Raw genomic sequence first — 57,671 nt, forward strand, 5'->3', positions numbered from 1 at the left:
TTGACGTTTGTACGGTCATCGGCTTCCCGCTCGGTGCCAACACAACGGAAACAAAAGCGTTCGAAACAAAAGACGCGATTTCAAAAGGCGCCACTGAAGTGGACATGGTCATTAACATTGCCGCTTTGAAAGACAAAGAAGATGATGTTGTTGAAGCGGATATCCGCGGTGTAGTGGAAGCTGCAGCCGGAAAAGCGCTTGTCAAAGTCATTATCGAAACGTGCCTTCTGACTGATGAAGAAAAAGAACGTGCATGCCGTTTAGCGGTTTCTGCGGGAGCGGATTTCGTGAAAACATCAACAGGCTTCTCTACAGGCGGCGCAACGAAGGAAGATATCGCTTTAATGCGCAAAACAGTAGGCTCTGATATCGGCGTGAAAGCATCCGGCGGCGTAAGAACGAAAGAAGATGTAGACACAATGGTCGAGGCGGGAGCGAGCCGAATCGGCGCAAGCGCAGGCGTTTCCATTGTAAAAGGAGAAAACGCATCAGGCGGAGACTACTAAGAAGCTGACGGAAGGCACATTGCTTTCCGTTGCTTATCTTTCTTTTCTGGGGAAACAGTTATTGTAAGCGAATACAAATAAAGGAGAACACATATGAAGTATTTGATTGGGATTATCGGTTTAATCGTGTTTTTAGGCCTCGCGTGGATCGCGAGCAGCGGGAAAAAAAGAATTAAGATCCGCCCAATTGTTGTTATGCTCATTTTGCAATTTATTCTCGGCTTCATTCTCCTCAATACCGGGGTAGGGAATTTCCTCGTTGGAGGATTTGCAAAAGGATTCAATTACTTGCTTGAATACGCGGCAGAAGGAATCAACTTTGTATTTGGCGGTTTGGTGAATGCGGACCAAACGACATTCTTTATGAATGTTCTCTTGCCAATCGTGTTTATTTCCGCTCTGATCGGGATTCTGCAAAAATGGAAGGTCCTCCCGTTTATTATTAAATATATCGGTCTTGCCCTCAGCAAGGTAAACGGTATGGGAAGACTGGAATCGTATAATGCAGTCGCTTCTGCTATTTTAGGGCAGTCGGAAGTATTTATCTCCTTGAAGAAAGAACTCGGTCTTTTAAATCAGCAGCGCTTGTACACGCTTTGTGCTTCTGCGATGTCAACCGTATCAATGTCAATCGTCGGCGCGTATATGACGATGCTGAAACCGGAATATGTTGTAACGGCGCTAGTTTTGAACTTATTTGGCGGTTTCATTATCGCTTCTATTATTAATCCTTACGATGTTGCTAAAGAAGAGGATATGCTTCGTGTTGAAGAAGAAGAAAAACAATCCTTCTTCGAAGTGCTCGGAGAATACATCCTTGACGGCTTCAAAGTAGCGGTTGTCGTCGCTGCGATGCTGATCGGATTTGTCGCGATTATTGCCTTGATTAACGGTATTTTTAACGCAGTATTCGGTATTTCCTTCCAAGGCCTTCTTGGATATGTGTTTGCTCCATTCGCTTTTCTTGTCGGTATCCCATGGAATGAAGCTGTTAATGCGGGAAGCATTATGGCAACAAAAATGGTATCCAATGAATTTGTCGCCATGACGTCGCTAACACAAAACGGCTTCGACTTCAGCGGCCGTACGACAGCGATCGTATCCGTGTTCCTTGTGTCATTTGCGAACTTCTCTTCAATCGGAATCATTTCCGGTGCCGTAAAAGGACTGAATGAAAAGCAAGGAAATGTTGTTGCTCGCTTCGGCTTGAAATTATTATACGGCGCTACGCTTGTCAGCTTTTTATCAGCGGCAATTGTGGGCTTGATTTACTGAACTTAATCGAAAAGGATCGGTGAACATAATGAGAATGGTAGATATCATCATCAAAAAACAGAACGGTAAAGAACTCACCACAGAAGAAATTCAATTTTTCGTGAACGGCTATACAGATGGAAGCATTCCTGATTATCAGGCAAGCGCGCTTGCCATGGCGATTTTCTTCCAGGATATGAGTGACCGTGAACGTGCAGACTTGACGATGGCTATGGTGAATTCCGGTGAAACGATTGATCTTTCTGCCATTGAAGGAATTAAAGTCGACAAACACTCTACCGGCGGCGTCGGCGACACGACAACACTCGTTCTCGCCCCGCTTGTTGCGGCTCTTGACGTGCCCGTTGCCAAAATGTCCGGCCGCGGCCTCGGACATACGGGCGGGACGATTGATAAATTAGAGGCGATCGACGGCTTTCACGTGGAACTGACGAAGGATGAATTTATTAAGCTCGTGAACCGTGACAAGGTCGCTGTCATCGGCCAAAGCGGCAACTTGACGCCGGCTGATAAAAAACTGTACGCGCTTCGTGATGTAACGGGAACGGTCAATTCCATCCCGCTGATCGCAAGCTCGATTATGAGCAAAAAAATCGCTGCCGGGGCGGATGCGATCGTGCTTGACGTAAAAACGGGAGCGGGCGCCTTCATGAAGACGGAAGAAGACGCGGCTGAACTCGCCAAAGCGATGGTGCGCATCGGAAATAATGTCGGCCGCCAAACAATGGCTGTTATTTCTGATATGTCCCAGCCGCTCGGCTTTGCGATCGGAAATGCGCTTGAAGTCAAAGAAGCGATCGACACGCTCAAAGGTGAGGGACCTGAGGATCTTCATGAGCTTGTCTTAACGCTCGGAAGCCAAATGGTTGTGCTTGCGAAAAAAGCCAATACTTTGGACGAGGCGAGAGCGAAGCTGGAAGAAGTCATGAAAAACGGCAAGGCACTTGAGAAATTCAAGGACTTCCTGAAAAACCAAGGCGGCGACAGCTCGATTGTTGACGATCCGTCTAAGCTTCCGCAAGCTGCATATCAAATTGATGTGCCTGCCAAAGAAGCGGGTGTCGTCTCCGAAATCGTCGCGGACGAAATCGGCGTCGCAGCGATGCTGTTAGGGGCCGGACGCGCCACAAAAGAAGACGAAATCGATTTAGCCGTCGGCATCATGCTCCGCAAAAAGGTCGGCGACAAGGTAGAAAAAGGCGAACCGCTCGTGACGCTTTATGCCAACCGCGAAAACGTCGATGAAGTCATCGCGAAAGTCTATGACAACATCCGCATCGCAGCGGAAGCGAAGGCGCCGAAGCTGATTCATACGTTAATTACAGAATAAAAATAACAGCACATCCCATCCTGATTGGGGTGTGCTGTTTTAATTAAAGGATATGATCGATCGGATATTCCTCTTGGCTGATTTTTTTTGTTTTCTCAAACTTTCTTTTGAAATAGAAGATGAGATAGCAAAGGATGATACAAGGAATTCCGCAGAATAGTGCGATTCTTTGATTGGGATCAAAAGCAAGACCGATACAAGAAGCTGAGCATAATAAAAGAGCGGCTATAGGCATCAGAGGGTAAAGCGGTGTGCGAAATGTCAGATCTTTTACATTTCCTCCTTTTTTAAGAAATCTCTTGCGAAACAAGAGTTGGGACAGCGCAATGCTCATCCAGACCACGACTCCTGCAAATCCAGCAATCGCTACCATCACCACATATACAGTTCCAGGCGCCACGATACTGGAAACGAGAGATAAACAGGATACGGCCATACTGATCATTAAGGCATTTAAGGGAATGCCTTTAGATGTGACTTTCTTAAAACGGGAGCTGATCATGTTTTCATTTGCTAACGACCACATCATGCGGGTTGAAGCATATAGGCCTGAATTGGCGACGGACAGCAAGGCTGTTAATATCACGAAATTCATAATATCTGCGGCGTAAGGGATTCCGATCTCTGCAAATACGGCTACAAACGGGCTTTCAATCACGCCTGCTTCCTTCCACGAAATTAACCCGGATAATACGAACACAGCGCCAATGAAAAAAATGACTGTCCTCCATGCGACATTACGGATGGATCGCGGAATATCCTTTTGAGGATTTGCTGATTCTCCTGCTGTGACTCCGATTAATTCTGTTCCGGAAAAGGCAAAGCTCACAGATATCATGGCGATAAATACGGCGAGAAAGCCATTTGGAAACAATCCTCCATGATCTGTGAAATTTGACAACATAGGAGCATCAGCCGTCCCGTTTAAAGAGATCAGGCCAAACATGGCGGCTCCTCCTAAAATGATAAATAAAATGATCGTGACAATCTTCACGCTGGAAAACCAAAATTCGGTTTCCGCAAATAACTTAACTGAAAATGCGTTGCATACGAAAAGGAGAACTGCAAAAATCGCACTCCACATCCATACGCTGCTGTCAGGAAACCAGCGCTGCATGAGAATACCGGATGCGGTAAACTCAGAACCTACCGTCACCACCCAATTTACCCAGTACATGATGCCGACCATAAAACCGGTTGATGGCCCGATGAATGTTGTGGCGTATTTTTGAAAGGAACCGGTCACTGGCATGGCGACCGACAATTCACCGAGACATTGCATGACGAGGTACATCATCAACCCGCCGATTAAATAAGCGAGTATCGTACCGCCGGGTCCGGCTTGGTTTAGCGTATAACCCGTGCTGAGGAAAAGCCCTGTCCCTATGACGCCTCCCAATGAGATCATAAATAAGTGCCTGCTTTTCATCGTGCGTTTTAGCTGTTGACCGCTGTTCTCCTGAAGATTCACCGTCTCGCCCTCCTTTTAGCTGCCGTTCATTAGGCAGATGAGTTTCTCGTGCCCAAAATACAACCTGCCAGAAGATCACTAGAATTGGGAGCGTTTCATTCCTTTTAATGCGTGTAACAGAACATGAGCTGCGGCTCTGCTTGTCATATCCCGAAAGTCGAGGGTAGGATCAACTTCAACGATTTCAATCCCGGCAACATTGGATTGCTGTGCGATGTAATTGACTGCTTCGAGCAATTCATCTGTATAGAGGCCGCCCGGGCCAATCGCTGGACAGCCGGGTGCATGGGACTGGTCTAAGACATCCATATCAACGGAAATAAAAATGGAGTCTGCTTTTGTTTGAACGGCAGGAAGAATCTCTTTTATCGTCGGGATTAATCCTTTTTCACGAATCATGCCCATCGTGTGAATGTTCACGTTATGTTTTTTTACATATGTTTCATATGCCAGGCTGTTGCTGAATTCTCTGATCCCCAGCTGAATCAAATGTTGTCCTTCAATAATTTTCTCATCCAAAAGGCGGCGGAAGGGAGTGCCGTTTGTCGGCCCCCCGTCCTCCGTATTCCGAACATCGTGATGGGCATCAAATTGAATCACTGCTGTCGTTCCTTTCGTTTGCGTGATCGCTTTTATGGTGGAGTAGCTGATCGAGTTATCTCCCCCCAGTATGAGCGGCACCCAATCTGGATGATCCGACAGCAGAGCATGCATGGTATAGAAGATTTGCTGATGTGACTTTACAATATCAGTTACGTGAATATCGATATCCCCCAGGTCGTAAAGAAAATCTGATACGACATGTCCGCCAAGCTCAGCAGAATAGGCCGATGAATGTTTCAGTGCCTGGCGGATAGTTCCGGGGGCAAAGGAAGCGCCGGAATGACTGATGGAGGATTTTGATAGGGGGACACCTATCAATGCCGGCCCCTTAATGCCTTGGCCGTCCCATTTTGCTATCAGATCGCCCATTTTTGTTACATCCCGGTCTTTAAACGAAGAACCTGCCTCTCTGAGAAAAGGGTATTTATCCAAGAATGGCTCCCTCCCTGTTGACTACAATTGTTCCGTTTTTCATGACTTGATGTACATGATTGACGCCGTAGTGATACGGAATATACATATAATTCGAGGCTTGCCAAATGACAAGATCAGCTGATCGGCCGGCTTTAAGCTGACCGGCTTCTTCTCCTTTTCCTATGGCATGTGCGGCATTGACTGTGACCGCATGCCATATTTCTTCTGCAGTCATTTTCAGATGAAGTGCGGCAATGGACATGATCAGCTGGATATTTTCAGTCGGCGAGCTGCCAGGATTAAAGTCCGTTGCCAAGCTGACACATACACCCTCATCAATCATGTCTCTTGCCCTGGCGTATGTGCTTTTGCCAAGATAAAATGTCGTGCCCGGCAAGAGGACGGCGATCGTTCCAGACTCAGCTAATTTCTTTATGCCTTCGTCTGAGGCGCCTACCAAATGGTCGGCTGAGACAGCCTTTAGCTCTCCCGCTAATTCAGCTCCTCCAAGCGGATCGATTTCATCTGCGTGTATTTTTAACCCGAAGCCAGCCTCAGCCGCTTTTCTTAAATAGCGGCGGGATTGACTGACGGTAAAAACGCCTGTTTCTGTAAAAATATCTGCATAGCTGGCGAGCTCATTCTCTTTGATTTCCGGCAAAAGGTTAAGCATTTGATCCAGAAATTCATCTGGATTGTGTTGATATTCGGGAGGAATCGCATGGGCTCCCATAAACGTGGAGACAAGGTCAACAGGCTGGCTTTCATGCAGTTTTTTTGCGACACGCAATTGTTTCAGCTCTGTTTCTTTTTCCAAGCCATAGCCGCTTTTCACTTCAGCCGTGGTTGTGCCGTAGGACAGCATTCTTTGTAGATGAAAATGGCCTTTTTGCAGCAGCTCTTCCTCTGAAGCTGCCCTGGTGTGTTTGACAGTAGACAGAATCCCGCCGCCCTGCGCGAGAATGTCTAAATAAGAGATGCCCTGGAGTTTAAGATTCATCTCCTTTTCCCGAGATCCGCCAAATACAAGATGGGTATGCGGATCGACGAGACCCGGCGTTACAAGCCGTCCCGAGCAATCAATGATTTCGTCTGCCTCGTAACCGGCTTCAGCCCCTTTTTTTCCGGCGAACACAATTTTCTGTTCATGGATGCCGACAACAGCGTCTTCGATCACATGAAGATCCTGCATGCTTTTGCCTGCACGGGGGCCGCTGCTTTCCATCGTTAAAAGCTGACCGATGTTAGTGAGAATCGTATCAATTTGTTTCGGCATGTCATCACTCCTTTATTTTTGCATCGGCACGATAATGTCCTGTTTTTTCGCTACTTCAACTGCACGTTCATAACCCGCATCGGCATGGCGGATAATGCCCATCCCCGGGTCGCTCGTTAAGACCCTGGCGAGCCGCTCGTCAGCCAGCTCACTTCCATCGGCAACTGCGACCATACCGGCATGCAGGGAATAGCCCATTCCGACGCCGCCGCCATGGTGGAAGGAAACCCAACTTGCACCCGCGGCCGTGTTGACAAGCGCATTGAGCACAGCCCAATCGCCGACAGCGTCACTTCCATCCTTCATCGCTTCTGTTTCCCGGTTTGGAGAGGCGACAGACCCGCAGTCTAAATGATCTCTCCCGATAACGACAGGCGCTTTTAGCTCCCCGTTTCTGACCAACTCGTTAATGGCAAGGCCCATTTTTTTCCGTTCTCCGTATCCAAGCCAGCAAATACGGGACGGCAAGCCTTGGAACGTGACTTTTTCCTGTGCCATATCGATCCAGCGGTGAAGGGCTTTATTGGCTGGGAACAGTTCTTTTAATAAAGCATCCGTACGGTAAATATCTGCCGGATCACCGGAAAGCGCCGCCCAGCGGAACGGTCCTTTTCCTTCACAGAATAAAGGGCGGATGTAGGCAGGGACAAACCCCGGAAAATCGAAGGCATTCTCCAGGCCTTCGTCTTTTGCGACTTGCCGGATATTGTTGCCATAGTCAAATACAACAGAGCCCTTTTGTTGAAATGCCAGCATGGCTTCCACATGTTTTTTCATGCTTTGCTTCGCAAGGCGTACGTAAAGGTCTGGATTGTCTTGGCGCAAACGATCAGCTTCCTCAAGTGAATAGCCCTCGGGAACATAACCGATTAATGGGTCATGGGCGGACGTCTGATCCGTCACAATATCGATTTTGACGCCTCGGTTCAAAAGTGTGTGGTGAACCTCAGCCGCGTTTCCGAGAAGAGCAATGGATAGAGGTTTTCCTGCCAGCTTTGCCTCTTCAGCCCACGCTAAGGCTTCCTCAATCGAGGCTGTTTTTCGATCGCAGTATTTTGTTTCGATCCGCTTGTCGATACGTTTCTCATCTACCTCGGCGGCAATGACGACCCCTTCATTCATCGTGACAGAGAGCGGTTGGGCGCCTCCCATTCCGCCGAGACCGGCTGTCAGCGTCAATGTTCCTTTTAAGCTTCCACCGAAGTGCTGTCTCGCAAGCTCAGCGAAAGTTTCATAGGTTCCTTGCAATATGCCCTGTGAGCCAATGTAAATCCAGCTGCCTGCCGTCATCTGTCCGTACATCATTAACCCTTTTTTCTCAAGTTCGTGGAAATGCTCCCAGTTCGCCCACTTCGGAACAAGAACAGAATTTGCTAAAAGCACGCGCGGTGCCTGCGGGTGAGTACGGAACATGCCAACGGGCTTACCGGATTGCACGAGCAATGTCTCATCATTTTTCAGTGTTTTCAAAGAATGCTCAATGGCGTGAAAAGCGTCCCAATCCCGTGCGGCTTTGCCAATCCCGCCATATACGATGAGGTCCTCCGGCTTCTCGGCGACTTCCGGATCAAGGTTGTTTCGAAGCATTCGAAGCACCGCCTCTTGTTCCCATCCTAAGCATTCAAGCTCTGTTCCCTTGTTGGCACGGATTGATTTTTTTACATGAGTCATATGTTCATCCCCCTCAGTTCTTCATTCTGATAATCAGGTAATAAAGATTCCTTCTTGAGCCAGTCAGTCAAGCGTTCAATGTCATAGGAAAAAACACGGTCCTGCTGAATGGACGGCACGACTTTTCTCATTTCTTGAAAAAGCTGTTTGGTATAGGACGCTGCATGTTCTATGCCTCTGTATTCAACCGCCTGCAATGCGCAAATCGCTTCGATCGCAATGACTCTTCTTGTATTCGCGATCACCTGATAAGCATGCCGCGCAGCGATGGTTCCCATGCTGACATGGTCTTCTTGGTTGGCGGATGACGGAATAGAATCCACACTCGCAGGGTGGGCCAGTGTTTTATTTTCAGAAACGAGTGAGGCCGCGGCATACTGCATGATCATTGCACCGGATTGCAGACCGGGATGAGGGCTTAGGAACGGCGGCAGGTCATTCAGCTGCGGATTCACAAGGCGTTCGATCCTGCGTTCTGCGATATTCGCAAGCTCTGAAATTGTGATTTTTAAAAAATCCATGGCAAAGGCGATCGGCTGTCCGTGAAAGTTTCCGCCAGAAATGACTTTGTCACCATCATTGAAAATGAGAGGGTTGTCCGTAGCTGCATTCATTTCTATTTCTAATTTTTCTTTGACATAGCCTAATGTCTGCCAAGTCGCACCGTGTACTTGCGGAATACAGCGCAATGAATAGGCATCCTGGACCCGCAGTTCTCCCTGAGAGGTTGTCAGGCTGCTGTCAGACAGATAGAAGCGAATTCGTTCTGCGACATCGATCTGCTCCTGATAGCCGCGGGCTGCGTGAATATCCTCGTCAAACGCATCTATAATTCCTCTCAGCCCTTCAATCGTTAAGCTGGCAATGCGTTCGGTTTGATAGGCTAGTTTTTCTGCTTCAATGTATGCGACCACACCCATAGCAGTCATGGCCTGAGTCCCGTTAATCAAGGCAAGCCCTTCCTTGGATGTTAGCGATACCGGCTGAATACCGGCTTTTTTCAAGCCCGTCATTGCCGGCATTCTCTCCCCCTCAAAAAAGACTTCTCCTTCCCCGATCAGCGCAAGCGCCAGATGGGAAAGCGGCGCCAGATCCCCGCTTGCGCCAAGTGATCCCTGCTGTGGAATGACAGGATGGACGCGTTTATTTAAAAAAGCAAGCAATTGTTCAATCAGCTCCGCACGCACACCGGAAAAACCTTTTAACAGCGCATTGGCTCGCAAAAGCAGCATGGCCCGAGAAACACACTCAGGAAAAGGATCGCCGACACCGCAGGCATGTGAAAGGATTAAATTCAGCTGCAGCGCCGCCGAGTCTTCTTTCTGAATCAGGACATCACTGAATTTGCCAAATCCGGTGGTGATGCCGTATATTGTCTTTTCTTCGTGAACAATCCGCTCCACTGCCGCTCTGCTTTTTTTCACGCGCTCCATACTTTCCTCGGAAGCCGCTGCCTCTTCAAAATCAAATAGCACACGAGCAACGTCCACTGTTGTCAATGAAGAACCGTCTAAAGTCACCATAAGCCCAACTCCTTTTTCTTTACTTTGGTAAAGCACCCATACAAAAAGGGGCTATGCTGTGAAAATTTGATTTCACGCATAGCCCCCTATCGTCTAAGATCTATGGGCTGTTTCATATGTGATTGATTCCAACGCCGAATGTCTCGTGCTCAAGACCTTTAATCGGCGCCCCGATTGTTCCGTAAAGCGAGACAGCAATCCAATCGCCCTCCGCTTCACTTTCATAAGGATTTCCTCTCAAAACGGCAAACCTCAGGCCAACCGTCCGAAGCAGCGATCCAAGCAGCATTTCACCTCTGGTCACGCCATGCAAAGCCTCCATCGTCGCATGATAAAGCGCATGTGACTCGCGATAGCCCTCAGATTGAATGACACCGCTCTTTTTGGAAGCGGTTTCAATTGCGGCTACTACTTTATGCGCGTCCATTGATCCTACCTTGCCGAGACAGACTTTCCATCCATCTCGCTCCAGCTCCCCGACCTGTGTGCTTTCTTCCGCTTCATTCAGCAGCAGAAGAACAGACAGCCGGCCGATCCGGCGCTCTTTGTGCAGTGTCATATGAATCACTCAATTCCTAAAAATTCTGATAACTATTAACTGAGTATTATATTAATTGGTTCAGCAGCAGAAGTCAAAAGGTTTTTTACAGTCTTTAACAAGTTAGATTGCTATTGTAATAGCGTGACAGAGAAAGCAGGACGGGTTTTCTTTCAGCACATTGCACACAGTAGCCAGACAGGAGTGCGGGCGGCGGCTGTCGTACTCTAGATATGAGTTTACTAAGTCACATTTTTCACAAGGTATTTTCTCACGAGCCAGCCGAATGACATCCTGCACTGCCAAGCCAACTGACACAGATGTTGACGAGCAGTCAGGCATGATCTTAAAAAACGCCGACAACGAAATGGCTGTCATAATAATGAGGGTGAAAATGGCTTCACAGTCGACGACTTTACGAGACCGGAGCGAGCAGTTATTACGTGTACGCGAATGGAAAAACAGAAGTGATGAAAGAAGGAGAAACAGCAAAAAAGTTGAACTATGAAGTAGAGGATATGCAAGCAGCAGTTCTGCGCAAAACAGACAGACATCAGTCTGACAATGTCAGAGAACAGTGGGGTATTACCTACCCTTTTGAATATGAAAACATCCGCCCTTCATAGCGGGCCGGTGTTTCTTCATAGAGAAATGTAAGCGCTTAAAAATTTAATAAAAAAGTGAGGCGAATTGTTTAGATGTTCAACCGATTGTTCCGTGTATGTTTTCTGGCAGCCCTTATCATTGCCTTCACCCTGCCAAACTCCGTCTATGCGCAAAAAGCAGAAAAACCAGTATTTAAAGAGGTCAGCGTCCATGATCCTTCCATCATTGAGACAAACGGCACCTTTTATGTTTTTGGATCTCATCTCGCTTCAGCACAAACGAATGACCTCATGCAATGGCAGCAGCTGACCACCAGCGTAAGCAACAATAATCCTCTGATTCCCAATGTCTATGAAGAATTAAAAGATACCTTCGAATGGGCGCAATCCGATACCCTTTGGGCGGCTGACGTCACACAGCTGGCGGACGGCAAATACTACATGTATTACAACGCCTGCCGCGGTGATTCGCCAAGATCCGCCATGGGCGTTGCCGTCGCTGATAACATCGAAGGCCCGTACAAAAACAAAGGCATCTTTTTGAAATCAGGCATGGAAGGCACAAGTAGCGATGGAACACCGTATGACGCAACCAAACACCCGAATGTCGTTGACCCGCATACCTTCTTTGATAAAGACGGCAAGCTGTGGATGGTGTACGGATCATACTCAGGCGGCATTTTCATTCTTGAAATGAATCCGAAAACGGGCTTCCCGCTTCCTGGGCAAGGATACGGTAAAAAACTGCTCGGCGGCAACCACAGCAGAATCGAAGGCCCGTATGTTCTCTACAATCCAGACACCCAATACTACTACTTATATCTGTCATTCGGCGGCCTTGATGCAACAGGCGGCTACAACATCCGTGTCGCCCGCTCCAAGAAACCGGACGGCCCTTACTATGACGCAGAAGGCAACCCGATGCTTGACGTCCGCGGCAAAGAAGGCACATTCTTCGACGACCCTTCGATCGAACCGTACGGCGTCAAACTCATGGGCAGCTATTCATTTGAAACAGAAAATGAAAAAGGAACCGGCTACGTCTCACCAGGCCACAACTCCGCATACTATGACGAAAAAACCGGACGCTCCTATTTAATCTTCCACACCCGCTTCCCGGGAAGAGGTGAAGAACACGAAGTCAGAGTCCACCAAATGTTCATGAACAAGGACGGCTGGCCGGTAGCAGCGCCATATCGTTACGCAGGTGAAACACTGAAAGAAGTAAAGCAAAAAGAAATCACTGGAACATACAAACTCATCCAGCACGGAAAAGACATCTCGGCTGACATCAAAAAAACCATCAACATCAAACTCAACAAAAACCACACCATTTCCGGGGAAATGACCGGAACATGGAAGAAAACCGGAAAAAATACAGCTGAACTTACGTTAGCAGGCAAGAAGTATAATGGCGTATTTTTACGCCAGTGGGATTCGGTAAGAGAGAAGAACGTGATGACGTTTAGTGTGTTGAATGGCAGCGGTGAGGCTGTATGGGGATCTAAATAAGATGGAGAAGGCGCCTTCGTAGGAAGGCGTTTTTTATGATCTTTATTGACTATAAGAAATGGTTGAGCGAGAGAAAAAAACAGAAGTGATAGTGAGGTTAAAGACCTAAACAAAAAGTCCCTCTTATGATTATTCTCTCTCTTATAAAGTCATGAAATCGAATTTTTAGCTATTAAGAACCGGGATAACATTCCTAAAGACAAACCTTTTTACCTATTTATCCAATATGACCCATCATGTAATATGAAAATAGTCTGTATTGTCAAGAATTGACACAGTTTGATAGAAACACGAGGTGTTGCGGCATGCATAGTGAAATGTTGTTACATTCGGTAAAAGCCGATTTACATGAAAAGCAGGAACAGATCCATCAATTAAAACGAGTGCTGCACGAAATCAGGCAAATCAAACACGATTTTTCTGAGGCACAGCATCTCATTCATCGGCCTCATCTTAACCGGGAGGCATGGAGAGGAACACATGCTGAGCGGTTTGAAGATATTCGTGAAGAAATGAACAAAGCATATCGTCAAATCAAAAGCGAACAGGTCAGCGGAATCATCGAAAGCATAGAAGGAAAAATCCATTCATTAGAGGGCGATGTCTATTCTATAAGACGCCAAATCACGAGAATAGAGCATGAAATAGAGAAGGAAAAACATAAAAAGTGAGGTGAGCACAAATGGCCCAGGAAATTAAAATGGTGTATGGCACAGTAAAGCAAGGGCTTTCTCAGCTCAAGAATACAGCTGAACTCAAATCCTCCTTGCCCGGCCATATCTCAGGAAGAAACCATTTGAATGTTGTAAAGTCCATCGAGCAATTAAATGAGGACATCAAAGAGCTCACTGAAGCATATGCGTCCGTTCTGGCCAAACATATCGCACAAACGGAAAGCGCAGTAAATGCCATGAAGGAAACAGACGAAAACATATCATCTTCCATGAAATAAAGCGCGGGAGGACAAGGGATTGAAAACATTAGATGTCCACGCTCTTCACGAGGGCATTCAGCATACGATTGAGAAACTGGACAAGCAAAAACAGCAGCTGGAGAAGCTGGAAAAAAGCGTTGAGCATCTGGCAGGCATGCAGGATGCGCTAAAAGGAAAAGGCGGAGATGCCATCCGGACCTTCTACGAAGAGTGCCACAAGCCTTTTCTCCTTTTCTTTGGCATGTTTATCGAAGAATACAAAAAAGTGTTGAAACAAACACAGCATGCGATTTCCTCTGTAGAATCTGACTCCCACGGCATGATCGCAGAGGCTTTTCTCTCACACGACGCGAGACACGGGGTCAAGCATGCACGAGAAGTGACAGAGCAGCTCACAGACGCAGTCAATCGCCAGACATCGGCCATCGACCACATCGTCAGCCTGCCGACAGTCAATGATTCTTTTTTCCGAATGGAAACAGAACAGGCTGAGCGGCTGATTACAGACACCCTGCATAAGCTCTTTCAATTTGACGGCCAGCAAACCCAAGCACTAGAAACCGCAAAATCAGATTTTCAAACGATGAAAAAGTACATGGACCAGCTGCAAACGATGTACACAGGGCCGAAAATTGAAATTACGGGCTATAAAAGCGGCTCCATCTTGAAATCACAGGAAGAAGAAAAGATCAACCAAACCTTTGGTGCGATTAACTCGCAAATGAAGCAGCCTGATGATTCACCGATGGAGATGATGCTGAAGAAATTAGCCGAGAAAGAAAAGTCTAAAGTCGATTCAGTTGTCAAAACGAATCATTCTAAAAAGGTAAATAAAAATATCATCGTTATCAATGGTAAAGTGTATAATACGAGTGAACATAGAGAACATATAAAAACTGATTTCTCAAACGCAGAGGTTAAGCAAGTTGTTTATAATGATACACTTTACAATGTATATATATCAGGTAATGACATGAAGCTTGAACCTGTCGTCTCGCTTTCGGACATTAAAGTGGATGAGAGCGGATATGTGAAAATTTTAGAGACAGCTGTAGAGTTTTCAGGTATAAATGATCTGTTTAGAGCTGCTACAGGCAGAGATCCTATAACAGGAGAAAAAGTCTCGAGTAAAGATCGGATTGTTGCAACTGTTCACGCGGTACCAATTTCGAAAATAGCTAAGTTAGAAAAGTTAATAAATATTAATAAACTTATTGATGATGGAAAAAAGGCAAAGAAGACTACGAAAGCTAAAAACGTTGCTAAAGATAAAGGTGAAATTGCGAATGATGTAAGTGGATCTGCTAATAAAATTAATTCTGATTTAATAAAAAAGTATGCTAGGGATATAGAACAACGCACAGGTAGAGAATTACCTAAAAATCAAATAGAAAAATTAAAGGAAGCATTAAGAAATAAAGAATATAAAAAAATGTCACCAATTGAGACTGCAAAACACAGGACTAAATTTGATAAAGTGAAAAATAAAGTAATAAAAGAATGGGAAGAAAATACTGGACAAAAATGGCCTGTTTATAAGGAGAATGTTGTATCTGAAAAAACAGGTAAAATTATTAGAAAAAAAGGGGATAAGTATGATGCTCACCATATAATTGAGAATACTTTTGGTGGTGAACATGAGTGGTGGAATATGCATCCAGCAAAATTTCCTAATGAGCATCAAGCTGGGATTCATGGTACAGGCTCACCAGCAAATGAATTGTTTAAGGGAGGCAAAAAAAAATGAGCTATGATTTTATAAAAGCAAACAAAGAAAATGATTTTTATCCAGTGAATCAGAGTGAAATTGAAGAGATTGAAAAAAATTTAAATTTAAAATTACCTAACGAATTAGTGAATTTTTATTTAGAAGTGGGCTATGGGTTTATTAAAGGCTCAGAGTTCAATACTAATCGAATTATGGATCCTTATTCAGTAAGAGACTTTCGATTAAGAATAAATGATTTCGAATTTTATCCTGATATAGAAATATATGATGAGTTTGAGAATGATAAATTAATATTTTTTGAAGGTAGTGAATCGGCATTAATGTCAATTGAATTAAATGATAATAATGAAAATCCGATTTACTATTATGATATTCAAATTGCAACTTCTCTTACCGAGTTTTTAAGAAAAATAGAAGAGAATGATCAGTATTATCTTGATTTATTAGATGATGAATAATTTATATATTTAGCATAAAATGAAATATCTATATAGGATATTAATCCTATTATCTTCGATGATGCTTTACAAGAGTTATTAGCAGAGGAAAGTAAAGAATATTTGGAGTATGCAATTGTTTTTTTAACGGATTTTCTTGAAAGTGAACACTCAGATAATGAGAAAAATAAGTACATTCAATCTTGTGCAGATGGCGTGTATTTTCCTGCGTTTAATTTAGAACCAATTGAATGGCTAAAAACTGTAATAGTACAAATAAAGAAGTCTTTAAATAAAATTTAAACGATGACGATTCTTAACCTTGATTGGAAAAATGCCTTTCAAGGTTTTTTAATTACAATAATTTTTTATTGAAGTTAATAATAAGTTTAAATCTTTATAATAGAACCGATACTCCTAGTCAAAACCAAAAATGAAAGCGTTGACATCCCATAAATCTAGTGCTAAAGTATACCTACAAACAAATAAAACGACCCGTCAGGATTGTTACTGCGAAAGCAGGCAAAACCTAAATGGTGCAGGTGCAGGAGGAGACTCTCGCAATCTGTGTCATTTAGGTTTTTTTTATTCTCATGTAGGAGGTGATGCGGCATTTGATACAAAAAAAGCTGGCGAAAGGCGGCCACCTTTCATCCAGCAGTCCCCCCATAAAAAGGAGGTATACACATGGATTATGATAAATTATCGAAAGACATATTACAACTCGTAGGCGGTGAAGAAAACGTTCAGCGCGTGATTCACTGCATGACGAGGCTGCGTTTTAATCTTCATGACAACTCGAAGGCGGACCGCAGTCAGTTGGAGCAGCTGCCGGGTGTGATGGGCACCAATATCAGTGGCGAGCAGTTTCAAATTATTATCGGGAACGATGTGCCGAAGGTGTATCAGGCGATGCTGAAGCACAGCAATCTCAGTGATGAGAAGAGCGCTGGTTCATCTTCTCAGAAAAAGAATGTGCTGAGTGCGGTTTTTGATGTGATTTCTGGTGTGTTTACCCCGATTCTGCCTGCGATTGCGGGAGCGGGGATGATCAAAGGGCTTGTTGCGCTAGCGGTTACGTTTGGCTGGATGGCGGAGAAGAGCCAGGTTCATGTCATTTTGACGGCTGTCGGTGACGGCGCGTTCTACTTCCTGCCGCTCCTGCTTGCGATGAGTGCGGCGAGAAAATTCGGAAGCAATCCATACGTAGCGGCAGCCATTGCGGCGGCGATTCTGCATCCGGATTTGACGGCGCTGCTTGGTTCAGGGAAACCGATTTCCTTTATCGGGCTTCCTGTAACCGCTGCGACTTATTCTTCAACCGTTATTCCGATTTTGCTGGCGATTTGGATTGCTTCGTACGTGGAAAAATGGATTGACCGTTTCACACACGCGTCTCTCAAATTGATTGTGGTTCCGACATTCACATTATTGATTGTCGTGCCGCTGACATTGATTACAGTCGGTCCGCTCGGAGCTATTTTAGGAGAATACTTGTCTGCTGGGGTCAATTATTTGTTTGATCATGCAGGGCTTGTGGCGATGATTTTGCTTGCGGGAACGTTCTCTTTAATCATTATGACGGGCATGCATTATGCCTTTGTGCCAATTATGATCAACAACATTGCTCAAAATGGCCACGATTATTTACTGCCGGCTATGTTTTTGGCGAATATGGGGCAGGCCGGAGCATCATTTGCCGTCTTCCTTCGCTCAAGAAACAAAAAGTTTAAATCACTTGCGCTTACCACGAGTATTACTGCGCTGATGGGGATTACAGAACCTGCGATGTACGGCGTGAATATGCGATTAAAAAAGCCGTTTGCGGCCGCTTTGCTTGGCGGTGCAGCCGGTGGCGCTTTTTACGGAATGACGGGTGTTGCTTCCTATATCGTCGGAGGGAATGCAGGTCTGCCGAGCATCCCTGTCTTTATCGGCCCAACGTTTATTTACGCGATGATCGGTCTTGTGATTGCTTTCGCGGCGGGAACAGCAGCTGCGTATTTGCTTGGATTCGAGGATGTGCCTTCTGACGGCAGCCAGCAGCCGGCTGTGCATGAGGGCAGCAGAGAAATCATTCACAGCCCGATTAAGGGAGAAGTGAAAGCATTAAGTGAAGTCAATGACGGAGTGTTTTCTGCCGGGATCATGGGAAAAGGGTTTGCCATTGAGCCTGAAGAAGGAGAAGTTGTCTCACCTGTTCATGGAAGCGTTACCACCATTTTTAAAACAAAACATGCAATTGGCATTACGAGTGATCAGGGAGCTGAAATCCTCATACACATTGGATTGGACACGGTGAAGCTGGAGGGACAATGGTTCACAGCTCACGTCAAAGAAGGCGACAAGGTCGCACCGGGAGATCGGCTTGTGTCCTTTGATCTGGAACAAATCAAAGCTGCGGGATATGACGTCATTACCCCGGTTATCGTGACCAACACAGACCAATATTCGTTTTCGCCGGTGAAAGAAATCGGCAAAGTGCAGACAAAAGAAGCGCTGCTAGCTTTATCTTAAAAAAACTGATGGGGTGATCAATATGAGTTCAAATGCAAAGAGATTTCCAGAAGGATTTTTATGGGGCGGTGCAGTTGCTGCCAACCAAGTGGAGGGTGCTTATAACAAGGGCGGAAAGGGGCTTTCGACAGCTGACGTATCACCGAACGGCATCATGTCTCCATTTGATGAATCGATGACTTCTTTAAATCTGTATCATACCGGAATTGATTTTTACCATCGTTATAAAGAGGACATTGCCTTGTTTGCAGAAATGGGATTTAAGGCGTTCCGCACATCGATAGCGTGGACAAGAATTTTTCCGAATGGCGATGAAGAGGAGCCGAATGAAGAAGGCCTCAAATTTTATGACGATCTGTTTGATGAGCTGTTAAAGCATCATATTGAGCCCGTCGTCACCATATCTCATTATGAAATGCCGCTCGGTTTAGTGAAACATTATGGCGGCTGGAAGAATCGCAAAGTCATAGAGTTCTATGAACGCTATGCCAAAACTGTTTTCAAACGCTATCAGCACAAAGTGAAGTATTGGATGACGTTCAATGAAATTAACGTGGTACTCCATGCGCCATTTACTGGCGGCGGCCTTGTCTTTGAAGAAGGAGAAAATCAATTAAACGCAATGTACCAGGCGGCACACCACCAATTTGTGGCCAGTGCTCTTGCCGTTAAAGCGGGACACGAGATCATTCCTGATTCGAAAATAGGCTGTATGATTGCAGCTACGACAACCTACCCGATGACATCTAAGCCGGAGGATGTCTTCGCGGCACTGGAGAATGAGCGCAAAACACTTTTCTTCTCAGATGTGCAGGCACGAGGCGCGTACCCGGGATATATGAAGCGCTTCCTGGCAGAAAACAATATTGAAATTGAAATGGCTGAAGGCGATGAAGAGATCTTGAAAGAACATACGGTGGATTACATCGGATTCAGCTATTACATGTCGATGGCGGCAAGCACCGATCCGGAAGATCTTGCAAAATCAGGCGGCAACCTGCTGGGCGGAGTCAAAAACCCTTATTTGACATCATCAGAATGGGGCTGGCAGATTGATCCGAAAGGCTTACGCATCACGCTCAATACCTTATACGACCGTTATCAAAAGCCGCTGTTCATTGTGGAAAACGGCCTTGGCGCTGTGGACAAAGTTGACGAGGACGGCACGATCCAGGACGATTACAGAATCAACTATCTGCGAGAACATTTAATTGAAGCACGGGAAGCCATTGCGGACGGCGTTGATTTAATCGGCTACACATCATGGGGGCCAATTGACCTTGTCAGTGCATCCACTGCGGAAATGAAAAAACGCTACGGCTACATTTATGTTGATCGGGACAATGAAGGAAACGGAACATTAAACCGTATAAAGAAAAAAAGCTTCAGCTGGTATCAGCAGGTCATCGCCACAAACGGAGAGAGTCTCTGACATCTTTTTGAAAACGCATGCACTTCAATTGACAATAACCGGAAGCAGGCGGACAATAAAAGAGAAAGATGAACCACCCACAGTCCGAAAGGCGGGAAGAGCATGTTTAATAAAATGTTAGTTGCGATTGACGGATCAGACATGAGTGCAAAAGCGCTTGATGCCGCAGTGCATCTGGCCAAAGAACAGCAGGCGGAACTAAGCATCCTTCATGTGGGGAGAGAAGCCGTCGTCACGACTTCTTCTCTGACGGGAATTGTCTATGTGCCTGAACACTTTATTGATGAAATCAGGGATGAGGTTAAAAAAGAAGGCATGAAAATTCTTGAGAAGGCAAAAGAAAATGCAGCCGAGAACGGTGTTCAAGCTGAAATCATTTATGCGAATGGCGAGCCGGCGCACGAGATACTAAATCACGCAAAAGAGAAAGGCGTCAGCCTGATCGTAGTCGGCAGCCGGGGCATCAGCGGCCTGAAAGAAATGATGCTTGGAAGCGTCAGCCATAAAGTGTCTCAATTATCAACTTGCCCGGTTTTAATTGTTCGATAGATAAAAATTCAAATATCTGATATGGCGAATGGCCAGCATCCGAGACTTACTGTATTTAAATAGCTAGAAGAGAGTTTGCTTTTCCACAATTTCGAAACTGTTCATTAAACACAATCTTTTAAAAATTTGTTTTTATTATAACAACAATATCTAAAAGAGGCGCCCCCTTGATCAGCAAGGGATGACGCCTCTATCTTGTTTGGTTTCAAATATTAGTATATGTTTAGATGCCCCAATATACTTTCCAGTTTTCTATTCATTGTTGCTTTTTATATCTTTATTTCTTTGCTGATTTATTGGCCGGCGCAAACCAGCCGAATAAAGCAATGGCCACTAATACGCCATAGAAGATTAGCGTCCAGGTGGTGCTGTGTGGAAAGTGATGGTCCAGGATTCCAATATCCTCATGGGCAAGGGTAATGACCACCAGTTTGACACCGACCCAGGCCACAATGGCATATGCGGTTGTTTCCAGTGCAGGGCGCTGATTAAGAAGCTTTACAAACCAAGTTGCTGCAAACTTAATCAGGATAAGGCCGGCAATCCCACCTAGGACAACAACAATAAATTGTCCTCCATCCATGCCGCCGAAATCATCAAGTGGTGAATCCGGAAGCCCGAGAGCTAAAGCAACCGCAGCCAGAATCGAATCAATGGCAAAAGCGAGGTCCGCTAAAGCAATTTTCCCGACTGTGGGCCAGAAACCTTTCCCGGCAGCCTCCTCTTTGTCCTCCTCATGAATATTCTCACTTTTTTTCCCGAAACGGGCCTTAATCACATGCTTTAAGCCCAGGTATAGAAGATACGCTGCTCCTATCGCCTGAATCTGCCAGACATTTGCGATAAACGAAATGGCAAAAAGCGCCGCAAACCGGAAGGCAAATGCCATTATGATTCCATAATTTATCGCTTTTTTTTTCTGATCATTGGGTAAATGCTTGGCGATAACTGCCAATACAAGGGCATTGTCAGCCGATAGCAGTCCTTCTAATCCGATTAAGATCAACAATGTCCAGGCATATTCCAGCCAGATAGACTCCATCAACATCTTTCCTTTCTAAAACGTAAAGTGTGCCGTAAAAGTTTCGATATCAACAGTATTACCCTTCTCATTTATAGTTAACTCTATTGAGCAGGTTGGTATTTCTTGGGTTGATTTTTCTTGCTAACAAAAAAATTCACCTGGAAGGACATTTTTGAACAGATATAGATGTAAAAAATCATCTGCTCATTTCATCGTGCACCTGCAGCTTGAACCATAATGATCTCTCTCCTTAAAAAGCAAATGAGTTTTTTGGCAATTTCCTGTATGATAAAAATATGGAAAATAGAGGATGGAACGTAATGCTAAATTATATGAACAAACTATAGTATGCAAGATTATGTAAAATTATCAAAATGAAAAAAGAAGAAATGTAAAATGGCGAAAAAAAAATATAATGATTACTGGGGCAAATAGCGGAACGGCAATCGACTTTTCGGCGGTAAAATAATTTCTAGCGGACGGTTTTCGGGTCGTTGGAGTAGATATTCAAACGAATAGTTGTCAGAATCTATAGGAAACAGTGAATTTCACATGGAAGAAGCAGACTTGTCTGATGTTCAGCAGGCAGAATTTTTGATACCAAAGCTTGAACATAGCCAATTGATTCCGGACATCTTAATCAACGTAGCAGGAATAAGGAAAATCACCCCTGTTCTAGAATGATCAGCCGAATCATTCAAATAGTCATATACATTAATCTCACAGCAGCCTTTATTCTTTCCCGGGACGCGGCAAGGCTGTGGTCTAAGCTGGGAAAACGAGGCTGTATGATCAATATTGCCTCTGTGTCCGGGCTGATGGCAGAGCCTGTGCGGGCTGCCTATGTGTCTTCCAAGCATGCGGTCATCGGACTGACAAAGCAGTTCGCTATGGAATTCGGGTCAAAGGGAATCAGGGTGAATAGCATTTCACCGGGCGTGATCCAAACAGAATTGACGGATGAGTATTTTCAAGACGATGAAATGGTTCAGCTGATCAAAGATAATCATGCCCTCCATACGTGGGGGCAGCCGAGTGATATCGTTTCCTGTATGAAGTATTTGGCTTCTGATGAGGCGCACTTTATTACAGGCTCAAACTTTGTCATAGACGGCGGCTGGACGGCCGGCAAGAAACTATAATAAAGGGAAAAGTACCTTACAGTTGGGGTGCTTTTTCATATACATAACTGGAGGTAGAATACATTTGATGCAGCAAGACCTCTCAATCATACCAAAACAAAAATCAACAGCCATAATCAAAATGGTCATCTCCATGGTGATTTTCGGTTCCATCGGCTTTTTCTCAGAGCATACCAATCTTCCCTCATTTGAATTGGTCTTTGTCCGCTGCCTTTGCGCGACGCTATTTTTAAGCTTTTGCTGGCTGGTGTCCGGGCAGTATAAAACCGAAAAATGGAGCAAGAGAGAAGTGCTGCAAACATTGGCGTGCGGTTTCTTTCTTGTATTCAACTGGGTGTTCTTGTTTAAGTCTTTTGAAGAAACATCTGTCACGATCGCCATCTCCGTTTATCACCTTGCACCGGTGCTTGTTCTTCTCCTGGGGAGCATCATCTACAGAGAGAAATTAAATGTCATCTCCGTCAGCTCCATTATCATCTGTTTTCTAGGAACTGCGCTGATTTCCGGGATTAACGGCAGCACTTCATTTACACAGCTGATGGGATCAGGAATCATTTGGGCCGTTCTCGCCGCACTGTTTTATGCGTTCACAACTTTATTGGGAAAAGGCATTCACAACCTCAGCCCATACACGACCACCTTCTTGCAAACCGGTTTAGGGGTCATCATCCTGATTCCGTTTATTCATTTTGGTGCTTTTGCCCATCTGTCTCAAGGGAACTGGATTATGGTGGTATCTACCGGTATCATCCATACGGGCATCGTGTATTTACTGTTTTTTGACAGTTTGCGATTTTTATCAACGAAGTTTATTTCAATCATTGTCTTCCTCGACCCGGCTGTCGCGATCGTTCTCGATACCGTCTTCACAGGCTTCCGCCCTGACCTCTATCAAACACTTGGCATCGTGATGATCTTTGCGGGCATGGCTTTGACACTTGTCAGGAGGCAGGGGAAGGCGGACGTGGCAGCTGAGGGTAAGGATATTGAACAAATTCAATAATAAAAAAATGTAAAAAGGCTTAAGCTTTTTTTGATTCTTAAAATAACATAAACATTCCAGAAAAAACATTGTAATCATATTTCAATGACGCTAACATGTTAAATCAATAATACAGTTATTTCAAATTTCGTAGCGAATCATTTGACACGTGGTGCGGATTTAGATCCCTTTTACAAGATAATATGTTTCTAGATAAGGGATGGAAAAAGGCTTTCTCAATTGCAATTAAGGGGAAAAGTGAATGTACTATTTTTATGAAATATCAACTCTCAATGACTATGATTGGGTTAAAAAAGAATATAAAACAATAGAGCATATAATATTCGATGTATTGAAAAATATAGAAAATGAACAATATGAAATGTATTCTTACTCGGTTTCAAATAAGGATAGTAATGATTGTATATACTCTGCGAATTTAAAAACAAATACTTTGTTTAATCATAAAAAAATTTCTTTTATGAAAACATCAGCAGAAGAATACGAAAATACAATTGTTGCTCATGAGAATATCATTTTATTGAAAAAAAACGTTGAGTTAAAAGATATATTGAGCAGAGTTCATTTAACGGAAAAAAACACTTGTTAAGGATTTACTGAATGTTGTTTTCTGCCATATAGAAATAATAGATTCCGAGACTATCAGAATAGGTTCAAGAAACAGAGAAAATATTTCAAATATCATTTAACAACTATTCCATTTTGTAGAAAATCCACTGGGTGAATTCTAAATAGAAAAAAAGCTGATATCTTGAGTGATACAAGCTTTTTTTAGAACGATTCTAAACGATGAACGACAAAGAAAACAAGAGGATGATTAGTCAAATTAGAAGAACTTGAGAAATTGGCGACGATAGGAAGTGTGGTCCGTGCAAAAAAGTTTAATCGAAAAACTCGCCGAGAATAAAAGACGTTTGTTGATGAGCGAAATGAAAGAAAAATTAGCCCCTTATGCAGAAAAGGGCTTCACTTATCGTTTTGCCGATCTGATGCAAAGCAAGCAATTGCTTGAGCTGATTTTATCAAATTCAATATCAGCTAACATCCGTCAGGTTGATGCTCCCGGAAAAACGGAAGCGAAACAGCTGATCTTGAAAACATCTCAGTCATATGTTGCTTATGATGACCGGGACGTGCTGCTGTTTCATCAATACAGCAGCGAAATTGGTGCGCTAGTTTGTGCTTTTGGAAAATGTCTCGAGCACCTTGAGGGCTTATTGGAATGTACTGGGTTCGACGAAGGGCTTCTCAATCATAGTTTTATTTTGGTTGAGCCTGAGTGTCAGTTTGGTTTATGTATATTGCACACGGAATATGGCTGTGAGCTTGTATATTGGTAGATTGCTTTCTTAAAAGGAAACCTTTTGGAACATATTTTTTACGAAAAAAACTTCAATATCTAAATATCAGTACGGTGCCTTATATACTAATAACAAATCATTTAGTACTTGAATACGGTGGTGATCAAATTGAGCGAGCCAAATCTAATAGAATGCATAAATAAAATCAAAAGTGTCTTAAATGGACAAACAACAAGAGAAGAAGTGTCAGATTGGGCGGGCACTTATGTTTATGCGGATGACCCCGAAGTAGAAGACGATAGAGTCTGGGATATGTTAATCCTTCTAAGCGGGATTGATTTGAAAGATTCTCCTGAAAATTTTTTGCATTCAACAGATGATTTAAATGATTGGTTAAAACAATATATGGAGTAATTTGTTTTTTGCTTGGTGGTAAGGCGTTATTGATTAAAAAGAGGTAGGAGATGACAATGTACAAAACAATTATTGAATGGGTTGATTATATAGATGAGGGGTGCAGTGTCCTTCATTTAGATTTTAATGTGTTTAAAAAAGAGCTCTCACTTGAAATTAAAGTTGTTGAAGGTGAAGGTGAATACTTGCATAAAATTTTATTTCAAAATGTTGCTTCTGTTTATTTTAATGGAGGTGACGGTGATATAAGATTAGAAAAAATAGATCCAGAGGAATACAATTGGCAAGTATTTGAATTCAGTTATCACCCGGAAGGAATCGGAAATCTATCAAATTCTATAATTCCGGAGTATCAATCAAATGCTAATTTTCTCATTGACATGAACAGAATGCTGATTGCTATAGAAACTGAAACAGTTCGCTTTGATGATCAATCGTTTTATGCATATCATTTAAATCTTAAATAAATCCATTACATAAGAAAGGTTATCAGCCTCACTTTTCTTATACGGCATAAAAGCAGCCATACAAAATGTAAACGGCGATGTCATCGCGATTTAAGACCAAATTGGAAAGTAGCCAAATATCAATACGATTAATGAAACCAGGCTGTAATATCTTATGTCGTGGTCCGTTACTAATAGCTAATAAATGGATTATTCTTATCACTTCATTTCTAACCTGGGAGCATATCAATGAAAAAATTAAACATGAATAAAATCATTAATATAAATACCCAAGATTGTTTTTTCTATGTCGATTCACAAGGTCGTGTCTACATTGGAAAAGGTGTGAAGGGTGATATTACCATTTCAATCTATGATCCTTCTGGTGCTGTTCGGGATTTTAAAGTAAAAGAGAAGATTGCATACAATGATATTCAGCTCTTTCAACAATGTGAAAATGGCTATGTCCTCGTTTATTACGAATCGTATGAGCCGAAGGTAAAGGTTTTTTCAGAAGAGGGAAGGGTGAAAAGTGCTTTTCACTTGCCTTCCGGGGTTTCCTGCTGTCTTTTGGATGAGAAACAAAACCTTTGGGTCGGTTTAAGTGATGAAGGCATTTATGATGATGAAAACTCAAATGGACAAAGTGTGCTGTGCTTTACTTTAGACGGACAACTAAAGGAAACTCACATTGATCAACAGCTTTCAGAAATATATGCGCCAGTGGTAGATGACTGCTATGCACTTGCAGAAAAAAACGGACTGATATACATGCTGTATTACTCTTATACAGTCATTACTGCCTTTGATGAGACGGGCGTGAAACGAGTGTGGATTATTTCTGATAAAGAGAGTTCAGGGGTCTATGAACAGCTTGCGATTTCAGATGACGGGTTTTGGATATGCAAAGATGAACATTCACTGTCCCTCATTCCGGCTGATGTCAGTCTGCCGATGCAAGAGGTGAGGTGCTATGATTCGAACGGTGAAGCCCTAGACGTTCAACAGCTGAAACTGACAAGTAACGCTGTTTACGCAGTTACCTCTTCTGGTGTCTATATGCAGGATATCCAATAATGCCGAAGGGTGGGATAATGATGAATTGGCGCGCTTTAAGTCAGACAAAACAAGACCGCATCTGGTCAGAAGTAAACCAGCTCATAAAATGGAAGCCCGGAAGCAGATTTCATCACATCATCCCGCCTGATCCATATCGAGTGTTTGATATCTCAAGCGGGATGAGCAGTAAAGCTGGTCATAATGATGTGAGCAGAGTGCTGAATGATTTAGAGACTTCTATTTTAAAAGCATTTCAATCATGTACTGGAGAGCAGGATGTAATATACGCATTCGATTGGCAGCATGACGGATATATCTTTAGCCCTCATCAGACAATGCCTAAGGATGAATTTGGCGAATGGCCTGTTCCGGTATTTCCAAACGGAGACTATTATTTCTTTTTTTATCAGGACTTTTCTTGGGGACTTTTGGGAGACCCGTGGAAATGTACAATCACTGTGTTTGGTGAAGAATTATTGAAGGCGATAGATAAATATCCGCCTATCCTGTTTCAAAATAGATGAGTGTTCTGAAAAACGAGGTGAAACATGGGCTTTTGGGAAGAGAAATATAAGAATAAAAAGATATTCGTAAGTGATGATGGTTTGGATATTTGTCACGACGCCATCGAAGATTTTCACGCTGTGTTCCTTGAACAATTGGATCGCAAGCCTACTCTAAATGAATTTGTTTATACTCTCTTTCAGGTATTAAACTCAGACGGCGATTCATTTTTTAAAGAATTAGAAGGAAAACAAGTCACCGATATCAACCTAAAGATGAAAAAAAGAACTACTTTAAGTGAAGTTAGGCCTGGTGTTGTCATTGAAATCCCTTTAAAGCAAATCAATCAGTTTACATATGCATTAGTGGTAAAAGGAGATTTGGCAGCAGATAAAAATGATGATGTTCTCATTCAGTATTTTGATATTTTTACAGAGGATCACTTGAGTAAAGATGACATTTTTCTCATGATGGCAGAAAAGCAAAGAGCCCTTTTTATTGCGAATACAGGATATACAGGCTTTCTTCAGGGGAACTGGAAGGTTGTTTCCAAGGTGCCGATAGATCTGATGAAGAAATTTGATCATTCTGCTATAACGTTTGTCATGTATGAGGATGGAAAGTATCTCATTAGCCAAGACGATTCATTAGCGGCAGAGAGTGATTTAATAGAAGTTGACAAAAAACAGGGGAAGACCTTTAGTAATCCAATTGGGCTATTTGGTCATTTGAGTATTGAGGATGTACTTAATCAATATTTCAAGGGAACCTCGATGGAGGAATTGATCAAGTATGAGTTGTAAAAAGGGACTTTTATTGGGGAAGAGGTACATATGAGCAGATATTGTCTGGAATATGCTGATTCTGATCTTTTTCTTTTAAATGATTTTTTCAAACAATTCCCTCTCCCTATCACTGAGTATAATTGGGTCATTGGCGATATTTTGAATATGATGGATTTATCCGAGGATAAGAATCATTGGAACGATATCATTGGCGAGCGTGAAGACTATCTTTTTATCACAGGTGAGGAATTTCATCGTATATTAAATGAATTTGAGATTTATGTGATATTTTCTATTTTAACTGCTGTGCCTAAAGAGACGATACCGTACGATTTAACACGAGTTCCGTTTGTTGATGGGAATGCTGACTTTTATGAAGATGACTATAGCTCCCCTGTGAAAGAATGTGTTTTTGAAGTCGGTTTTTTTGATTCATCAGATCTTATTTTTACCGTTAATGAAGAAGGAATAGAAAGGATGTTAAAGGCTGCATTCCCTGATTTGAGGACTTACTGTGAGTATGGAGTATAGGAAAGCGTCAACGGAGGAATCAAAATTGGCAAATGAATTGAATATTTCTGGAGTTTCTCCAATTTTGTTACAGCATATCAAGAAATGGCGTCTTTATCGAGAAACAGATAGAGACGCCATTTATACGATTGAGTTAGCAGTTGTTTATCATTTCCGTTCAATTATTTTTACATTCAAAGACGTTTCAGCCGTTACGATACGAGATTTGGAAACCCTAAAGGACATGTCTGATGTGCTTCTCCGTATAAAACCGCAGCCGCAAGGCATCTACCTTGTGGAAGAATGGGAGGAGGAGACGTTCCGCTTTTATTGCCGGCGATATGAGGTGACGGAAGGGAGCGGACCGCATGTTTGAAAAGCTGAGAAAGAGACAGCAAGAGCTTGAAGAAATGCCGTATCCTGATGAATTGTACGGCTTTGAAGCGGAAGTGTATGAGTTTTTTATGCTTGTTGATGGCAGTTTGGATTATGTGCTGGCAAATAAAAGGATGCCCCGGCATCAGCGGCGTTTGTTGGAGAAAAGCTTTTTTGAACTGTATCCTGAAATACAGCCGGATATGATCAAAAATGATACTGATTTGTATCATTACATTCTCTTGTATGACCAAGTCAGACAAGAGATTTGCGTTGCGCTGTCCAACTAATAAGGAGGATTTTATGGAAATAACCTCTATAAGCAGTATCGGTAATTTGGACATGATCGATCTTAAGACTGACCAAACCGTTACGTCATGCGAACTTGAAGATGCTGAGTCTTTTTATCGTTTTTGGCAGGGGCTTGCCTATGAGCAAATCATGATACAGGTGATAACGGGGGGTTCATTTATAGAAGACCTGACAGAGTTTTTCAAAGGCTATGCTTACAAAGTGACGAAGCTGGCGAAAAGGCAATTTCATTTCCAATGCGTAGTACATGAAACAGACCGGGGCATTGCAGATTTTCTCTTTCTGTTAGCTTCCATCAATGATGATGTTTTTCTGATCACTGATCCTCAACCAGATAACAGCTATTTTTCCGAAGGGAAACTCCATTGCCTAACGGACTCAGGTGAACGGATCATGTGGTTTGAATACGATGCTGAGGAGATCTATATGGTTGGCGATGAAACATAAAAGGAGGAGGAATCCATATGAATATCACACAATACGAGAAAATAAAACAGCATCTTTCTGATGTAGATACAGGTCCATTTACATTAAACGAGTTTACTTTCTATAGATCGTTATATTCATATTCCTGTGTTTGAATTAAAACTCTCAGCTCAAACCTGCAACATTCATTTGCGGTTTGAAGACATCAGTGCATCGAAGCTGGATGATCTTGAATCCATCGATGGGGTTGAATTGGAGATTTTACCGACTGATGATCAATGGGAAAGACTCCGTTATTATGTGTATGACGAAGAAGACCAAATAAGCTTCTATTGCGGAGGTTGAGATGTGATCAAGTGTGACAAGAAGTCACACTGATTTTCCCCCTTTTGCTTGAGACTCCCCACCTCATTTTTATTCTTCAACGCAATTTTTTTTCTGCCTTCAGCCATCATAAAGAAACAATCACCGAGGAACTGGATCATGGTGGTGTCTACCGGTATCATCCATACTGTTATTGTCTATTTGCTGTTTTTTGACAGTTTGCGATTCTTATCAACAAAATTTATTTCAATTATTGTCTTCCTCGACCCGGCTGTCGCAATCGTACTCGATACCGTCTTTACGGGTTTCCACCCAGACCTCTATCAAACACTAGGCATCGTAATGATCTTTGCGGGTATGGCTTTGACGCTTGTCAGGAGGCGGGGGAAGGCGGATGTGGTTGCTGAGAATTCTCAAATGTAAAGAATATCGAATGATAAAAGCAGCTGTCGAAGGCAGTTGCTTTTGTTTTACAAGCAGAACAGGAAATGAATCTAAAGAAATGAGTCTATAGTCATTATGTATGCGAGATGCATGATAAATCGCCGTAATTTAGTATTTTAGGAGGATGCATCATCTTCTAATCATGATTATCATATTTAAAGATGATAAAAGAACTATACAAGAGTGGGAGGAATTACATAATGAAAAAGAAGAAATTGATCATGACCTTCGTTGCTTTTGTTATCGCATTGACAAGCTTTACTGCTATAGATCTTGCCGGTAACAAAGCTCAAGCAAAAGATTGGGTGAAAAGAGGCAGTATTTGGACTACCCATTACCATTCAGGCTCATTCAAAAACTATACGTACTCACCTACATTTCAGATTTTTTATTCAGGTCAAGGAACGAATGCAAGCATTAATGCAAACGGATCTGGGAGCGGGAACATAAAAGCCGAGATGCAACAGAAGACAAGTAAAGGGTGGAAAACCATTAAAACGTTTTATGCAAAGAAAAAGGGTTATACCAACTTGAGCTACAGTAAAGCATCTAAGAGCTATAAAACAAAATACAGATTTAAATTCAGTAATACAGGAACTAAAAAAACGATTAACTATACATTCGCTTCTCTTTATTAAATAGCAAAACCCCAGCCTTCACTCAAGGTTGGGGTTTCTGCGTTTGACTCGCCAAATTCTGAAGACAGCGGCTGCGTAAGTAAGGGTAGCCGGAATAGTGATGGCGATGAGAAAGATAAAAAGGATGTGTATGGTGTTATGAAGTATGGAAGCTTCAGCAGAAATAAGCATACTCCTGATGACAGTGAAAGCCGCGGTAAGACAGAGCATAAACAATGTGATATAGCGAAGGGTATATTCACTTTGTTTATATTTTTCAATCATAGTTGAACGGTCGGAGTAAATCGGCTTCGTTCCGGGTGCAGCGGCAAAGATATGTGTGGTGTATTCAGAACAAACATGCTCCCATCCGGCATTTTCGAATATTTCAAGGTATTCATCCATGTTGTGATCATCGACGGCACGATAGTCTAAGCTGTAGATCAGGTTTTGCGGCTCAGCTTTTCTAAGCTTATACCCCATAAACGCAAAAGAATCGAGCACCCAGCCTTTGCTGGCCATATCACTTAGTCTCTTCATATCCTTTTCTTCTGAAAAGGCCAATCCTTCGGACATCATATATTTATTCTGTTTCATGACTAATCCCCTTTCAATTGTTGAAAAGCGCGTTCCCCTTGTTCAGCCATCACTTTTCTACGCTGAATTTCTTTTTTGAGTAATTCTTGGCCATTTCGTGTTGTTTGGTACACTTTGCGGCGCGGGTTGTCATTGTTGACAAGCTCAATGATTTCTTCTTGCAGTAATTTCTTTAACAATGTATATAAGGTAGCCGGGCCGATTGTAAAGGAGTCATCGGTCATGTCCTCAATCTCCTGCATGATCGAATATCCGTGCTTTGGTTCCAGCAATGTTAAGACAATATAATAGGCTGGATCGGTAAGCTGATCCATTTCCTGCGGACGTTGCTTTGGCAAGTGGTCACCTCATCTCTTGTATCAATGAATGATATATCACTTATTGATATAATAAAATCTTCCTTTTCATTTGTCAACGCAATTTTTTTCTGCAATCAGTCATCATAAAGAAACAATCACCGAGTATGCATTAATGTATGCGTTTTCATAGAGGGGGGTTTCTTGATGAAAAAATGGATAGCGGCGGGTTTTGTGATGATGTTGATGCTGGGGTTTGGCGGGATTGAGAGTATGAAAGCTGCGGAGCCGAAGGTGTATCAGTTTGATTTTGGAAGCGGTTCTGTTGAGCCTGATTACATTGGTGTCAGGGCGTCTAATCGCTATGACCGGTCAAAGGGCTACGGTTTTCAGACACCGGAGAATATGAAGGATGTGGCGGCATCCGGCACTGGTGTGAAAAGTGATGCCGTACAATTTTTGGCGTATGGGACGAAAAGCAACAATACGTTTAATGTGGATCTCCCGAACGGCCTTTATGAGGTAAAGGTGACGCTCGGCAATACGGCAAGGGCCAGTGTGGCGGCGGAGGGCGTGTTTCAGGTCATCAATATGACAGGGGATGGCGCGGAGGATACGTTCCAAATTCCTGTCACCGACGGGCAGCTGAATCTGCTGGTGACAGAGGGGAAGGCAGGCACCGCTTTTTCGCTCAGCGCCTTAAAAATCAAGAAATTGTCTGATCAGCCGGTAACCAATCGAACCATTTATGTCGGCGGCGATTCGACGGTGTGCAATTATTATCCGCTCAACAGCAGCAAGCAGGCGGGCTGGGGGCAGATGCTGCCTCACTATATCGACAAACACACCTTTCAAGTGAGAAACATGGCGTCTGGCGGGCAGATCGCGAGAGGGTTTCGAAATGACGGTCAGCTCGAGGCGATCTTGAAGTACATCAAACCGGGTGATTATTTTATCTTGCAGCTGGGCATTAATGACACAAATCCGAAGCATAATGAATCTGAAGCGGAATTTAAGGAGATTATGCGTGATATGATCCGTCAGGTGAAAGCAAAGGGAGCGGAAGTCATCCTATCAACACCCCAGGGCCGGGCGACAGATTTTACTTCTGAAGGCATCCATACGTCTGTAAACCGATGGTACAGGGCTTCTATTTTGGCTTTAGCCGAAGAGGAAAAAACACACCTCATTGACTTAAATGTCCTCAGCTCGGCTTACTTTACATCAATCGGTCCGGAAAAAACACTCGCGCTGTATATGGACGGAGATACGCTGCATCCGAACCGCGCGGGGGCCGACGCACTGGCGCGAATGGCCGTTCAGGAGTTAAAACGCCAGGGAATCGATGGCTTTTAATACGTCATTTTTCGGCAAAACACATATGCCTTCGCCAATTAGAGTATAATGAGAACATCTGCAAGAGACAGGAGTTTATACATGAGTCATTTTAAAAACTATCAAATCAGTCATGACATTTTACGAGCATTAGAAGGACTGGGATATACAGAACCGACCAAGGTGCAGCAGAGCGTGATCCCCGCTGCCCTTGAACGAAAAGATCTTGTCGTCAAATCACAGACGGGAAGCGGGAAAACGGCTTCGTTCGGGATTCCTCTCTGTGAGCTGGCGGATTGGGATGAAAACAAGCCGCAGGCGCTTATTTTAACACCGACCCGTGAGCTGGCGGTGCAAGTAAAAGAGGATATCACGAACATCGGGAGATTTAAACGAATCAAAGCAACAGCCGTGTTTGGAAAATCATCCTTTGAAAAACAAAAAGCTGAGCTTAAACAAAAAAGCCACATTGTTGTCGGCACGCCGGGACGTGTCTTGGATCATATCGAAAAGGGCACGCTGCCGTTAGACCGTCTTTCCTATTTAGTCATTGATGAAGCGGATGAGATGCTGAATATGGGCTTTATCGAGCAGGTGGAGGCGATTATCAAGCATCTTCCGGTTGAGCGCACGACGATGCTGTTTTCAGCTACGCTGCCGGAGGATATCGAGAAGCTGAGCCGTCAATATATGCAAAATCCCGAGCATATCGAAATCAAAGCGGCCGGCTTAACCACCAGAAATATTGAACATGCGGTGATTCAAGTACGAGAAGAGAATAAGTTTCCTTTGCTGAAAGATGTGCTGATGACCGAGAATCCCGATAGCTGTATCATTTTCTGCCGGACGAAAGAGCATGTCAATCATCTGACCGATGAATTGGATGACTTAGGGTATCCATGCGATAAAATTCACGGCGGAATGATTCAGGAAGACCGGTTCGACGTCATGAATGAATTTAAACGGGGCGAGTATCGGTACCTAGTCGCGACAGATGTCGCCGCGCGCGGGATTGATATTGAAAATATCTCCCTTGTCATCAACTATGATCTGCCGCTTGAAAAGGAAAGCTACGTCCACCGCACGGGCCGGACGGGGCGTGCAGGAAACAAAGGAAAGGCCATTTCGTTTGTCACGGCCTTCGAAAAACGGTTTTTAGCCGACATTGAAGAATATATCGGGTTTGCAATTCAAAAAATAGAAGCCCCTTCTCAAGAGGAAGTGGCAAAGAAGAAACCTGATTTTCTAGCTAAATTGAATGACCGGCCGGAAACCAAAAAGGACAAAAGCGAAGAGCTGAATAAAGACATTATGAAGCTGTATTTTAACGGCGGAAAGAAGAAGAAAATCAGAGCCGTTGATTTTGTAGGAACGATTGCCAAAATTGATGGTGTGTCAGCTGATGATATCGGCATTATCACGATCATGGATAACGCCTCTTACGTGGAGATTTTAAACGGAAAAGGCCCTCATGTTCTCAAAGCGATGAAGAACACAACTGTCAAAGGGAAAAAGCTCAAGGTGAATAAAGCGAATAAATGATGAATGACCTGCTCCCAGTTAAAGGGGCAGGTCATTTTGCTGCTGGCTGACATCGGCGCTGGTCTCCTCCGGAACAAAGGCAAGAATCACAATACCAATTACAAACAAAATGATCAGACTGAACACCGCAGTCGAGGATTTCCCGGTCAGCTGGGCGGTAACGGCAATGAGCAGAGGCCCCATAATTGAGGCGAATTTTCCGAAAATGTTGTAAAAACCGAAGAATTCATTAGCGTGGCGCTTTGGCACAAGCTTGGCGAAATAGGAACGGCTTAGGGCTTGAATACCGCCTTGCGAGGTGGCGACAAGCATAGCCAGTAGCCAGAAATCAAGCGTTGTCTCCATAAAATAGGCATACACGCAGACGATCATATAAATGACGATCCCGACGTACAGCATTGTCTTCCCCGTGAAGCGTTCTGCCAGTTTTCCGTATACAATCGAGAACGGCGCGGCGACGACCTGGGTGACAAACAGGATGATCAGGAGGCTTGTGGGGCTGATCCCTAAATCAGATCCATAGGATGTCGACATCGTAATAATGGTGCCGACTCCGTCGATATAAAAGAAATAAGCAAGCAAAAAGAGGAACAGCGCCCGGTACTGCCTAATCCGCTTCATCGTTTGGCCGAGCCGCTTAAAGCTGTTGATGACGATATGAGGTTCTCTTTTGATGTAATAGCGCTGATGGACATGCTTCAGCATCGGGATGGTAAACAGCCCCCACCAGGCAGCCGTTATGAAAAAGGACAATTGGCTTGCGGTAGATACAGACATCGGAATCGTCTCTGCTTGTGCAAGCAGGATGACAGCAATGCTGATGATAAATGGAATCGTGCTTCCAATGTATCCTAAGCCAAAACCCCGTGCAGAGACGAGATTCATCCGTTTTTCTGAAGTGACGTCAACGAGAAAGGCATCATAAAACACATTGGCGCCAGAAAAACCGATAGCCGATATCGTATAAAACAGCAACAATAGCAGCCAATGTTCACTCGGGATAAAGGCAAGCATCGCGGTACTGGCGACACCGGCTGACACAAAGAAACAGAAGAACCGTTTTTTGCATCCTTCATAGTCGGCGATCGTGCCTAAAATCGGCCCGAGCATGGCGAGAATAAACGTTGAAATCGCAATGGTATAGCCCAAATAGGCAGTCGATTGGGCAGCGCTGACACCGCTTTCCACAACCGCTGATTTATAAAATAACGGAAACACCGCAGTGGTCACCACAATCGAATAAGCAGAATTTGCCCAGTCATATAAAACCCAGCTGTTTTCTTGTTTCGTAAAACGTTTCATCATCAGAGCCCCTCTCCGGTAACGATACTTCTATTGTACGAGAAATAGGCCTGAAAAGAATGGAATTGTCGTCATTTTTTACAAAATGTTTATGTTTTTGCCCTTCAAATCATACTTTTGATTTATTGTTGGGCGTAGGTTTATCTGGTACCATTTAACTATATTTTATCGTATTTTCCAGAAGAGGTTCAGCAGAGAGGAGACAGAGCATGAGGCGAATAGGCTTGTGTATAAGCCTGCTGGTCACAGTTCTTGCGATGAGCGCATGCGAAAGTGAAGGTGAGGCTCAGACGTTTGCAGATCGTGATCAAAAGATGGTAAAACAAACCGCAGCCAAACCGATGAGCAATAAGAAAAAGCAGGACTTCCAAGCCCTCCCGAGTGATAGGCAGCTGGCCGTTGTATTCAGTTCCATGATACACGTAAGCGAAGCATTTGATTATGGAATCGGCAATCCTGAATACTTCGTCCGGAGCAGCATGACTGAAGAAGAGGCAGACATTGCGAAGGAGAACCTTGAATCGATTCAACTCGAAAACAAACCGCTCAAAAAACAAAACAGCGAGGCCTTTGCTTTGCTTCAAAAAACCCGCAATCATGAAAAGAGCCGCAACGACATTCAGCAGCTAAAAGAAAATAGAGGCGCCTTTTTTGAGATCACAGACAGTATGATCAAACTCATCAGCCAAGTCACACCGAAAAACGCGAAGAAGACAAGACAGCAGCTGGATCAGCTGAAAAAACAATATACGCAATACAGCGCCGAAAGCGTCAACATCATGAACAGCATTGTTAAGAAGCAGGGAGCTGACAAAGAATCATTTGAACGCCATCTGGAGGCGCTGCTTCAAAAACAGCCCGGGCAGCCGGTGCTGAGTGAATTATATTGAACTGCTCCCCGCTCTTTCCCTGATGATATTGACCTAGTACAAAAAGAATGTACAATCAAGGTGTAGTCTGTTCTTAGTTGATTGGAGGGACATGTCATGAAAATTGCGAAGGTGATCAACAATAACGTGATCAGCGTGGTCAATGAGCAGGGAAAAGAATTGGTCATCATGGGCAGGGGGCTCGCGTTCCAGAAAAAGTCCGGCGATGATGTCGATGAAGCCCGCATTGAGAAGGTGTTTACGCTCGATAACAAGGATGTATCAGAAAAATTCAAAACCCTTTTGTATGATATACCGATCGAGTGTATGGAAGTATCCGAAGAGATTATCAGCTATGCGAAACTCCGGCTCGGCAAAAAGCTCAATGACAGCATCTATGTGTCGCTGACTGATCATATTAACTTTGCTATCCAGCGCAATCAGAAAGGGCTTGATATCAAAAACGCCTTGCTGTGGGAAACAAAGCGGCTGTATAAAGACGAATTTGCGATCGGCAAAGAAGCACTGGAAATGGTAAAAAACAAGACTGGCGTGTCTCTGCCGGAGGATGAAGCAGGCTTTATTGCCCTGCATATCGTAAATGCCGAGCTGAACGAAGAGATGCCCAATATCATCAACATTACAAAAGTCATGCAAGAGATTTTGAGTATCGTAAAATACCATTTTAAGATTGATTTCAACGAAGAATCTCTTCACTATTATCGGTTTGTCACCCACTTAAAGTTTTTCGCGCAGCGTCTTTTTAACGGTACACACATGGAAAGCCAGGACGATTTTTTGCTGGAGACGGTGAAAGAAAAGTACCATCGCGCGTATGAATGCACGAAGAAAATCCAAAACTACATTGAGCGGGAGTATGAACACAAGCTCACCAGTGACGAGCTGCTGTATTTAACGATTCACATAGAAAGGATCGTCAAACAAACATAATGAAAGCGTTGACATTTTTATTTTCTTGTGTTAATTTTTTCTTACATTCAACATACGGTGATATTAGGATTGTTACTGATAAGCAGGCAAAACCTAAATTACAATGAGTGCGGATGATCTCTGTCTGTGCTGATGGTAATTTAGGTTTTTATTTTTTTCAGAGGGATGGTGATGACGGCGTTTTACAGAAAAAACCGAATGAGGGTGTTTCATAGGATTGTTACTGGTCAGGCAGGCAAAACCTAAACTACTTGTTCCTATTGCGATAGGGGTAGTTTAGGTTTTTTATTTTTTAGCAGAAGGGATGAGAGGAAAATGGGGATTCAAGCAGCGGCAAAAAATATACTACAGCTGGTTGGCGGGGAAGAAAATGTGCGTTCCCTTGTACATTGTGCGACACGCCTGCGTTTTACACTAAACGACCGATCGAAAGCAGATAAAGATAAAATCGAAGCTTTGGATGAAGTCGTAACTGTAGTGGAAAGCGGAGGACAGTTTCAAGTCGTGATCGGCAATCACGTTTCAGAGGTGTATCAAGAGATTGGAAGAATGTCTCATCTGCTGAATGATGACCGAGCTGAACGTTCTGCCCAGAAAGGAAATCTGTTCGGACGGCTTGTTGATATCGTATCGAGCATTTTTACACCCTTACTTGGCGTGATGGCAGGAGCGGGAATTTTAAAGGGCCTGCTGATGATATGTACAAATGCCGGCTGGCTCAAACCAGAGGAAACCACTTATACGATACTGTATGCCGCTGCGGACAGCCTGTTTTATTTTCTTCCGCTCTTGCTGGCTATTACCGCTGCCCGAAAGTTTGGCGCGAATCTATTTGTTTCTGTCACAGTTGCCGGGGCGCTTATCTATCCAACGATCATTGAGCTGAAGAACGGCAATGCGGAAACGGACTTTTTCGGGATTCCAGTCGTGTTAATGAACTATACATCAACTGTGATCCCGATCATTCTGGCGATTTTTGTGATGAGTTATGTTGAGAAGTATTTGAACCGGGTGATTCATGATAGTGTGAAAACCTTTATCACCCCGCTGATTTGTCTGGTAACCATTGTACCGCTCACATTAATTGTCTTCGGCCCGATTGGGGTAAACGCGGGAAATGCCATCGCGTCTGCGATTCTGGCCATCTTCAGCTTTAACCCGATTCTGGCCGGCGCTGTGATCGCTGCACTTTGGCAGATCCTTGTCATCTTTGGCATCCACTGGGGGATTGTGCCGGTCATTTTAAATAACATTGCGGTCAATGGACAGGATTCGATTAAACCGGCTACAGCGGCAGCTGTATTTGCACAAACGGGAGCTGCTGTGGGTGTCATGCTGAAAACGAAAAACAAAAAATTAAAGGCGCTGGCCGGTTCCGCTGCTGTCACAGGGATTTTTGGCATTACAGAACCGGCCGTTTACGGCGTCACGCTCAGGCTGAAAAAACCTTTTGTATGCGGTGTCATGAGTGCGGCCGTTGGCGGGGCGATTATCGGGCAGGCTCACAGCGTCGCCATCGCTTCAGGCGCACCTGGTCTATTGACGATCCCGATTTTCTACGGACAGGGCTTTGCCGGTTTTATCTTGGGAATCTCGGTATCTTTTATTCTATCAATCATCCTAACGTATATTGTCGGGTTTGAAGACCCTGTAGAACAAACAGATATCAAAACAGAGCCATCTGCACCCGCAGTCCGCCGTGAAGAGATCAGCAGCCCCTTAGAAGGAAAAGTGGTTCCGCTAACAGAAGTGAAGGATAAAGTGTTTGCATCGGAGACACTCGGAAAGGGAATAGCGATTTTGCCGGTGAAAGGCAGACTCGTTGCGCCAGCGGATGGCGTGATATCAACCGTTTTTCCGACTGGCCATGCATTTGGAATGGTGACTGATCAGGAAACAGAAATCCTCATTCACCTCGGATTTGATACGGTGAAGCTGGAGGGTAAGCACTTTTATCCTAAGGTCGTACAGGGACAAACCGTCAAACAAGGAGACTTGCTTGCTGAATTTGACCTGGATGACTTACTAAAGGCGGGATTTGACATGAACACGCCGATCGTCATCACAAACGCAGATCAATATACCGACGTCATTCAAACAGATCAAAAGCAAGTCAAAATAGAAGAAAGAATCTTTTCTTTAATCTAAAACCATTGGAGGAACAGACAATGAACTATAAAACACTTGCAGCATTTCCGGAGAATTTTTTGTGGGGAGCATCAACTTCTGCCTATCAAGTGGAAGGCGCGTGGAACGAAGATGGAAAAGGGCCGTCAGTGATTGACGCACGCGACAGCTATCCTGAGGGAACAACTGATTTTAAAGTCGCCAGCGACCATTACCATCGTTATAAAGAAGACGTTGCGCTGTTTGCTGAAATGGGCTTTAAAGCATACCGTTTTTCCATTGCATGGACGCGGATTATTCCTGACGGTGACGGAGACATCAATCAAAAGGGAATTGAATTTTACAGCAACCTGATTGATGAGCTGCTCAAATATAAGATCGAACCGATTGTTACGATGTATCACTTTGATCTGCCGAATGCCCTGCAGAAAAAAGGCGGCTGGTCGCAAAGAGCCACAATTGATGCGTTTGAACGGTATTCCAAGGTGTTGTTTGAGCACTTCGGTGACCGCGTCAAGTACTGGCTGACCATCAACGAACAAAACATGATGATCCTTCACGGCAGCGCTTTAGGCACACTTGACCCGATTCTCAAAAACCCGAAAAAAGAGCTGTATCAGCAAAACCATCACATGCTGGTGGCGCAGGCAAAAGCCATGAACCTCTGCCACGACATGCTGCCGGAAGCCAAAATCGGCCCTGCTCCGAATATCGCGCTCATCTACCCAGCGTCTTCAAAACCGGAGGATATTGTGGCGGCTTTCAACTATAATGCGATTCGGAACTGGCTCTATTTAGACATGGCAGTTCATGGGCGCTACAATACAACGGCGTGGGCTTATATGAAAGAAAAAGGCTATACGCCAGTCATTGAAAATGGTGACATGGAGCTTCTGCAATCTGCGAAACCTGATTTTATCGCCTTTAACTACTACACCTCTCAAACAGCGGCAGCGAGCAAAGGCGACGGATCGGATGAAGTGGCACGCGGAGGAGACCAGCATTTGAAAACGGGAGAAGACGGTGTCTACCGCGGCAGCAGCAACCCGCATTTGAAGAAAAATGACTTCGGCTGGGAGATTGACCCGGTTGGTTTCCGATCCACGCTGAGAGAAATCTATGACCGTTACCAGCTGCCATTGATCATCACAGAAAACGGGCTTGGCGCTTTCGATCAATTAGAAGAAAATGATACGGTCAATGACGATTACCGCATTGATTATTTAAAACAGCACATCGAACAAATTCAATGGGCCATCACAGACGGTGTCGATGTGTTCGGCTACTCTCCATGGTCAGCCATTGACTTGATTTCTACGCATCAGGGCTGCTCGAAACGCTACGGCTTCATTTACGTCAACCGTGATGAATTTGATCTGAAGGATCTGCGCCGAATCCGCAAGAAAAGCTTTTATTGGTATAAAGAGGTGATTGCTTCAAACGGTGAAGTGTTGAAGGGGAGTTAAAAATATAAAAATTATGAACATAGATTCATAAATGTCTTCCATGTACAACTCCGAAGACCAAGTATTTGATACTTCATCTGCACTTGACGAATAACCCTGACGACATTTTTTCTTCGGCCTTCGTCAGATCGAACACGGATCACATGGATTTTGTCTGGAAACAGTCATTACGATGACCGCTTGCATCCGTTTAATTTTGGGCAGAATTCCTTCCTTTTCATAAAACCGCTGCGTTGAAGAAGGAATACCAAACATGTTCTTTACTTTTTGAATTTGATACATCTCATTACCTTCATTTTGTTAAAGTTGGGTCTAAGTATCCAAAGGCGCAAAGCCAAATTAATTATTCAATCTAAAAGTGATAGTTACAGGATTCTAGGATTCGTTATTATCATTATTATGACCGATGTTCCCTTTTAAAAGAATCATGTAAGATCAACATAGAAAACGCTTTCAATGAAAGGGGAATGCCAATATGCCTTATCTGAAACGAGTGTTGTTGCTTTTTGTCACTGGATTGTTTATGAGTTTGTCTGCAATCACTTCTACTGCCTCGGCTCAAACAGGCGGATCGTTTTTTGACCCTTTTAACAGCTATAACTCCGGTTTATGGCAAAAAGCAAATGGTTATTCAAATGGAAATATGTTCAACTGCACTTGGCGTGCAAATAACGTATCCATGACGTCATTAGGTGAAATGCGTTTGGCGCTAACAAGTCCATCTTATAACAAGTTTGACTGCGGGGAAAACCGGTCTGTTCAAGCATATGGCTATGGACTTTATGAAGTCAGAATGAAACCAGCTAAAAACACAGGGATCGTTTCATCGTTCTTCACATACACAGGCCCAACGGATGGAACTCCTTGGGATGAGATTGATATTGAATTTTTAGGAAAAGACACAACAAAGGTTCAATTTAACTATTACACAAATGGTGTAGGAAACCATGAGAAGATAGTGGATCTCGGATTTGATGCGGCTAATGCCTATCATACGTATGCGTTCGATTGGCAGCCAAACTCTATTAAATGGTATGTCGATGGGCAATTAAAACATACTGCGACAAGCCAAATTCCGACAACACCAGGAAAGATCATGATGAACCTGTGGAATGGTACGGGTGTCGATGAATGGCTCGGTTCCTACAATGGTGTAACACCGCTATACGCTCATTACGACTGGGTGCGTTATACAAAAAAATAATGTCAAATGTGATAAGAGCCTGCTGCCTCAATATAGCCAGGCTCTTATGATTGTAGTGAGAAGTTGTTGGCATGAATATCTTCTATTCACTCAAAATATCCAATGTGATATATATATTTTGATCTTAGGTTTTCGGATGATACAGAACAAAAGGATTTCCGCCAGCGGAAATCCTTTTCTTATTAAAACGAGATAATCCCAATCAAGAGCGCTGCAATCGTCATGACAATCGTTGTCCCCACGGCCCATTTAATGGTGAATTTTTGATGGTCGCCAAAGCTGACGCCTGCCATTCCGACCAATAGATAGGTGGAAGGCACAAGCGGGCTGAGCAAATGCACGGGCTGACCCAGCAAGGAGGCCCTTCCGATTTCAGCGGCGTCTATTCCGTAAGTGGAAGCGGCTTCTGCAATGATGGGAAGGACACCGAAGTAAAAGGCGTCATTCGACATAAAAAAGGTGAATGGCATGCTGACAATGGCAGTGATCAAAGGCAGGTGCGGGCCCATGGCATCAGGGATGAGTGAAACGAGAGAATGTGCCATCGCATCGACCATTTTTGTGCCGGAGAGAATGCCTGTGAAAATACCAGCCGCAAACACCATGGACACAACGTTTAACGCATTTCCCGCATGCGCCGAGATCCGTTTCTGCTGCTCTTTGACATTTGGATAGTTGACCATCAAGGCGATGGCGAACGCGATCATAAAAAGAACAGGGATCGGAAGCAGGCTGGTGATCAGAGCGGCCATCAGAGCGATAGTCAGCAGCAGGTTAAACCATTGGAGAGCGGGACGCTTGAGCGGCGCTGCATCCGGATCGGAGGACGGCGCGTGTTCAATCGAAATGACGCCTAGCCGCTTTCGCTCTTTCTTTCCGAGGATATAAGCAACGGCGATCACCCAGAGAACGCCGGCGATCATAGCGGGAATCAGCGGCGTGAAGACCTCCGACGTGTCCAATTTTAAGGAAGCCAAAACCCTCGCTGTCGGCCCGCCCCACGGAATAATGTTCATGACCCCAGAACCGAGCATTGCAATTCCCGCTAATACCAAACGGTTCATGCCGAGCCGTTTGTAAAGAGGCAGCATCGCCGCAATGGTAATCATATAGGTTGTTGTCCCATCCCCGTCCAGCGAAATGGTCATCGTCAGAACCGCGGTGCCGACGGCGATTTTTAACGGATCTCTTTTGACAAGTGATAGGATTTTAGCAATGAGAGGATCGAACAAACCTGAGTCAATCATAATGCCGAAATAAAGGATGGCGAATAACAGCATGATGCCGGTAGGAGCGAGGTCTGTTACGCCCTGAATCATCATCTCGCCAAGATCTTTGCCAAATCCACTGATCAGGGCAAACACAACAGGAACAACAATCAACGCAATAAGAGCAGAAAGCCGGTTAGACATAATAAGGTACATAAAGACAATCATCATCACAAACCCGAGTATGGCAAGCACGATATGACCTCCCCCATTTAACAGCATATTATCAGTAAGCGCTTCCACATTTTCTTTTTGAGAAGAAGGCTTATTTCAAATGTGTATGACCTCATCCTGATATGTAGACCTAAAATCCTATTGAGCGGATTAGCAGTTTATATGAAGAATGCCACGGGTAAATGTGCTGTAGAATGTTTCGTTTTAAAAAGGGGGAACAGACATGAGTGATGATCAAAACAAACGTGTAAATGAACACTCAAAGGACGAGCAGCTTGAGCAGTACAGGGTCGATAACGGCGGGAAGAAAATGACGACAAACCAAGGTTTGCGGGTGTCAGAGGATGAGCACTCGTTAAAAGCCGGGGTTCGCGGCCCGACGCTGATGGAGGATTTTCACTTCCGGGAGAAAATGACGCACTTTGACCATGAGAGGATTCCGGAGCGTGTTGTGCATGCGCGCGGGTATGGCGTGCATGGCTTTTTTCAGGTTTACGAGCCGATGACCGAGTATACACGGGCCAAATTTCTTCAGGACCCTTCAGTGAAGACACCTGTATTTGTCCGGTTTTCAACTGTTGCGGGTTCTAAAGGCTCCGCAGACACAGTGCGGGACGCCAGAGGCTTTGCGACGAAATTTTATACTGAAGAAGGAAACTATGATCTTGTAGGAAATAACATCCCGGTGTTTTTCATTCAGGATGCGATCAAATTTCCGGATTTGGTTCACGCGTTTAAGCCTGAACCTCACAATGAAATGCCTCAGGCCGCGACCGCTCATGATACGTTTTGGGATTTTGTCGCCAATAACCCTGAGTCGGCTCACATGGTGATGTGGACGATGTCTGACAGAGGTATTCCTCGCAGCTACAGAATGATGGAAGGCTTCGGCGTTCACACGTTCCGATTTGTCAATGAACAAGGAAAGGCGCGTTTTGTGAAATTCCACTGGAAGCCAGTGCTCGGCGTGCATTCTCTCGTATGGGATGAAGCGCAGAAAATTGCCGGGAAAGATCCTGATTTCCACCGCCGCGACCTGTGGGAAACGATTGAAAACGGCGACACGGTTGAATATGAGCTCGGCGTGCAGATGATTGATGAAGAAGATGAATTCAAATTTGATTTTGATATCCTTGATCCGACCAAGCTGTGGCCGGAAGAGCTTGTACCGGTGAAGATCATTGGGAAAATGACGCTGAACCGTAACCAGGATAATGTGTTTGCGGAAACGGAACAAGTCGCATTCCACCCGGGAAATGTCGTGCCGGGCATCGATTTTACCAATGACCCGCTATTGCAGGGACGGCTTTTCTCTTATACCGACACACAGCTCATCCGTCTTGGCGGCCCGAACTTCCATGAGATTCCGATTAACCGGCCGGTATGTCCGTTCCATAACAATCAATATGACGGCTATCACCGGATGACGATCAATAAGGGGCCGGTCGCTTATCATAAAAACTCTCTGCAAAACAATGACCCGTCGCCAGCGACAGCCGAAGAAGGCGGCTACGTCCACTATCAGGAGAAAGTCGAGGGCAAAAAAATCCGCCAGCGGAGCGACAGCTTCAACAATTATTACTCACAGGCGAAGCTGTTCTGGAACAGTATGTCTCCTGTCGAGAAACAGCACATCATCTCTGCCTTCTGCTTTGAGGTCGGGAAGGTCAAAAGCAAGGACGTGCAGCGGCAAGTCGTTGACGTCTTCAGCAATGTGGATGCAGGCTTAGCAGAAGAAATCGCCAAAGGAGTAGGCGTGGCGGCGCCGGCAAAACGGAAAGCATCTAAAGAAATTCTAACCTCACCTGCGTTAAGCCAAGCCCGTACAGTGAAAACAGCGTCAACGAGAAAAGTCGCTGTTCTCGCCGGAAACGGATTTCATGAAAATGAGCTGCAAACAGTGCTGGACGCTTTAAAGCAAGAAGGGATCACAGCGGATATCATCAGCCAAACGCTTGGGTACATCACAAGCGGCACCGGACAGCAGCTTGAGGCCGGCGGCACGTTCCTGACGGCTGATTCTGTTCTGTATGATGCCGTCTATGCCGCAGGAGGACCGGAGCTCAAAGACAACAAACAAGCGATGGCGTTTATCAGAGAAGCATACAACCACTATAAGGCGATCGGTACAGCGAACGAAGGAATTGATCTTCTTCAATCAGCTGTCGGGACAACAGAGGGGCCGGGCATCGTGACTGCGAAAGGTGAAGCGGACTACACCGCCTTCAGCAAGGCGTTTATCGAGGCCGTCGCCGCACACCGCCATTGGGATAGACGAATTTGATCCGCTCCTGTATCTTAAAGGAAGATACTTTTCATAAGGAGCATGACAAATGAACGAAAAACAACTCGCTGAAGCTTACGAACGCGATGAAAATATGATGATTTTGGTGTTTGCCCAATGGTGCGTGAACCATGATCTTGATCCGGTGGAGCTGTACGCCAAAGCATATCCGCAGCAAAAGCTGAATGAAAGCTTGAAAAAAACCATGGACGAACTGGTCGTGCCCAAACACGAATCAGAACACATTCCGGATCAGACCGTCATTGCGGTGTTAGAGATGTTTGGAAATACAGATTTGGCACAAGCGGTTCACGAAGCAATTGCTGAGCGTAAACAATAAAAAAAGAGACATATTGTGTCTCTTTTTTTATTAGAAAAATCGAGCTATTAGACCTAGAAACTTCTTTTCACTTCCATCAGTCTATAAAAGTGTACCTTGCAGAAAAAAGGGAATAATAAGCAATGCACATCAAAGGAGGAGATCGTATGAAATGGAATAACATGCTGAAAGCCGCGGGGATTGCAGTTTTGCTTTTTGCTGTATTTGCATATGCGGCCCCATCATCAAAAGCAGCTCAAGAGAAAACACCGACTGTCAGCAGCCATACGTACAAAAAGATCAAGGAATTAAAGTATCCACAGGTGCATCACATCGGAAATGCCGCGTTTGAAAAGAAAATCAATCAAGAGCTGAAAGCCTACATTGAACAATCGTATCAGGAATACCTGAAAAACAAAAAAGCAGGCGAACAGCAGGGCTTCAAAGCGGAATATCAAACATCCTTCAGTGTCAAATACAATGCGGCGGGCAAGCTAAGCATTCAAACACTCAATTATATTTATTCAGGCGGCGCCCATGGTTTAACGTCTGTTCAGTCCTTCAACTATGACTTGAAAGCACAAAAGCGGGTGACACTGAATCAGATTCTGAATACCAAAACAAAAATCAGCAAAACGAAAGACTACCTATACAGCTATATCAAAAAACATGACACGCTGTTTTTCCCTGACGTAAAGAAAGAGGATATTATCCTTAACCAAGACACAACGTTTTACTTTACGAAAAACGGGATCGCCATCGTCTTCGGCCAGTATGACTTGGGACCTTATGCAGCCGGAATCCGTGATGTGCAGGTGCCTTCCTCTATTTATCAATAATCAAAAGAGCCATATCCGCAAAAGGGATATGGCTCAATGTTTCTACCACACAAACAGGCCGACAATCGCAGCACTTAGTAAAGATACCGCAATTCCGCTGACGAGCAATTTCCACACGTTTTTCCCGATGACCGTTGACTTTTCGCCGTCAAGGATCGAGTTGTACGTACCATAAATCATGCCGACTGTACTGAAGTTGGCAAATGACGTCAGGAATGTCGTCGCCACCGCAACTGTGTGAGGCGGAAGTGATTTGAGATTTTCTTTCAAGTCAAGCATCGCAACAAACTCGTTCGTTGCCAATTTCATTCCCATCAGCTGAGCGACATACATCGCATCGTGTACCGGCAGCCCAAGCAGGAATGCGAAAGGACTGAAGAGATAAGCAAAAATCGTCTGGATGGTCAGGCCGTGCACGAATACACCAAGAATGCCATTGACTGCTGACGTTAATGCAACATATCCGATCACCATTGCCAAAATAACGATAACCATGTTCATGCCGACAAGCATACTGTTAGAAATCGTAGAGAAAAAGTCTTTCTTCTCTTCTTTAGGCGGTGTATAGATGATATCTTCATCTTCCGGCACGTGAACAGGGTTCAGCAGGTTTGCGATAATCAGCGCGTTTAAGCAGTTCAAAGGAATCGCTGTAAATACGTATGTCGCCGGCACCATTGACAGGTAAGATCCAATAATGGAGCCGCTGATGCTGCTCATGCTCATTAAGCCGAATGTAAGCAGGCGGTTGTTATTTAATACCGTAAGCTGCTGGCGGATGACCGCAAGTGCTTCCGTATTTCCCAAGAACATCATTTGAATAGAGAAAAAGCTTTCTAATTTCGGCAAGCGGGAAGCCTTTGAAATCACCCATCCGATTTTATCAATCAGCCAAGGCAAAATGCCGAAATATGTTAAAATATCAAAGAATGTGACGATAAAGATAATTGGAAGAAGTGCACTAAAGAAAAAATCTACTGTTTCATTCGCCATGACAGACGGGAAGGCAAACGCGATACCGTCACTGGCGCAAGCAATCAGCCAAGTGAAGAAATCACCAATTTTACCGATGGCCCAGCTCCCGACTTTTGTTCCCAGCATAAACCAAGTAATCAGCAATTCCAGAACAATTAACGTAATGATCGGGCGCCACTTGATTTTCTTTTTCTGCGGAGAACATAGGAATACAACTGCCATAATCACAATGAGACCGACAAGGTTTAATAAAAAGTACATGATAGCAACTCCTATGAGGTTTATTATGGAAACAAAAAAAGCTCTTATCCTTCACAAATTCTGGAAGTGCAGAAAGTGTGAAAAATAAGAGCAAACAGAAAAGAACTTGTCCTTTTCAACTCGTTCAAATTTATTCAAACTTTCTTGTAGTCTAGTTTTTTACGGTTACTAGGTAGAAACAATCAGACCATATTACTGATCATATACAAGAATGTCTATTTTCTAAGTTGATAGCAGTATTTTATCCTTTCAATTTTTGAAAATCAACCTTTTTAACTATTTTCACAATAATAAAATTTATATTTTGAATTTGAGAAAATAAAGGAAAAACATGTTGGATTGCTATGTTGATATGATTTTGATGAGGCAACAGCATTGCAGCGCTGTTTTTTCTTCTATATATGGTTTCAGCTCCTAGAGGTTTGTTGTATGATGTACATGGGGAAACCCCATACAGCAAAAAAGGGAGTTTTTTTCATGATTATCCAATTCATTCGTTATAGATAATGACAGGTATAGACAATCTGCCAGACCTGGCCAATTTTTGTGAAAGGCTCAGGTTTATTTGTCTATGCCTTTTTCATTTCTCTAAAAATGAATGAATGAGGTGTTTTTTATCATGAAACGAACAGCTGATGTCAGCAAATTCGCACCCATGTTTCGATGCCCGCTCTGCGGCTCTTCCATGGATGCGGCTTCAGGAAAAAGTTTGATTTGTACAGAACGAGGGCACACATTTGATAGATCTCGGCACGGATATGTGAACTTCCTGACGAAGCCGGTCAAAACCGGTTACGATGCCGGGCTTTTTGAGGCTAGGAGCAGGCTGATTGGGGAATGCCGGTTTTTTGAACCGCTCCATCATGCAATGGCAGATCTCATCAGTCACCTCAAATCTGGTGAAGAAGCTTTCACCATCTTGGACAGCGGATGCGGTGAGGGATCTCATTTGAATTCGCTTTGCGGCTTTGATTATGCAGGGAAAACAGCGATGGGAGCAGGCATCGATCTTTCAAAGGATGGGATTGTAAAAGCTTCTAAGACATTAAAAGATCAAATGTGGGCGGTTGCCGATGTGGCGTGTGCCCCCTTTCATGACCGCCAATTTGATGTTGTCCTGTCTATTTTTTCGCCGTCCAATTATGCAGAGTTTCATAGATTGCTGAAGGATGACGGCATGCTCATTAAAGTAGTGCCGCGAAAAGATTATTTAATAGAATTAAGGCAATTTTTATATACTGATTCACCAAGGCGTACGTATTCCAATACGGCAGCTGTTGAGCGTTTTACAGCGAATGTTGAACGCAGCCAACAAGCGAGGCTGCGCTATGTCAAAACGCTTAACCGGCAAGCGATACATTGGCTGCTCCAGATGACGCCGCTCGCCTGGTCGGCGCCGAAAGACCGAGTCAGCCTGCTGAAAGAGATGAAATCAGCCGATATCACGGTTGATGTCGATATCCTAATAGGAATGAAATGATGGCAGAGGAAAGCTCCGAAAAAAGGAGCTTTCCTTTTTTAATCGGAATAGTTGGCCCGCGCTTCTCGTACATATGGAAAGGGGACGGAAACAGCCGATGCGGAGAGTTTTTGTAAACGCTTTCTAGTCCATGGAAATGGGGGATGCTTGTGGAACTGATCATTATTCTATTGGCGTTAGGTTTGCTGATGTTTACGGCGTATCGGGGATTTTCTGTCATATTGTTTGCGCCGATTTGCGCGTTATTCGCGGTGCTGCTGACTGATCCAAGCCATGTGCTTCCTTTTTTCTCATCGATTTTTATGGAAAAGATGGCGGGTTTTATTAAGCTGTATTTTCCGGTATTTTTGCTCGGTGCGATTTTTGGAAAGGTCGTCGAAATGTCAGGGCTCGCGGCATCGATTGCGAAAACGATTGTCAGGCTTGTCGGGGCAAAAAGAGCGATACTTGCAATTGTGCTGATGGGCGCTATCTTGACGTACAGCGGCGTCAGCCTGTTTGTTGTGGTGTTTGCCGTATATCCGTTTGCGAAAAATCTGTTCCGAGAAGCAAACATACCGAAACGCCTTATCCCGGGAACGATTGCTTTAGGGGCTTTTACGTTTACGATGGACGCACTTCCGGGGACGCCGCAAATTCAAAATGTCATCCCGACGACGTTTTTCAAAACAGACATTTATGCCGCTCCTTGGCTTGGCCTGATCGGCGCAGTGATTGTGCTGGCAGCGGGCATGCTCTATTTGGAATCGAGGCGGAAAAAAGCGCAGGCATCCGGCGAAGGCTATGGCGGTTTTGATTCGGAGGATTCAGCCGCTCTCGAAAAGTCTGAGTTCGCGGCAGAACCTGACAAAAGCCCGGTGCAGCATGCGCTTGCCTTTGTCCCGCTTATACTCGTAGGTGCAATGAATAAATGTTTCACCATATACCTTCCAAAGTGGTATCCGAATGGATTTGATTTTTCGTCGATCGGATTAAAGGAGTTCGGAAAGCTTGATATTTCTTCAGCCGCTGCCATTTGGTCGGTGGAGCTTGCTCTGGTAATTGGCATCATCACAACGATTTTATTTGATTGGAGAAGAGTGTTTGCCCAAATGAAGGAGGGGCTGAATGAAGGGATCGGCGGCGCCTTGCTGGCATCTATGAATACGGGTGCCGAGTATGGTTTCGGCGGCGTTATCGCCGCACTGCCGGGGTTTCACAAGCTGAGCAGCGGAATTTCGCACACCTTTACCGACCCGCTTGTAAACGGGGCTGTCACGACAACAGCGCTGGCGGGAATCACCGGGTCGGCATCAGGCGGTATGGGCATTGCGTTAAGCGCGATGTCGGATCAATATTTGCAGGCGATTCAGGCTTACAACATTCCGCCGGAAGTGATGCATCGGGTCATTTCGATGGCATCAGGCGGTATGGATACGCTGCCGCATAATGGTGCTGTCATCACGCTTCTGGCCGTGACGGGACTGACTCACCGGCAATCGTATCGGGATATTTTTGCGATCACGCTCATCAAAACGGCTGCCGTATTTGCTGTGATCGCGATTTACAGCCTGACGGGTCTAGTGTAGGAGAAAACGAAAGGGGCATCAATATGGGAAAAGTGCTGTCATCTAGTAAGGAAGCTGCGGAACTGATTCATGATGGTGATACGCTGATCGCAGGAGGATTCGGGCTGTGCGGCATTCCTGAACAGCTCATTTTGGCGATAAGAGACAAGGGAGCAAAGGATTTAACCGTTGTCAGCAACAATTGCGGAGTCGATGATTGGGGGCTTGGTTTGCTTTTGGCTAACAGGCAAATCAAGAAAATGATCGCATCCTATGTCGGTGAAAATAAAATTTTTGAGCGGCAGTTTTTAAGCGGAGAGCTTGAGGTCGAGCTTGTTCCCCAAGGAACGCTCGCCGAGAGAATTCGCGCAGGCGGCGCGGGCATACCGGGATTTTACACGGCGACAGGCGTCGGCACCTCAATAGCCGAGGGAAAAGAACATAAAACATTCGGCGGCCGGACGTATGTGCTGGAGCGAGGCATCACCGGCGATGTGGCGATCGTTAAAGCGTGGAAAGCGGACACTATGGGCAATTTGGTTTTTCGGAAAACGGCGAGAAATTTCAATCCCGTTGCCGCCATGGCAGGCAAGATCACGATTGCCGAGGCGGAAGAAATTGTGGAAGCGGGAGAGCTCGATCCAGATCACATCCACATACCGGGAATTTACGTACAGCATGTGGTGCTTGGCGAAAGCCATGAAAAACGGATTGAAAAACGAACAGTTCGGCAAGCGGCGGGAAAGGGTGAGGCGAAATGAAGGAAGCGAGAAAACGAATGGTCAAACGGGCTGTACAAGAAATTAAGGATGGCATGAACGTCAATCTTGGGATTGGAATGCCGACGCTTGTCGCAAATGAGATACCCGATGGCGTTCACGTCATGCTTCAGTCAGAAAACGGTTTGCTCGGAATCGGCCCCTATCCTGTGGAAGGAGCGGTAGACGCGGACTTGATCAATGCGGGAAAGGAAACGATCACAGAAGTGACGGGCGCCTCCTATTTTGACAGCGCTGAGTCATTCGCAATGATAAGAGGCGGGCATATCGATTTGGCTATCCTTGGCGGCATGGAGGTTTCTGAGCAGGGCGATTTGGCCAATTGGATGATCCCCGGGAAAATGGTCAAAGGGATGGGCGGCGCCATGGATCTCGTCAACGGGGCGAAACGGATCGTTGTCATCATGGAGCATGTCAATAAACATGGCGAGTCAAAGGTGAAACAAGCTTGCACCCTTCCGCTGACAGGCCAGAAAGTCGTGCACAGGCTGATTACGGATTTGGCTGTGTTTGATTTTGATAACGGCCGCATGACACTGACTGAGCTTCAGGAAGGCGTCACAATTGAAGAGGTTTATGAAAAAACAGAAGCTAATTTCGCTGTAAGCCAGTCTGTGCTCAAACAAAATTCTTAACGGGAAGGTGTTTGACATGAACAAACAAGTCGCATTGGTGACAGGGGCAGCCGGCGGAATCGGATTCGAAATCGCAAGGGAATTCGCCCGTGAAGGCGCCAGCGTCATCGTTTCGGATCTCCATCAGGAAGCGTGTGAAAAGGCCGCCTCCAAGCTTGCCGAAGAAGGCTTTGACGCAGAAGCCGTTCCGTGTGATGTGACAAAGGAAGCGCAAGTCGCTGATACGGTGAACACCATCCAGAAACGATACGGCCGCTTGGATATTTTGGTGAACAATGCCGGTATTCAGCACGTCGCCCCGATTGAAGAGTTTCCCACAGAAACCTTTGAGCAGCTGATCAAGGTCATGCTGACGGCGCCCTTCATTGCGATGAAGCATGTTTTTCCGCTCATGAAAAAACAGCAGTTTGGCAGAATCATTAATATCGCGTCTGTTAATGGTTTAGTCGGCTTTGCGGGGAAATCCGCTTATAATAGCGCCAAGCACGGCGTCATTGGGCTGACAAAGGTCGGGGCGCTGGAAGGCGCGCCCCACGGCATTACAGTCAACGCGCTCTGTCCGGGTTATGTCGATACTCAGCTTGTCCGCAATCAGCTGAGCGATCTTTCGAAAACAAGAAATGTCCCTTACGACTCCGTACTTGAACAGGTCATTTTTCCGCTGGTCCCGCAAAAACGACTGCTTTCCGTCAAGGAAATCGCGGATTATGCGGTGTTTTTGGCAAGCGGGAAAGCGAAGGGCGTCACCGGGCAGGCTGTCGTCCTTGATGGGGGCTACACCGCTCAATGACATAAAAAAACACACTTGCTCCGTTAGGGAATCAAGTGTGTTTTTTTGCTTATTTCCAAACATCGTTAGCGATCTCAACCACATGGCGGAGCTTCGCCCATTGCTGTTCTTCAGTCAGCTTGTTGCCTTCCTCAGTTGAAGCGAATCCGCATTGAGGGCTGAGACAAAGCTGGTCTAAGCTCACATAACGGGACGCTTCTTCGATACGGCGTTTCACGTCGTCCGGATGTTCAAGCTCACCGAATTTAGATGTGACTAAGCCAAGGACAAGCTGAAGATCAGAGCGCTTTACATAACGGAGCGGTTCAAATCCGCCTGAGCGTGAATCATCATACTCTAAGAAAAGGCCGTCCAGGTTCAAGCCGTCAAAAATGGTTTCGGCTGCTGCGTCATAGCCGCCTTCTGCTGTCCAAGTGGACTGGAAGTTGCCGCGGCAAATATGCATGGTTACCGTCAGGTCATCAGGACGGTCTGCAATCGCGTCGTTAATCGATTTCGCAAACAGCTGGCGAAGCTCGTCAGGCGTTGTTCCGAACGCCTCGATTTGTTTTAAGCCTTTTTCAGATAAGAAAACAGCCCATGCCGTATCATCAAGCTGGAGGTAGCGGCAGCCTCTGTCATAAAACGCTTGAATCGCTTTTTTATATGCTTTGGATACATCGTGCTGGAAAAGTTGATAGTCTTTTTTGTACGCATCCTTTTCCAGTTTTCCGCGGAAAAACAGCATATTCGGGCTTGGAATCGTCATCTTTGGCGTCGCGTCACCGGCAATGCTATGGAGAAATGAGTAATCTTCAAGCATTGGGTGAGTTGAAAAGTCGATATCACCTGTGACTTTAATGCCGCGTGCTTTTGTCTGTACGTTATGGAATTGAATGCCCTGCTCAGGAGTAAACGGCTCAACGCCATCCAGGTTTTCCAGGAAATCAAAATGCCACCACGCTCTGCGGAATTCACCGTCTGTCACGACGTTCAAGCCGGTTTCCTTTTGTTTTTCCACAATGCGGATGATTTCATCGTTTTCGATCTGGCGAAGCTGCTCAGCCGTAATCTCGCCGGCCGCTTTTTGCAGCCGCGCTTTTTTGACGGGCTCTGATCTCAGCAGGCTTCCGACTTGATCCGCGCGATACGGCGGTTTTTTTCTTTGAAGTGATTTTTGTTCTGCGGGTGTTGTTTGTTGTGACATGTTGTCCATTCCTTCTTTCCATTCGAATATAAAAAAGCTCTTCCTTTGGATAAGGAAGAGCTTGCGTGACAATCTCAACCTTATCTTCAAGAGCAATCATTGCTCTAAAGGATTTAGCACCATTCTGTTAAACAGCGGTTGCCGGGTATCGCAGGGCCAGTCCCTCCACCTCTCTTGATAAGGAAAACCTTTTTATGAAATTTTCTGATAGTACCTATTATTCACACATTTTCTGTTTCTGTCAATGATAGATTATCTCCACACATCGTTGGCGATGTCGACGACATGGCGCAGCTTTGCCCATTGCTGCTCCTCTGTCAAAAGATTGCCTTCTTCTGTAGAGGCAAAACCGCACTGCGGGCTGAGGCACAGCTGATCCAGGCTGACAAAACGCGCAGCTTCATTGATTCGGCGTTTCACATCATCAGGATTTTCGAGCTCGCCGTATTTCGATGTGATCAAGCCAAGCACAATTTGCAGATCCTTGCGTTTCACGAAACGGAGCGGATCAAAATTTCCAGAGCGGTCATCATCGTATTCCAAGAACAGCCCGTCCAGGTTTAAGCCGTCCAAAATCGTTTCCGCTACAGCGTCGTAGCCTCCTGATGCCGCCCAAGTCGAACGGAAGTTGCCGCGGCAAATGTGCATCGTGATTGCTAAATCATCAGGGCGGTCTGCCACTGCATCGTTAATCGTTTTGGCAAACAAGGCAGGCAATGTTTCTGGATCGCCGCCGAGCGCCCGGACAACCTCTCTGCCTTTTTCCTCAAAGAAAAGAGACCATGACGTATCATCAAGCTGAAGATAGCGGCATCCAGCGTCATAAAAGGCTTTAATTGCTTTTTTGTACGCTTGGGCCAGATCATGAAAGTATTCCTCTTGGTCGTCATAAATCCCTTTATCCGCCTTTTCACCGAAAAACAGCATATTCGGGCTCGGAATCGTCAGCTTTGGTGTCGCGTCGCCGGCAATCTCATGTAAAAATTGATAATCGGCAAGCGCTGGGTGGCTCGTAAAATCAAGTTTTCCCGTCACTTTGATGCTGCGTGCTTTTGTTTTCGCGTTATGGAACTGAATCCCTTCAGCCGGGATGAACGGTTCCACTCCGTCAAGCCCTTCCAGGAAATCGTAATGCCACCAAGAACGGCGGAATTCTCCGTCTGTTACCACATCGAGACCGATTTCTTTTTGTTTTTCCACAATGCGGGTGATTTCTTGATTTTCAATATCACGAAGCTGTTCCGCCGTGATCTCGCCGGCCGCTTTCTTCTGCCGGGCTTCTTTTACCGGAGCGGAGCGCAGTAAACTGCCGACATGATCGGCGCGGAAAGGAGCTTTGTGTTGTTGTACTGTTTTTTGTCCTGCGGCATTTGTTTGTTGAGCCATGTCATTCGCCTCTTTTCTGAAATGTGTTAAGCATAAAAAAGCTCTTCCTTTGTGTAAGGAAGAGCTTGAACGATCAAATCTCCGCCTCATCTGCAAGAACGCAATGTTCTAAAGGATTTAGCACCATTCTGTTTGAAACAGCGGTTGCCGGGTATCATAGGGCCAGTCCCTCCACCTCTCTTGATAAGGTATGTCTTCGTATTCAGATTTCAATTATCTTAATATTATTACTTTTGGCTCAATTGTCAATGCTTTTTAGAAAATACTTTCATCTTCATCGTCATATAATACCATATCCAGCACGATAGCGATGGCCGTGCAGATCAGCACATCTTCCTCGTTTGCAATCTGCAAGTGATAGGAATCACCCCAGCTCAGCCACTTCTTGCTCACCGACATCCGGACATTCTTTCCGTCCGTCAGCTGGAATTCATCCTTCCACAAGTCACCGTCAATTTCCCAGTTGAGCTTAGAAATTTCAAATTTTGGTTTGAAAAATGATAGTTTCTTCGTCACCTCACAAACTGTTTCCCCGCCAATTGAAATCACATATCGCGGCAATAAAGACATTACTTTTTGTTCTATGGAAACGAGTGTTTTTCCGGATGAATCTGTCATTTGCAGCGAGTCCCCTAACGAAAAGAACCGCCCCTCGACCTTGAATGTCTCCTGTTCATCCCGGTCATAAATGTGAAATGCATCTTTAAACGAGAACATTTTTTGTTTCATAAATAATTCGATCATTGCTGAAGTCTCCTTTTGATTTGCCTTGTAAGAGATTACGGAAAGGGGGGCAAAAAGGTTTCAAGTTCCAAATCTAGTAACCAGAAACGCGCTGGCCGTTTTTTACGAGTAATTAATGTTTCTAAATTAAAGAAAGGCTGCATCGTTCAGCAGCCTTTCTTTTGAAATATAGTATTAGGAAAGATGCATCCGGCGTTTTTGGCGGATCGCGTCAAGGTCGATTAGGTTGTTGTGATGAGGTGCGGCTGCTGGAAGAGGGCTTGTCTTTTGCGGTTTGCGGCGATTGTCCTTGCTGAAAGAAAAAAGA

56 protein-coding genes, 5 pseudogenes and 3 riboswitches (2 of these 64 running past the window's edge) are annotated in these 57,671 nt (G+C 44.6%); of the genes and pseudogenes, 44 read left to right on the plus strand and 17 right to left on the minus strand.

All coding sequences use genetic code 11. The features are described from left to right. From deoC to KHQ79_RS13205, 3 genes are all read left to right on the plus strand, one after another. Positions 1–506: the 3' portion of a deoxyribose-phosphate aldolase gene (gene deoC / locus KHQ79_RS13195; RefSeq protein ID WP_060399868.1), read on the plus strand. 163 nt of this gene lie to the left of the window's left edge; only the last 506 of its 669 coding nucleotides appear in the window; the start codon falls outside the window, past its left edge; its stop codon occupies positions 504–506. A gap of 93 nt (positions 507–599) precedes the next feature. Beyond that, positions 600–1,781: a nucleoside permease NupC gene (gene nupC, locus KHQ79_RS13200; protein ID WP_003236317.1), complete on the plus strand. Its 1,182-nt coding sequence runs from the start codon at positions 600–602 to the stop codon at positions 1,779–1,781. Between the two features lie 28 nt (positions 1,782–1,809). Continuing rightward, positions 1,810–3,111: a pyrimidine-nucleoside phosphorylase gene (locus KHQ79_RS13205; RefSeq protein ID WP_060399867.1), complete on the plus strand. Its 1,302-nt coding sequence runs from the start codon at positions 1,810–1,812 to the stop codon at positions 3,109–3,111. 43 nt (positions 3,112–3,154) lie between these two features. On the opposite strand, the gene KHQ79_RS13210 is transcribed toward KHQ79_RS13205, so the two are convergent. The 6 genes from KHQ79_RS13210 to hutP all read right to left on the minus strand — a co-directional run bounded on the left by KHQ79_RS13210 (position 3,155) and on the right by hutP (position 10,628). Beyond that, positions 3,155–4,582 carry an amino acid permease gene (locus KHQ79_RS13210; protein ID WP_003236315.1) on the minus strand — a complete coding sequence of 476 codons (1,428 nt, stop codon included), beginning with the start codon at positions 4,580–4,582 and terminating at the stop codon, positions 3,155–3,157. Positions 4,583–4,660: 78 nt separating this feature from the next. After that, positions 4,661–5,617 (minus strand): formimidoylglutamase, encoded by a 957-nt coding sequence (hutG, locus tag KHQ79_RS13215; RefSeq protein WP_003236314.1) that lies wholly within the window; start codon positions 5,615–5,617, stop codon positions 4,661–4,663. Next, positions 5,610–6,875, minus strand: coding sequence for an imidazolonepropionase (gene hutI, locus KHQ79_RS13220; RefSeq protein WP_003236313.1), 1,266 nt, complete (start codon positions 6,873–6,875; stop codon positions 5,610–5,612). Before hutI ends, hutG begins: the two co-directional genes overlap by 8 nt. 12 nt (positions 6,876–6,887) lie before the next feature. Next, on the minus strand, positions 6,888–8,546 hold the full coding sequence (hutU, locus tag KHQ79_RS13225; RefSeq protein ID WP_225515522.1) for a urocanate hydratase: 1,659 nt from the start codon (positions 8,544–8,546) through the stop codon (positions 6,888–6,890). Beyond that, positions 8,543–10,069: a histidine ammonia-lyase gene (gene hutH, locus KHQ79_RS13230; RefSeq protein ID WP_225515524.1), complete on the minus strand. Its 1,527-nt coding sequence runs from the start codon at positions 10,067–10,069 to the stop codon at positions 8,543–8,545. The genes hutU and hutH overlap by 4 nt, the downstream gene beginning before the upstream one ends. Before the next feature lie 112 nt (positions 10,070–10,181). After that, entirely contained in the window at positions 10,182–10,628 is a 447-nt protein-coding gene (gene hutP, locus KHQ79_RS13235) for a histidine utilization transcription antiterminator HutP (RefSeq protein WP_003236310.1), read from the minus strand. A gap of 373 nt (positions 10,629–11,001) precedes the next feature. Between hutP and KHQ79_RS13240 the strand changes: the two are divergent. From KHQ79_RS13240 to KHQ79_RS13285, 10 genes and pseudogenes are all read left to right on the plus strand, one after another. Further along, positions 11,002–11,169 (plus strand): annotated as a pseudogene (locus tag KHQ79_RS13240) (hypothetical protein). 136 nt (positions 11,170–11,305) lie between these two features. Then, positions 11,306–12,724, plus strand: coding sequence for an arabinan endo-1,5-alpha-L-arabinosidase AbnB (gene abnB / locus KHQ79_RS13245; RefSeq protein ID WP_225515527.1), 1,419 nt, complete (start codon positions 11,306–11,308; stop codon positions 12,722–12,724). Between the two features lie 305 nt (positions 12,725–13,029). Then, a complete protein-coding gene (locus tag KHQ79_RS13250) occupies positions 13,030–13,395 on the plus strand; it encodes a YwqH-like family protein (protein WP_225515529.1) in 366 nt (121 codons plus the stop codon). 11 nt (positions 13,396–13,406) lie between these two features. Further along, entirely contained in the window at positions 13,407–13,676 is a 270-nt protein-coding gene (locus tag KHQ79_RS13255) for a YwqI/YxiC family protein (RefSeq protein ID WP_225515531.1), read from the plus strand. 19 nt (positions 13,677–13,695) lie between these two features. Beyond that, positions 13,696–15,405 carry a T7SS effector LXG polymorphic toxin gene (locus KHQ79_RS13260; RefSeq protein ID WP_225515533.1) on the plus strand — a complete coding sequence of 570 codons (1,710 nt, stop codon included), beginning with the start codon at positions 13,696–13,698 and terminating at the stop codon, positions 15,403–15,405. Then, positions 15,402–15,845 (plus strand): type II toxin-antitoxin system antitoxin YxxD, encoded by a 444-nt coding sequence (gene yxxD / locus KHQ79_RS13265; protein WP_133485396.1) that lies wholly within the window; start codon positions 15,402–15,404, stop codon positions 15,843–15,845. The genes KHQ79_RS13260 and yxxD overlap by 4 nt, the downstream gene beginning before the upstream one ends. A gap of 57 nt (positions 15,846–15,902) precedes the next feature. Then, a pseudogene (locus KHQ79_RS13270) lies at positions 15,903–16,127 on the plus strand (hypothetical protein); the annotation flags it as partial. A 384-nt stretch (positions 16,128–16,511) separates the two neighbouring features. Next, positions 16,512–18,341, plus strand: a complete 1,830-nt coding sequence (gene bglP, locus KHQ79_RS13275; protein WP_225515535.1) for a PTS beta-glucoside transporter subunit IIABC — start codon at positions 16,512–16,514, stop codon at positions 18,339–18,341. A gap of 22 nt (positions 18,342–18,363) precedes the next feature. Then, positions 18,364–19,773: an aryl-phospho-beta-d-glucosidase gene (gene bglH, locus KHQ79_RS13280; RefSeq protein ID WP_225515537.1), complete on the plus strand. Its 1,410-nt coding sequence runs from the start codon at positions 18,364–18,366 to the stop codon at positions 19,771–19,773. A gap of 102 nt (positions 19,774–19,875) precedes the next feature. Beyond that, complete coding sequence (locus KHQ79_RS13285; RefSeq protein WP_003236288.1) at positions 19,876–20,322, plus strand: universal stress protein; 447 nt, start codon at positions 19,876–19,878, stop codon at positions 20,320–20,322. 277 nt (positions 20,323–20,599) lie between these two features. Here KHQ79_RS13285 and KHQ79_RS13290 read toward each other — a convergent pair whose 3' ends face one another. Then, positions 20,600–21,364: a TerC family protein gene (locus KHQ79_RS13290; protein WP_060399847.1), complete on the minus strand. Its 765-nt coding sequence runs from the start codon at positions 21,362–21,364 to the stop codon at positions 20,600–20,602. A 662-nt stretch (positions 21,365–22,026) separates the two neighbouring features. On the opposite strand from KHQ79_RS13290, the gene KHQ79_RS13295 reads away from it, so the two are divergent. From KHQ79_RS13295 to KHQ79_RS13370, 16 genes and pseudogenes are all read left to right on the plus strand, one after another. Next, entirely contained in the window at positions 22,027–22,488 is a 462-nt protein-coding gene (locus KHQ79_RS13295; protein ID WP_225515539.1) for an SDR family NAD(P)-dependent oxidoreductase, read from the plus strand. Positions 22,489–22,555: 67 nt separating this feature from the next. After that, positions 22,556–23,491, plus strand: coding sequence for a DMT family transporter (locus KHQ79_RS13300; protein ID WP_225515667.1), 936 nt, complete (start codon positions 22,556–22,558; stop codon positions 23,489–23,491). Positions 23,492–23,732: 241 nt separating this feature from the next. Then, positions 23,733–24,080, plus strand: a complete 348-nt coding sequence (locus KHQ79_RS13305) for a hypothetical protein (protein WP_225515541.1) — start codon at positions 23,733–23,735, stop codon at positions 24,078–24,080. Positions 24,081–24,360: 280 nt separating this feature from the next. Further along, complete coding sequence (locus tag KHQ79_RS13310) at positions 24,361–24,831, plus strand: YxiF family protein (RefSeq protein WP_060399845.1); 471 nt, start codon at positions 24,361–24,363, stop codon at positions 24,829–24,831. Then, positions 24,825–25,206 (plus strand): annotated as a pseudogene (locus tag KHQ79_RS13315) (hypothetical protein). The gene KHQ79_RS13310 and the pseudogene KHQ79_RS13315 overlap by 7 nt, the downstream one beginning before the upstream one ends. Positions 25,207–25,256: 50 nt before the next feature. Continuing rightward, positions 25,257–25,673: a YxiG family protein gene (locus KHQ79_RS13320; RefSeq protein ID WP_060399843.1), complete on the plus strand. Its 417-nt coding sequence runs from the start codon at positions 25,257–25,259 to the stop codon at positions 25,671–25,673. A gap of 228 nt (positions 25,674–25,901) precedes the next feature. Beyond that, a pseudogene (locus KHQ79_RS13325) lies at positions 25,902–26,228 on the plus strand (DNA-binding protein); the annotation flags it as partial. A gap of 518 nt (positions 26,229–26,746) precedes the next feature. Continuing rightward, the gene (locus tag KHQ79_RS13330; protein ID WP_225515543.1) at positions 26,747–27,235 is read left to right on the plus strand and encodes a DUF2716 domain-containing protein; all 489 of its coding nucleotides are present in this window, start codon (positions 26,747–26,749) and stop codon (positions 27,233–27,235) included. Positions 27,236–27,259: 24 nt separating this feature from the next. Next, the gene (locus KHQ79_RS13335) at positions 27,260–28,018 is read left to right on the plus strand and encodes a hypothetical protein (protein ID WP_225515545.1); all 759 of its coding nucleotides are present in this window, start codon (positions 27,260–27,262) and stop codon (positions 28,016–28,018) included. Between the two features lie 30 nt (positions 28,019–28,048). Beyond that, a complete protein-coding gene (locus KHQ79_RS13340; RefSeq protein WP_225515546.1) occupies positions 28,049–28,531 on the plus strand; it encodes a hypothetical protein in 483 nt (160 codons plus the stop codon). Positions 28,532–28,556: 25 nt separating this feature from the next. Further along, positions 28,557–28,886 carry a hypothetical protein gene (locus KHQ79_RS13345; protein ID WP_225515548.1) on the plus strand — a complete coding sequence of 110 codons (330 nt, stop codon included), beginning with the start codon at positions 28,557–28,559 and terminating at the stop codon, positions 28,884–28,886. Further along, entirely contained in the window at positions 28,879–29,175 is a 297-nt protein-coding gene (locus KHQ79_RS13350) for a YxiJ-like family protein (protein WP_225515550.1), read from the plus strand. The genes KHQ79_RS13345 and KHQ79_RS13350 overlap by 8 nt, the downstream gene beginning before the upstream one ends. A 13-nt stretch (positions 29,176–29,188) precedes the next feature. Continuing rightward, positions 29,189–29,644, plus strand: a complete 456-nt coding sequence (locus tag KHQ79_RS13355) for a hypothetical protein (RefSeq protein WP_225515552.1) — start codon at positions 29,189–29,191, stop codon at positions 29,642–29,644. A gap of 17 nt (positions 29,645–29,661) precedes the next feature. Beyond that, positions 29,662–29,779: pseudogene (locus KHQ79_RS13360) on the plus strand (hypothetical protein); the annotation flags it as partial. 237 nt (positions 29,780–30,016) lie between these two features. Then, entirely contained in the window at positions 30,017–30,370 is a 354-nt protein-coding gene (locus tag KHQ79_RS13365; RefSeq protein WP_266131953.1) for a DMT family transporter, read from the plus strand. A 221-nt stretch (positions 30,371–30,591) separates the two neighbouring features. Then, the gene (locus KHQ79_RS13370; RefSeq protein ID WP_044454778.1) at positions 30,592–31,029 is read left to right on the plus strand and encodes a hypothetical protein; all 438 of its coding nucleotides are present in this window, start codon (positions 30,592–30,594) and stop codon (positions 31,027–31,029) included. A gap of 18 nt (positions 31,030–31,047) precedes the next feature. Here the strand turns inward: KHQ79_RS13370 and KHQ79_RS13375 are convergent, their stop codons facing one another. Continuing rightward, positions 31,048–31,605, minus strand: a complete 558-nt coding sequence (locus KHQ79_RS13375) for a DUF2812 domain-containing protein (protein ID WP_225515554.1) — start codon at positions 31,603–31,605, stop codon at positions 31,048–31,050. A gap of 2 nt (positions 31,606–31,607) precedes the next feature. Next, the gene (locus tag KHQ79_RS13380; RefSeq protein ID WP_225515556.1) at positions 31,608–31,943 is read right to left on the minus strand and encodes a PadR family transcriptional regulator; all 336 of its coding nucleotides are present in this window, start codon (positions 31,941–31,943) and stop codon (positions 31,608–31,610) included. Between the two features lie 165 nt (positions 31,944–32,108). Here KHQ79_RS13380 and KHQ79_RS13385 point away from each other — a divergent pair, with 165 nt between their 5' ends. Together KHQ79_RS13385 and dbpA are read left to right on the plus strand one after the other, a co-directional pair. Beyond that, entirely contained in the window at positions 32,109–33,257 is a 1,149-nt protein-coding gene (locus KHQ79_RS13385; protein WP_225515558.1) for a rhamnogalacturonan acetylesterase, read from the plus strand. Between the two features lie 81 nt (positions 33,258–33,338). Beyond that, entirely contained in the window at positions 33,339–34,778 is a 1,440-nt protein-coding gene (gene dbpA, locus KHQ79_RS13390) for an ATP-dependent RNA helicase DbpA (RefSeq protein ID WP_225515560.1), read from the plus strand. Between the two features lie 18 nt (positions 34,779–34,796). On the opposite strand, the gene KHQ79_RS13395 is transcribed toward dbpA, so the two are convergent. Continuing rightward, positions 34,797–36,083 carry an MFS transporter gene (locus KHQ79_RS13395; RefSeq protein ID WP_225515562.1) on the minus strand — a complete coding sequence of 429 codons (1,287 nt, stop codon included), beginning with the start codon at positions 36,081–36,083 and terminating at the stop codon, positions 34,797–34,799. Positions 36,084–36,289: 206 nt separating this feature from the next. Here KHQ79_RS13395 and KHQ79_RS13400 point away from each other — a divergent pair, with 206 nt between their 5' ends. From KHQ79_RS13400 to KHQ79_RS13415, 4 genes are all read left to right on the plus strand, one after another. Next, positions 36,290–36,970, plus strand: coding sequence for a hypothetical protein (locus KHQ79_RS13400; protein ID WP_225515564.1), 681 nt, complete (start codon positions 36,290–36,292; stop codon positions 36,968–36,970). Positions 36,971–37,066: 96 nt separating this feature from the next. Continuing rightward, positions 37,067–37,900: a transcriptional antiterminator LicT gene (licT, locus tag KHQ79_RS13405; protein WP_044454766.1), complete on the plus strand. Its 834-nt coding sequence runs from the start codon at positions 37,067–37,069 to the stop codon at positions 37,898–37,900. 315 nt (positions 37,901–38,215) lie between these two features. Continuing rightward, on the plus strand, positions 38,216–40,048 hold the full coding sequence (locus KHQ79_RS13410; protein ID WP_225515566.1) for a beta-glucoside-specific PTS transporter subunit IIABC: 1,833 nt from the start codon (positions 38,216–38,218) through the stop codon (positions 40,046–40,048). A 20-nt stretch (positions 40,049–40,068) separates the two neighbouring features. Then, entirely contained in the window at positions 40,069–41,493 is a 1,425-nt protein-coding gene (locus KHQ79_RS13415) for a glycoside hydrolase family 1 protein (RefSeq protein WP_225515568.1), read from the plus strand. A gap of 123 nt (positions 41,494–41,616) precedes the next feature. Here KHQ79_RS13415 and KHQ79_RS13420 read toward each other — a convergent pair whose 3' ends face one another. Further along, entirely contained in the window at positions 41,617–41,775 is a 159-nt protein-coding gene (locus KHQ79_RS13420; RefSeq protein WP_225515569.1) for a MerR family transcriptional regulator, read from the minus strand. A 193-nt stretch (positions 41,776–41,968) separates the two neighbouring features. Here KHQ79_RS13420 and bglS point away from each other — a divergent pair, with 193 nt between their 5' ends. After that, positions 41,969–42,697 (plus strand): beta-glucanase, encoded by a 729-nt coding sequence (bglS, locus tag KHQ79_RS13425; RefSeq protein WP_225515571.1) that lies wholly within the window; start codon positions 41,969–41,971, stop codon positions 42,695–42,697. A gap of 182 nt (positions 42,698–42,879) precedes the next feature. Here the strand turns inward: bglS and citH are convergent, their stop codons facing one another. Continuing rightward, positions 42,880–44,160 (minus strand): citrate transporter CitH, encoded by a 1,281-nt coding sequence (gene citH, locus KHQ79_RS13430; RefSeq protein ID WP_225515573.1) that lies wholly within the window; start codon positions 44,158–44,160, stop codon positions 42,880–42,882. A 202-nt stretch (positions 44,161–44,362) separates the two neighbouring features. Between citH and KHQ79_RS13435 the strand changes: the two genes are divergently transcribed. The 3 genes from KHQ79_RS13435 to KHQ79_RS13445 all read left to right on the plus strand — a co-directional run bounded on the left by KHQ79_RS13435 (position 44,363) and on the right by KHQ79_RS13445 (position 47,581). Further along, positions 44,363–46,423, plus strand: a complete 2,061-nt coding sequence (locus KHQ79_RS13435; RefSeq protein ID WP_225515575.1) for a catalase — start codon at positions 44,363–44,365, stop codon at positions 46,421–46,423. A gap of 49 nt (positions 46,424–46,472) precedes the next feature. Further along, positions 46,473–46,763 (plus strand): hypothetical protein, encoded by a 291-nt coding sequence (locus KHQ79_RS13440; RefSeq protein ID WP_003236216.1) that lies wholly within the window; start codon positions 46,473–46,475, stop codon positions 46,761–46,763. Between the two features lie 146 nt (positions 46,764–46,909). Next, positions 46,910–47,581, plus strand: coding sequence for a DUF3298 and DUF4163 domain-containing protein (locus KHQ79_RS13445; protein WP_003236215.1), 672 nt, complete (start codon positions 46,910–46,912; stop codon positions 47,579–47,581). A gap of 42 nt (positions 47,582–47,623) precedes the next feature. Here the strand turns inward: KHQ79_RS13445 and KHQ79_RS13450 are convergent, their stop codons facing one another. Beyond that, positions 47,624–48,817: a NupC/NupG family nucleoside CNT transporter gene (locus tag KHQ79_RS13450; protein ID WP_003236213.1), complete on the minus strand. Its 1,194-nt coding sequence runs from the start codon at positions 48,815–48,817 to the stop codon at positions 47,624–47,626. Positions 48,818–48,944: 127 nt separating this feature from the next. Further along, positions 48,945–49,046: riboswitch (purine riboswitch) on the minus strand. 390 nt (positions 49,047–49,436) lie between these two features. Between KHQ79_RS13450 and KHQ79_RS13455 the strand changes: the two genes are divergently transcribed. The 5 genes from KHQ79_RS13455 (at position 49,437) to KHQ79_RS13475 (ending at position 54,048) form a co-directional block, all read left to right on the plus strand. Continuing rightward, entirely contained in the window at positions 49,437–50,297 is an 861-nt protein-coding gene (locus KHQ79_RS13455; protein WP_225515577.1) for a putative RNA methyltransferase, read from the plus strand. A gap of 149 nt (positions 50,298–50,446) precedes the next feature. Continuing rightward, a complete protein-coding gene (locus KHQ79_RS13460) occupies positions 50,447–51,865 on the plus strand; it encodes a GntP family permease (protein ID WP_060399825.1) in 1,419 nt (472 codons plus the stop codon). A 23-nt stretch (positions 51,866–51,888) separates the two neighbouring features. Continuing rightward, on the plus strand, positions 51,889–52,605 hold the full coding sequence (locus KHQ79_RS13465; protein ID WP_225515579.1) for a CoA transferase subunit A: 717 nt from the start codon (positions 51,889–51,891) through the stop codon (positions 52,603–52,605). Next, on the plus strand, positions 52,602–53,258 hold the full coding sequence (locus KHQ79_RS13470; protein WP_133485457.1) for a CoA transferase subunit B: 657 nt from the start codon (positions 52,602–52,604) through the stop codon (positions 53,256–53,258). Before KHQ79_RS13465 ends, KHQ79_RS13470 begins: the two co-directional genes overlap by 4 nt. A gap of 16 nt (positions 53,259–53,274) precedes the next feature. Then, positions 53,275–54,048 carry a 3-hydroxybutyrate dehydrogenase gene (locus tag KHQ79_RS13475; RefSeq protein ID WP_225515581.1) on the plus strand — a complete coding sequence of 258 codons (774 nt, stop codon included), beginning with the start codon at positions 53,275–53,277 and terminating at the stop codon, positions 54,046–54,048. A gap of 49 nt (positions 54,049–54,097) precedes the next feature. Here the strand turns inward: KHQ79_RS13475 and KHQ79_RS13480 are convergent, their stop codons facing one another. The 4 genes from KHQ79_RS13480 to KHQ79_RS13495 all read right to left on the minus strand — a co-directional run. Continuing rightward, complete coding sequence (locus tag KHQ79_RS13480; protein WP_225515583.1) at positions 54,098–55,234, minus strand: 5-methyltetrahydropteroyltriglutamate--homocysteine S-methyltransferase; 1,137 nt, start codon at positions 55,232–55,234, stop codon at positions 54,098–54,100. 77 nt (positions 55,235–55,311) lie between these two features. Continuing rightward, positions 55,312–55,418, minus strand: a riboswitch (SAM riboswitch). 68 nt (positions 55,419–55,486) lie between these two features. Then, positions 55,487–56,620: a 5-methyltetrahydropteroyltriglutamate--homocysteine S-methyltransferase gene (locus KHQ79_RS13485; RefSeq protein WP_225515585.1), complete on the minus strand. Its 1,134-nt coding sequence runs from the start codon at positions 56,618–56,620 to the stop codon at positions 55,487–55,489. An 83-nt stretch (positions 56,621–56,703) separates the two neighbouring features. After that, positions 56,704–56,810, minus strand: a riboswitch (SAM riboswitch). 65 nt (positions 56,811–56,875) lie between these two features. Next, entirely contained in the window at positions 56,876–57,364 is a 489-nt protein-coding gene (locus KHQ79_RS13490) for an LURP-one-related/scramblase family protein (RefSeq protein WP_225515586.1), read from the minus strand. Positions 57,365–57,538: 174 nt separating this feature from the next. After that, positions 57,539–57,671 carry the final stretch of a hypothetical protein gene (locus tag KHQ79_RS13495; protein WP_225515589.1) on the minus strand. The gene runs 146 nt beyond the window's last position, so 133 of the gene's 279 nt are visible here — the last part of the coding sequence; the start codon falls outside the window, past its right edge; its stop codon occupies positions 57,539–57,541.

The sequence above is a fragment of the Bacillus sp. TSO22 genome, from assembly GCF_020223595.1.
In the GTDB taxonomy this organism is placed as follows: domain Bacteria; phylum Bacillota; class Bacilli; order Bacillales; family Bacillaceae; genus Bacillus; species Bacillus inaquosorum.

Coding starts and splice junctions, on each gene's coding strand:
- nupC (WP_003236317.1), top strand. CDS start 600: ATGAAGTATTTGATTGGGATTATCGGTTTAATCGTGTTTTTAGGCCTC.
- KHQ79_RS13205 (WP_060399867.1), top strand. CDS start 1,810: ATGAGAATGGTAGATATCATCATCAAAAAACAGAACGGTAAAGAACTC.
- hutI (WP_003236313.1), bottom strand. CDS start 6,875: ATGCCGAAACAAATTGATACGATTCTCACTAACATCGGTCAGCTTTTA.
- hutU (WP_225515522.1), bottom strand. CDS start 8,546: ATGACTCATGTAAAAAAATCAATCCGTGCCAACAAGGGAACAGAGCTT.
- hutH (WP_225515524.1), bottom strand. CDS start 10,069: ATGGTGACTTTAGACGGTTCTTCATTGACAACAGTGGACGTTGCTCGT.
- hutP (WP_003236310.1), bottom strand. CDS start 10,628: ATGACACTGCACAAAGAGCGCCGGATCGGCCGGCTGTCTGTTCTTCTG.
- abnB (WP_225515527.1), top strand. CDS start 11,306: ATGTTCAACCGATTGTTCCGTGTATGTTTTCTGGCAGCCCTTATCATT.
- KHQ79_RS13250 (WP_225515529.1), top strand. CDS start 13,030: ATGCATAGTGAAATGTTGTTACATTCGGTAAAAGCCGATTTACATGAA.
- KHQ79_RS13255 (WP_225515531.1), top strand. CDS start 13,407: ATGGCCCAGGAAATTAAAATGGTGTATGGCACAGTAAAGCAAGGGCTT.
- yxxD (WP_133485396.1), top strand. CDS start 15,402: ATGAGCTATGATTTTATAAAAGCAAACAAAGAAAATGATTTTTATCCA.
- bglP (WP_225515535.1), top strand. CDS start 16,512: ATGGATTATGATAAATTATCGAAAGACATATTACAACTCGTAGGCGGT.
- bglH (WP_225515537.1), top strand. CDS start 18,364: ATGAGTTCAAATGCAAAGAGATTTCCAGAAGGATTTTTATGGGGCGGT.
- KHQ79_RS13285 (WP_003236288.1), top strand. CDS start 19,876: ATGTTTAATAAAATGTTAGTTGCGATTGACGGATCAGACATGAGTGCA.
- KHQ79_RS13290 (WP_060399847.1), bottom strand. CDS start 21,364: ATGGAGTCTATCTGGCTGGAATATGCCTGGACATTGTTGATCTTAATC.
- KHQ79_RS13295 (WP_225515539.1), top strand. CDS start 22,027: ATGATCAGCCGAATCATTCAAATAGTCATATACATTAATCTCACAGCA.
- KHQ79_RS13300 (WP_225515667.1), top strand. CDS start 22,556: ATGCAGCAAGACCTCTCAATCATACCAAAACAAAAATCAACAGCCATA.
- KHQ79_RS13305 (WP_225515541.1), top strand. CDS start 23,733: ATGTACTATTTTTATGAAATATCAACTCTCAATGACTATGATTGGGTT.
- KHQ79_RS13320 (WP_060399843.1), top strand. CDS start 25,257: ATGACAATGTACAAAACAATTATTGAATGGGTTGATTATATAGATGAG.
- KHQ79_RS13330 (WP_225515543.1), top strand. CDS start 26,747: ATGATGAATTGGCGCGCTTTAAGTCAGACAAAACAAGACCGCATCTGG.
- KHQ79_RS13335 (WP_225515545.1), top strand. CDS start 27,260: ATGGGCTTTTGGGAAGAGAAATATAAGAATAAAAAGATATTCGTAAGT.
- KHQ79_RS13340 (WP_225515546.1), top strand. CDS start 28,049: ATGAGCAGATATTGTCTGGAATATGCTGATTCTGATCTTTTTCTTTTA.
- KHQ79_RS13350 (WP_225515550.1), top strand. CDS start 28,879: ATGTTTGAAAAGCTGAGAAAGAGACAGCAAGAGCTTGAAGAAATGCCG.
- KHQ79_RS13355 (WP_225515552.1), top strand. CDS start 29,189: ATGGAAATAACCTCTATAAGCAGTATCGGTAATTTGGACATGATCGAT.
- KHQ79_RS13370 (WP_044454778.1), top strand. CDS start 30,592: ATGAAAAAGAAGAAATTGATCATGACCTTCGTTGCTTTTGTTATCGCA.
- KHQ79_RS13375 (WP_225515554.1), bottom strand. CDS start 31,605: ATGAAACAGAATAAATATATGATGTCCGAAGGATTGGCCTTTTCAGAA.
- KHQ79_RS13385 (WP_225515558.1), top strand. CDS start 32,109: ATGAAAAAATGGATAGCGGCGGGTTTTGTGATGATGTTGATGCTGGGG.
- dbpA (WP_225515560.1), top strand. CDS start 33,339: ATGAGTCATTTTAAAAACTATCAAATCAGTCATGACATTTTACGAGCA.
- KHQ79_RS13395 (WP_225515562.1), bottom strand. CDS start 36,083: ATGATGAAACGTTTTACGAAACAAGAAAACAGCTGGGTTTTATATGAC.
- KHQ79_RS13400 (WP_225515564.1), top strand. CDS start 36,290: ATGAGGCGAATAGGCTTGTGTATAAGCCTGCTGGTCACAGTTCTTGCG.
- licT (WP_044454766.1), top strand. CDS start 37,067: ATGAAAATTGCGAAGGTGATCAACAATAACGTGATCAGCGTGGTCAAT.
- KHQ79_RS13410 (WP_225515566.1), top strand. CDS start 38,216: ATGGGGATTCAAGCAGCGGCAAAAAATATACTACAGCTGGTTGGCGGG.
- KHQ79_RS13415 (WP_225515568.1), top strand. CDS start 40,069: ATGAACTATAAAACACTTGCAGCATTTCCGGAGAATTTTTTGTGGGGA.
- KHQ79_RS13420 (WP_225515569.1), bottom strand. CDS start 41,775: ATGTATCAAATTCAAAAAGTAAAGAACATGTTTGGTATTCCTTCTTCA.
- bglS (WP_225515571.1), top strand. CDS start 41,969: ATGCCTTATCTGAAACGAGTGTTGTTGCTTTTTGTCACTGGATTGTTT.
- KHQ79_RS13435 (WP_225515575.1), top strand. CDS start 44,363: ATGAGTGATGATCAAAACAAACGTGTAAATGAACACTCAAAGGACGAG.
- KHQ79_RS13440 (WP_003236216.1), top strand. CDS start 46,473: ATGAACGAAAAACAACTCGCTGAAGCTTACGAACGCGATGAAAATATG.
- KHQ79_RS13445 (WP_003236215.1), top strand. CDS start 46,910: ATGAAATGGAATAACATGCTGAAAGCCGCGGGGATTGCAGTTTTGCTT.
- KHQ79_RS13450 (WP_003236213.1), bottom strand. CDS start 48,817: ATGTACTTTTTATTAAACCTTGTCGGTCTCATTGTGATTATGGCAGTT.
- KHQ79_RS13455 (WP_225515577.1), top strand. CDS start 49,437: ATGAAACGAACAGCTGATGTCAGCAAATTCGCACCCATGTTTCGATGC.
- KHQ79_RS13465 (WP_225515579.1), top strand. CDS start 51,889: ATGGGAAAAGTGCTGTCATCTAGTAAGGAAGCTGCGGAACTGATTCAT.
- KHQ79_RS13470 (WP_133485457.1), top strand. CDS start 52,602: ATGAAGGAAGCGAGAAAACGAATGGTCAAACGGGCTGTACAAGAAATT.
- KHQ79_RS13475 (WP_225515581.1), top strand. CDS start 53,275: ATGAACAAACAAGTCGCATTGGTGACAGGGGCAGCCGGCGGAATCGGA.
- KHQ79_RS13480 (WP_225515583.1), bottom strand. CDS start 55,234: ATGTCACAACAAACAACACCCGCAGAACAAAAATCACTTCAAAGAAAA.
- KHQ79_RS13485 (WP_225515585.1), bottom strand. CDS start 56,620: ATGGCTCAACAAACAAATGCCGCAGGACAAAAAACAGTACAACAACAC.
- KHQ79_RS13490 (WP_225515586.1), bottom strand. CDS start 57,364: ATGATCGAATTATTTATGAAACAAAAAATGTTCTCGTTTAAAGATGCA.